This window comes from Pseudomonas sp. SWI7 (assembly GCF_006351945.1).
Classification (GTDB): domain Bacteria; phylum Pseudomonadota; class Gammaproteobacteria; order Pseudomonadales; family Pseudomonadaceae; genus Aquipseudomonas; species Aquipseudomonas fulva.
In genome coordinates this window covers 1,893,067-1,950,737 of sequence record NZ_CP040930.1, presented here as the reverse complement: position 1 = coordinate 1,950,737, position 57,671 = coordinate 1,893,067, and the positions used below count along the sequence as shown (strand labels likewise).

The following is a 57,671-nucleotide window of genomic DNA, read 5'->3' as shown; positions in this document are numbered from 1 at the left end:
GCGATATGACCTTGATGTCGCTACGACAACAGCTGTGCTCGACCTCAATGTCAGCCAAGTCTTCAAGATCAACGCCACTCAGCAGCGAGTCCTGACGTTTGCCAATGTGCCTGCTGCAAACCGCGCAATGTCGGTAGTGCTGCACATCACAGGCAAATCGAACGTCACCTGGCCGACGGGGATTCTCTGGAACAACAGCCAGGTCCCCGTGCTGGGTAATGCTTGGACAACCGTAATCCTAATCTGGATAGGCGATGGTTGGGTTGGATCCGTAGGGGCTCGCGCATGATCGAGGCAGCATTGATGGGAGGTGCCCTTCCTGGCCCGTGGTCTGCGTGGGAGTTCATCGGGTCGACCAGCCTGCTTGCAAGCGGGTCAGCCACTGTAGAGGCAAAGTTTCCGGTTGGTGTGGAACCAGGAGACCTCGTGGTAACGATCATGTCACCACTCAACGAATCCATCCCGACCACAATGGCCGCCGCTGGTTGGCAGCGCTGGTCTACCGCTAGCCAGGACTATGTATGCACGGCTCGGTTTGCGGTAGGGCTATCACCGCCGTCTTACTCACGCGCCGGATCAAACTCAATCTTTGTATCCGTTCTGGTTTTCCGGGCCCAGGGGTGGTCGACTGTGAAGCTAGAGGCGCACCTCGCTCCCGCCGCCCCTGTTGACGTTACCACTCAGTTACAAAACGTTCTGCTGTTGGCCATCGGCGTGACGCCAAAAACAACTCGCGGATGGGAAGTGACTATGAACGGAGCAGAGCCGGTGGCCAGGGTTGAGCGGAATCTTGCTCCGGCCGTCCAGGTGTACTCGGCGAACATTGAATTTCCGCATCAGATCACAGGCATTCTGGTAGACGCACTTTCAGGGCTAGAGCGCAACCTGATTTTGACTATCTCCTGAACAGTCCAACTACATGCAAGCCGACGCGAGTCGGCTTTTTTATGTCCGGAGAAAAATTCATGGCTTACAACAGCGCCCATACCGGGCCGGAAATTGATGCGGCCGTGCAGTTGCTAGGGCAGATCCAAGACGCACGAGACTCTACAAGCCAAGACCTGGGCAACGTCAAAGAGCTTGCAGCTCAGGTCAAGCTCGATGCCAATACAGTTTCAGAAAATGCAGGATCTGTAACAGCCAAAGCTGCCCAAGTGGCTCAAGATGCAGTCGCAGTTGAGCGTGCAAGGCAAGAAGTAGTCAGCGCGGCAGCTGCGGCCGATGAAGCCAGAGACGAAGCTTCTCTTTCAGCCGACTCGGCAAAAGAAAGTCAGAGCGCCGCGAGTACCAGTGAGCAAGCAGCAGCTAGCAGTCAGCTGGCAGCTGGGCTTTCTGAGCAGGTGTCGGCAGAAAGCGCCTCGGAGGCCAAGGCTGCTGCCGAGCAAGTCGCTGCTGATCGTGATGCGGCGGCTGCGAGCGCTGCACATGCAGCTGCCAGCGCGCGGGATGCCGAGGCTGTGGTAACCGGCGGGACGGCCTCAGTGGTACCCGGCCCGGGTTTGATCCCACTCGGCAATGGCCAAGGCAAGATGGAACCTGAGTGGTTGCCCGAAAGCATTGCCCGTACAGATTCTGTCCAGGCTGTTGCAGATGCTGCTAAGCAGGCTGTTGATGTGGCGGCGGAGGCACAAGCTCGGTCGGCCAGGTTCTTGGGGCCTTCTCCTGAGGCTCCGGAGCTCCGAGATGACGGCACGCCTCTCCAGATAGGGGATCGGTATTTCAACTCTGTCAGCCAAGCAGAGTTCATTTTCAGAGCATCAGGCTGGGCTGCCAACGAAAGCTTGCAGGCTATTGATGAACTGAAGTCGGAGATCTCGGTTGACGCCGCCGCTGGTGACATTCCCCGCGCCGATGAAACAGGCAGTCTGAGGGAGTCTTGGATTCCCGCCGCATTCATCAAAGCCGCTGCCCTCGCTGCTGCAACAGGGGCCACCCTGGTATCTTACGCACACGTCTACACCGGGGCCGTGAAGAGGTCGATCGCTGATATCTTCAAGACGAAGGTCGACGCTTTGGACTTCGGCGTGGTCGTAGGCGAAGTGAGCTACGCGCAGGCTGAGCAGAACCTCATTGCCCTGAACCGGGCAGGGGCCTATGCAGAGTCGGTTGGAGCTGGACTGGTGACGCTGCCTGCGGGCGTTATCGGCATACGAAGACTGGGAGGAAACGACGGCACAAACCTGGCTGACTCATCCCTGATGTGGTACCCGAACGTCACCTTCAAGGGTGCGGGAAAGCGCCTTACGATTATCAAGCGTATGGGTCCCACTACTTGTATTGGGTCACCCAAGACGCGAAACGTAATGAATCCAGGCCTGCGTGACCTTACCGTGGATGGCAACCCAGGAATCACGGGATACACCAAGTATCAAGCAAACCTGCTGTACTTCGAGAACGCAGACAAAGGAATCATCGACAACGTCATCCTCAAGGACGTGCCAGGCCTCCACGCGATCGACGTGAACGGAATGGAAAACCTTGAAGTGACCCGGACTGATTTCCTGGGGTATGACATCTCTCTTCGCGGGAGTGATACCACCTATTACCCAGAAAGCGTCCAGATCGGTTTCAACCCAGACGCCACCAAGCAGAGCAAGAACATTCGATTTCGCCTGTGCACCGTTGGACCAAGTGAGAGCTATGGAGCGCCTCTGGCATTCATTGGCAACCATACCGGTGGCGGTGGAGGCGTCGATCATGCGGTCGAAGGGCTGGTTGTCGAAGACGTTGTCGCCAATGGCATTGTGAAATTCCTGTTCCGTCTGAAGGCTTGGAAAAATGTGCGCGTTTCCCGTGTGCGCCTTGAATCAGGAGCGGCACGATTCGCTTACCTGGACTACAAGCCAGCTTACGCAGCCACCGAAACCTCCGCAGCGACACCTGCAGCAGCCTGCGAAGAAGTGCTCCTTGAGGATTGCTATCACAATGGTGATGGTGAATTCTTGTATACGGATGTGATGAGCACGACGGCCGACCCCGGCACTCGGCACCGCAACATCAATGTACTGGGCGGCGAAGTCGTAGGGCGAATTGCTGTGAACGCGATCACGCTCTACCACACAGTCGGCTACTCTATCCGGCGCCTGAAAGTGCGTGGTGCACGCAGAGCTGTCGCCGCTTATTGGTCGGCTCTGGCTACCATCACCGACAATGACTTCGATGGTAGCGAGGTCAACGGCATTGAGATCACGGACTTGACTGGCTATGCCAATGGCTTGGGATACAGCAAAGAGCTGGTGATCGCCCGCAACAAGGTCACAAACACCAAGGGCTACCCGCTTTATATCGGCGCCACCAACGGGTACCTAATCGAGGACACCGACGTTACAGGAGGTGCCAGCGCAACCGGCGCCCAAAGCGCAGCACAGATCTTCGCAGGCTGCTCAAACGGCACTATCCGCAATCTCTACAGCCGCGACAACGGAAACGCCAACGCGCCTAATGTTGGGGTCAACATCACGTCAGGGTCCAACCACAAGTTGCTGGACATTGACTTGTTCTGCACTGGGGAGATGGTTGTGAATGGCGGTACAGGGGACTCATATGAGGTCCGAAGAATCACTTGGGGTACAGCGCCGCCAGCCTCGGGCGCTTACCGTCAAGGTGACGTCCGCTATAACTCAGCTGTAGGTACAGGAAAGCCCAAGGGCTGGTACTGCACCGCTGGTAGCAAAACCAGCGGTGGTACGTGGGTATCTATGGGTAATGCTTGACGCGAGCGGCGCAGGGATGCGCTGCCTCAAGTCTTAATTGAAAACCCCATGAGGTAGGTGAAGAAATCTCTGACCTTCTGGTTGTCGGCATATTCCTTGGCTTCCGCCTGCAGATCTGCAAGGAGAGCTGCGGAGAAGTTTGGAGGGGTAGCCTGACTATTCACCAGATTCATGTTGCGCCGGATAGGTGTCGGAGTCGGCTCGAGCATACATTCTGTCATCCACCCCAGTACCAGGTTATGCGCTCTCATCTGTGGGACTTGAGGAAAAGGCGACAGGGACTTGCTCTCTACGGATGCGGTCCATAGTGACGCCATTTTCAGTGCTGGCTCACGTTGCCCGTACCAAAACTGATCCTGCGGTCCCCACTCCTTGGTGAATTCCATTGCAATTTGCTCGGACTTTAATGAGTTGAGATCGGCCATACTGAGCTTGTTCACCAAGGCGACATCAGGCCTGCAGCGGATTACATAGTCGTATCTAAATCCGTGTTTCTTCTCATGAATAACCGCTAGCTCATGCGCCTTGTAGATTCCATAAATCATCTTGGCCTGGTTAGGTAGGCCAAGCGAAAGGAAATCATTTATATCGAGCCCATTTTTCTGGAAAACATCCTTGTCGTCTTCAAGCAAAGATCCTGTGAATCTGATTCCCTCTGGAAGGCCAGAAGTTTCAAAGCCTGAGTAAGATGGGGTATCTAGAGCTTTATAAGTTCGCGGAAATTTTTCTTTGAAATGGCGCTTAGACTTCAGGGGTTCTGGGCATTTGGCCAAAGCTTCTTTATTGAAAGCTCTGATAACCCATTCATCACCAGCACCGCCAAGCCCTGGCCAGTTTTGCATTTCCGACCATGAATGAAGGAAGATGTCAGCTTGAAGAGGCTTAACTAAATTCTCAAATATGCTTTCCAGTGCTAAGCTGCCACACCGATACACGCCTGATATGCATACAGCAACTCTTGGTCTCACGTCTGAACCAAGTATTTTGGTTGACCTGTCGCTTTGTAGCTGTGGAAGAACAGCTTGTGACACTGTTCGATAAACTTTGGATGCTCCCTCATACCTAGCTTTCTGTGGCGCTATCGCTCCAAGTAATTTCTGAAGCTCATTGTAGCCAAGCTGCGGGAAAGATATATTTTCCTCGAATGCTATAGAATTCACGGATATCTTCTTGGTCAGATATGCGCGCCTGATAGCTGAAAGGTTCTTGAATGACGCATAGTTGTTCAGCGCAACCATGGTTGCTCTAGGCCTGCTGCATTGCTTCCATACCTGATTTAGCGCGAAGGTCAGATACATGAGCGTCTTGGGGTTCTGCTCTACCTCGAACAACGATTCGCTGTTCTGAGAAATGTAATTATCCACAACAGAGATGTCATCAAATAACGACATTCTCAGAAGGTTCGCGTCATGGCCTGTAGCTTTGGTGGGGAGCCTCTCAAAACATGGAAGCATATCTGACTCGTAAATATCCAGAAGCAATCTTGCATTTTTGCTTTTGGAGTACGTGTTATCCGGGTCTTCAGCAATGTCTTTGAGATTGAATAGTTTTTGCGATTTTATATATGCGTGAAGTCTGTCGAGCATGCCAAGATCAGCTAGAAGCACACAGAACTCTAGCTGCTTGTTGCACTCCGTTGCATGCTTTTGATAAAACTCAACGAGCAGTTCAAATTCCCAGTTGTCAGTTAGGCTTTTTACTGTTGAATCAAATCTTGTCACGCTCATCGAGTATTCCATTCACTTAACTTAAAGTAGATTCGTTATCAGCTGAAATTGTAAGGTCAGATTATGATGATTGCCTTACATGAAAATAATTCAGTTTATTACGCCAAATTCATCGAATATAGCATGTCAAGCTGAGATTCCACCAGCCTAGAGGCATCAGCAGTGGATTGCGGCCTGGACGAGCGACATGGTAGCCTCCGGCATCGAAAAATGCCTTTCGGTGCGCATTCCCGCCGACTGCCACCAGGCGCTCTAGGAGCTATAAATGAACACGCGCTACGCGGAACTCTTGTCCCTTCCTGAGGGTCATGCTCTCGCCCAAACCAGCATTGAAGAGTTTCAGGACGAGAAAGTCATAGGGTCGATCATATGGCTAGACGAGATCGACGAGCATCAAGAGGTCATCACTACTCATCGCGTCTTTGATGGCCGATCGATTCAGGATTCCGAAGAGGTCTTGAACGTAATCGGCTAACCGCTGAGTCATGCCAAAACCCGCTCTTTGCGGGTTTTTTTGAGACCAAAACTCACCTATATCACCACAGCCCGCTCATCGCGGGCTTTTTTTCGCCTGGAGAAAAGCATGGCCAGACTCACCGAATCTCAGGCCGGAGGTGCAAACGTGCTCCGGTTTCTGGATCTGATCGCCTTCGCCGAGGGCACTCAAGCAGTGAAGGGTAGCGACGACGGCTACAACGTTCTGTTCGGCAAAGGCCTGTTTCAGGGGTATGCCGATCACCCTCGCCAGAAGATCACCCGGCTCTCCAACGGAAAGCCGATCACCAGTAGCGCGGCTGGTCGCTACCAGTTCCTCGCCGGCACGTGGGATGAACTGGTAAAGCGCTACGGATTCAAGGGGCGCTTTACGCCAGAGGCACAGGACTTAGCAGCCATCAAGCGGTTGGGAGAACGCGGCGCGCTTCAGTTGATCAAGGATGGAAAGATCCGTGAGGCGATAGCTAGGTGCGCCAACGAATGGGCAAGTTTCCCGGGAAACAACTACGACCAGAATCCCAAGGCCCTGACTGCGCTGCTGGCTCAGTGGCAGAAGCTCGGTGGGGTTCTGGCTTGACCTGGCTCGGCGCGGTGCCGGCCTGGTGCTGGTGGTTGATCGCGCTGGTTGTCGTGGCCGGCGGCCAGCAGTACAGGGTGGCTATTTCCCATAGCGATACGGCCCAGGCCCGAACCGAACTGTCCGATTACCGCCTGCAGGTAGCCGAGCGCGACCGGCGCGCCGCGGCCCAGGCCAGAACCGAAGAACAGCGCCGCCAGAAAGCGGCAGACGAGGAGGGTGAGCATGCACGCAAGAAACTGGAGGAGGTCACTGGCCGCGCCACTGCTGCTGAGTCTGCTGCTGGCGGGCTGCGCGGGGAAATCGACCGACTGCGCGCCGGCCGATCTGCGACCTGCGGTGCCATCGCTACCCAGCAGCGCCAGGCAGGAACCTCTGCCGTCGTGGTGCTCGGGGGATTGCTTGAAGAGGCTGACCGAATGGCGGGAAGCCTCGCGACAGCGCTTGAGCGAAGCCGAGTAGCGGGCCTGGCGTGTGAGTCTGTCTATAATGCCCTGACCAAATAAGGGTATCCCCGATGGACAAGGATGAATTTGCCGCTGCCGTTGAGGCAGGCGAACCGCTGATCGCGCAGTCGATGGAAGCTCTCAAGCGGTACTGGGAAGCCAGAGACTACGGCGCGCCGGCCGAGGAGGTAGAGCGTCTTCGGCTCCGTTCCGAGTCCCTGGCCCAGGCCGTTTCTGACTACCAGCTTCGCACCGTCTCCAAGCTGATGGGCAACAAACTACCCCCTACGCACTAACGCATCCCGCTTTTCGGCAGTTGCTCGGCCCATTGCATGCCAATACCATACTGTTCATTCATACAGTATGGAGGCCCCGCCAATGAACACCGCCCTTGACTTCGAAATCGACGATCTGCCGCTCCTCAGCCTTGACGACCTGATGCAAATCCGTGCGCCCTGGACCTACCTGGTCAAGATCGAGGGCGAGAGCATGCAGGGTGTCGGGATGTACTCCGGCGACCTGCTGGTCGTTGATCGAAGCGTCGAGGCCAAGCACGGCGACATCGTGATCGCGGCGGTGAACGGCGAGCCGACCTGCAAGCGCATGTGCCATGAGCACGGTGTGCTGGTCTTACGGTCGGAGAACCCAAAGTACCCGTCTCGGTACATCATGGAGGGCGATACGTTCGAGGTGTGGGGTGTCGTCCGGTTCAGCATCCGGGATCATTCGCCTAACTGAGGCAGCACCATGTCGGCCCATGCCTGCATCATTTCCCTACGCTGCTCGAGATAAGTGGCATGGTTGTACACGTCACGGATTGAGCTGCTGTCCGCGTGGGCCAGCTGGCGCTCGATCCAGTCCTTGTTGTAGCCGCGGCTGTTCATCTCTGTGGAAAATAGGTGGCGGAAACCATGGGGAGACTGCCGGCCGGTGTAGCCACACTTGTCCAGAAGGTTGACCGCATAGTTGATGCCGATCGGTCGAACGGCGTCGGTCCGATTAGGGAAGACGTACTTCATGCTGCCGGAGATAGGCAGCATCGACCGCAGGATCTGCACTGCTTGGCGGGAGAGCGGCACCACATGATCTCGGCGCATCTTCATCTTGCTGGCTGGAATCGACCAGGTTGCCGTCTCCAGGTCGATCTCCGACCACTCCGCCTTGCGTACCTCTGCTGGTCGGCAGGCAGTGAGTATCAAAAGCTTGGTGGCGCATTGCAGTTGCAGGCCTGACTGGCTTTCCTCAATGGATTTGATGATGGTCGGCATTTCTGAAAAGGCCAGGAACGGCCGGTTCTTGTGCGGCGCCATCTTCTCGGTGACTGCATGCATCTCAGCCGTGGGATTGATTTCAATCATGCCGATAGCCACGGCATACCTGAACACCTGACCTATCCACTGTCGCGTCTTGACGGCGGTAGTGATGGATCCCCTCCGCTCAATCCGGCGAATAAGCGTGATCACATCGGCACGCTTGATGCTGTCTATCTGGCGCTGACCGAAAACGGGTAGGGCGTCCAACTCCATGGCGTTGGATATCACCTTCACCGTTGAATCCGTCAGTCCACCTCTCCTGAACTCCAGCCACTCCTCATAGACGCGGCGGAATGTCCTCTCCTGAGCGCCCAGGCGCTTGACCTTCTTCTCCCTTCTTGATTCGCGCGGGTCAATTCCCTGCGCAACCTCTTCGCGCGCCTCATCCCTCCGCGCACGCGCTTCCTTCAAACCGATCTCTGGATAAGTCCCAAGCGAAATCCTGGCCTGCTTGCCGAGCCAGGTGAACCTGAAGTGCCAGCTTTTCACCCCGGTCTCAGCGATGTACAGCGAGAGCCCCAGCGAGTCCGCCAGGGTGTAGCCCTTTTCTCGGGGTTTGGCCTGCCTGGCCGCAGTATCCGTGAGCGCCACTAGTACATTGCCTCTTGATGATGTTTGGATGTACTGGATGATGTACTACGTTTTTGGGATTGGGAAGGTATAGCGTGGTACGAGGCGATACGCCTATGGCGCCGTTATTGGGGCGCCATGGCTGGCTGTGGTATCGCTCGGTTTTCGGCGGGAATTCACTGTGGAATCTTTGAAGATTTCCACGCAGTCAAACTCTGTCTGAATCAATAATGCGCGCAGTTTACCAGCATGCCCATCACAAGGCTTGCAGTCGTTCATGCAGCCGCCCGGTGGCGACCAATTCCAGAAACTCATCGCCCAGGCGTTGGCTTTCATCGATGGCCTTGTACCAGTAGCGCTTGCGCGCCGGTGCATCGCCCATGAAGCGCTTGAAGTCGTTTCGATCGGGCAGCTTCCCGTGAGGCAGGGTTGCCAGGTAGGCCGGCGAGGGCGCCAGCAGCAGTACGTTCTGCAGGCGCCTGGCATCGCCCTTGCGCCACGGCAGGGCCTTGTCGAACCAGCCAGGGACGACCTTGTCGGTGAAGTGCGGGTAGACCACCAGGTCATCGCCCCCGTAGGGCAGGTCAAGGTGGTAGTCCAGCAGCCCGCCATCGCGGTACATACCGGAGCCGGCTCCAGGTATGTCCCGTACTCCCTCCATGACCATGGGGATCGAACCCGAGGCAAGCAGGGCATGACGCAGGTTAGCCAGGTCCAGCGGCAGGCAGCGCGTCGGGAAATCCGTCAGGGCATCAAGCGGTGGCTGGCTGCGGCTGTCGTGCAGAATCACGCGCTCGAAATGTCGGGCCAGGCGAGATCTGCCCAGCAGGTTGCTGGCGATCACCGAGCCAAGGCCCATACCCAGTCGGCCGCGATGATCGTGAGCGAGCTGGCCATGGCTTTTGACGACCAGGATGTTCAACCGGTACGCCGGGTTCGCCAGCACCTGGCCGTCACGACCCTGCAACAGGTCATCGAGCATGCGTTGGCAACTGCGCGTGATCTGGGCCGGGGTGACGCCTTTTGCAAAATCCTGCTCGGTATAGAGCACCCCTAGCCGCCGCAACCCGGCAACCGGGTCGTCAAGGCAGGCGCTTGCAAAGCGCCAGGCGCCAATCGATGCGCCGATCAGCGCGCGCGGGCGAGGGGCCGATGGCAGGAACTGGCCGAACAGCGCCAGGTCCAGGCCCTGAATGCCCAACGGTTTCGGCCCCCCTGCTGCACCTGGGAGCACGCCGACGTCGACAGCCTGCAGCCCGCGCTCTCTGATTTGGCGCAAGGCGCGATAGCCAGCCTTCAGGGTAAGGGCGGGGTACTTGACGTGTATGGCGCTCATGGTGGTCCTCTGCGGCGACGGGCGCAGCATTATAGAGTGATGCAGCAGTTCGAGGTGTGTCCGGGTGTCTGCCGGCTGCGCTATCATGCGGCCAGCTGTTTTCAGGTTGAGTTAAGGACTGCTGGTTAATGTTGATTGCGTAGACAACGTGTACAGCATTATGGAGAAACGAACGATGAAAACCTTGACTGCACTGTTCACCGCCGCTGCCCTGTCGTTGGGTGCCACTGCTGCATTCGCCAAGGATGTGCAGCCTGACGAAGTGGTCAAACTGGTCAACGACAAGACCATCAAGTCCCTGGATGAACTCAAGAAGGCCGCGATTGCCAAGCACCCGGGTTCCACCGTCAAGGACTCGGAACTTGAAGACGAATACGGCCGCTACGTGTACAAGGTCGAACTGCGCGATCCCCAGAATGTGGAGTGGGACGTGGCCTTCGATGCCAAGACCGGTGAACTGCTGAAGGATGAGCGAGACAACTGATGAACCCACCACCACGGGCAGCGCGCTATCTGGCCCTCGCCCTGCTGGCCGCGTGCTCGCTGGCCGCTGCCCGTGACCTGGACCAGGATGAGGCACTGGCTTTGCGCCAGAAGGGCGTGATTCTACCGCTAGAACACCTGCTGGAGACGGCCATGGCCCGTCACCCAGGCGCGCGTTTGCTGGAGGCAGAGCTTGAAGAAGACGACGACCGCTATGAGTACGAGGTCGAGTTGCTGACGGTTGACGGCGTAGTACGGGAAATCAAGCTCGATGCTGCTACTGGCGCCCTGCTCAAAGATGAGGAAGATGACTGAATGCGCTTGTTGCTTGTCGAGGATAACGTCCCGTTGGCAGACGAACTCACCACGGCGCTGCAGCGTCAGGGGTACGCCGTCGACTGGCTGGCCGATGGCCGTGATGCGGTCTATCAGGGCCAGTGCGAACCGTACGACCTGATCATCCTGGACCTTGGTCTGCCAGGGTTGCCTGGCCTCGAAGTCCTGGCGCAGTGGCGTGCAGGCGGTCTACTGACACCCGTACTCATCCTGACGGCACGTGGTTCCTGGGCCGAGCGCATCGAAGGCCTGAAGACCGGCGCCGACGATTACCTCAGCAAACCTTTTCACCCCGAAGAATTGCAATTACGCATTCAGGCGCTGCTGCGCCGCGCGCGTGGGCTTGCCAACCAGCCAAAGCTCGAAGCTGCCGGCTTGCATCTGGACGAGCGTCGCCAATGCGTGAGTCGCGAGGGCGTCGATATTCAGCTCACGGCTGCAGAATTTCGCCTGTTGCGCTATTTCATGTTGCATCCCCAGCAGATCTTGTCCAAAAGCCACCTGGCTGAGCACCTCTACGATGGCGAGACCGAGCGCGACTCCAACGTGCTCGAGGTTCACGTCAACCACTTGCGCCGCAAGCTTGGCCGTACGGTGATCGAGACACGGCGCGGCCAGGGCTACCTATACGCCGGGAGCGCTGCGTGAAGTCGATCCAGGCGCGGCTCAGCCTGGGCCTGATTGCCGTGCTGGTGGTAGTCGGGGTGGTACTGGCGCAGCTGACGCTATGGCTGTTCGAAGCCGGGTTGCAACGCTACCTGGAAAACGGCCTGCGCAACGAAAGCGAGAACCTGCTGGTAGCACTGGTGCGCGGGCCTGCAGGCATGCAGCTCGACGAGCAACGCATCTCGGCGGCTTACCAGCGGCCGTTTTCTGGCTACTACTTTCGCATCGACTTTGCCCAAGGCACTTGGCGTTCACGCTCCTTGTGGGACATGAACCTGCCCAAACCGTCGGCCCCTGGTCTGTCGGACCGGCACGAGCTTGGTCCTGAGGGGCAGGAGTTGCTGACGCTGCGTGCTGATTACCGGCGCCTGGGGCAGGATATATCCATCAGTGTCGCCCAAGATTACTCGCCTGTCCGCCAAGGCTTCCGGCGCCTTCAGCAAATTGGGCTGGGCATGGGCCTGGTCGCGCTGGCCCTGGTGCTGGTGCTTCAGCGCATGACCGTCACCCGCTCGCTGCGCCCACTGGAGCGGGCTCGACAGCAAATCGCCCAGTTGCAGCAGGGTCAGCGCTCCCAACTCGATGCCCAAGTACCCAGTGAGCTGGTGCCGTTGGTTGGCCAGATCAACCATTTGCTCAGCCATACCGAAGACAGCCTGCGACGCTCGCGCAATGCACTGGGCAACCTGGGCCATGCCCTGAAAACACCCCTGGCGGTACTGCTTAGCCTGGCGTCCAACGAGCGCCTGCAGGGCTTGCCTGAGGTCCGTGCACAGATGCGCGAGCAGTTGCAGCAGATCGAGCAGCGCCTGGCCCGCGAGCTCAACCGCGCACGCCTGGCAGGCGATGCGTTGCCAGGTGCGCAATTTGCCTGTGATGAGGAGTTGCCAGGGTTGCTGAGCACCTTGGGCATGATCCATGGCGAGGGCCTGGTGCTGAGCCATGCCGTGCCATCTGGCCTGCTGCTGCCCTGGGATCGCGAAGACATGCTGGAACTGCTGGGCAACCTGCTGGATAACGCCTGCAAATGGGCGGACAGTGAGGTACACCTGGGCATCGCAACCTCCGAGGACCATTACCAGCTGTGGGTCGACGACGATGGCCCTGGCATCCCCTATCAGCAACGTGTGCAAGTGCTCGAACGGGGCTCTCGCCTTGACGAGGAAGTCGATGGGCATGGTCTGGGGCTGGGCATCGTGCGTGACATCGTCCAGGCCTGGGGTGGGCAGCTGCAACTGCTAGAAAGCCCGATGGGCGGATTGCGTGTGGATATCCAATTGCCGCGCCGTAGCCTGTGACCAGCGCTGAGTCCCACAGCGCGGCCCGGTTCCCCCTTCCCAGCAGGCAAACAGCTGTACTGCAAAAAAAATGCACCACTGCCACATTTTTTTGAATTAGCCCAAATCGACGTCGCTCGGCAGAATCGCTCCTCGTAGCCTTCGCTCGCCGGCGTCCAAGACAACTGTCAATACCGCGCACCACTGGCCAAGGCTTACGGTTCCTTTTTCGTCCAGACCTATACAGAACCCGAAACGACATGCCTGCCTCGCGTACCGAACGTCTTCTGCAGTGGCTATTACCCGCTCCCATGAACATCCCTCCCACCCAATGGCTGCGTGCCGGTGTCGGCGCATTGGTCGGCCTGTTCCTGGCAGGCTGGCTCACGAGCCTGGCTTATGGCCCGGATATCGCCTTGCACCTGCTCGGGCCGTTGGCAGCCTCGGCGGTGCTGGTGTTCGCCGTTCATTCAGGCCCCCTGGCACAGCCTTGGCCAGTGCTTGGCAGCTATGCCTTGGCCGGCATCGTTGGCTTGGCAATGCGGGGCGGTTTTGGTCCCGGGCTTTGGGTCGCTGCCGCGGCCCTGGGTCTGTCCATCCTGGTGATGTGCTTGCTGCGCTGCCTGCACCCGCCCGGTGGCGCAGTGGCGGTCAGTGCGGTTCTGGCCGACCCAGGGCTGACCGCCCTGGGTGACCATCTGCTGGAGCCGGTACTGCTCAACGCGCTGATTCTCGTCGCGGTGGCCATCGTCTATAACCGCTTGACCGGTGTGCGCTACCCCAAAGGCGCTGCACCGCGTAAGGATTTGCACCACACTCACGACCCGCTGCCAAGTGAGCGCGTTGGCATCCGCAGTGAAGATCTGGATCAGGCGTTGGAAGAGTTGGGCGAGTTCGTCGACGTAACCCGTGACGAGTTGGAGCGCATCATCCTCGCCACCGAGCAGCACGCCCTGCAGCGCAGCCTAGGGGGCATCACGGCGGCGTCGGTGATGTCGAAGGACGTACAGTTCGTCAGCCCTGACACCACCTTGCAGCAAGCCTGGAAGCTGCTCGACAGCCATCATGTCAAGACCCTGCCGGTGGTGCAGGACGGCGCATTGGTGGGGATCGTCAGCCTGAGCGACCTGGTAGGCCCGGCGATGCAGCAGGCGCGTTTGAGCTGGCGGGGGCTGTTCGGGCGCAAGCCCGTGCGCATGGCGCAGGTGATGAGCCGCCGGGTCGTCAGTGTCAGCAGCCAACACCCGTTGGAGCGCCTGCTGCCGCTGCTGTGCGAGCAGGGGCTGCACTGCCTGCCGGTGCTCGACGGCGACGTGCTGGTAGGGGTGGTCACCCAGACCGACCTGATCGCCGGGCTCAAGCGCCAGTTGCTCAGCAGCGCCAATGCCTCAGAGCGTCGGATCCCAGCGTTGTGACCAGTCGCTGGCCTCGGCTGCGATAAGCCGGCGCAGGATGCCAAGGGCCTGTTGCAACGCGTCGCTGTCACGCTCGCGGGCGTAGACCAGAAAAGTGGGGTAGGTAAATTCCGGCGCGTGCGGTACGCGCTCGAAGACGCCACTGTCCAGGTAAGCCTGCACCACTCGCGTGCGAAAATAGCCGCTCCCGCCCTTGTCGAGGATGAACTGCAAGGCAAGCGGCCCCAGGTTAAAGCGCAGTGCGGCGCGGGCGCAGTCGGGCAGGGCGGCGTCATGTTGCCGGCGGAACGCCTCACCCCAGTCGATGTAGATGTACGGCTCCGGCCGCTCGACCCGCCGGATCCGCACCAGCTTTTCTTCCATCAGCTGCTCCACCTGCAAGCCCGGCCCGTAGATCGGCTGGTACACCAGCGCGGCGTCAAGTACGCCCATCTCCACCTTGCGCAGCAATGATTCGCCATCGCTCACTTCGCTGTGGATGCTCTGGCCAGGAAGCTCCTGGTACAGCGCAGTGACCCAGTCGAGCATCATCGGGTTGCCAAGGCTCACCTCGCCGCCAAGGTGCAGCACCTGCTGATAGCCCGGTGGCAGGGGCAGGTCGCGTCGTGCTGCCTCCCAAGTCTGCACCAGCTGGTTGGCATACCCGACGAAGGCTTCGCCGTGGCTGGTCAAGCGGGCGCCAGTCCGGCTTCTTGTGAACAGGGTGCAGCCCAGTTGCTGCTCGAGCCGCTGCAACCTGGCGGTGACTGCTGTCTGCGACACGCACAGGCGCTCTGCAGCCGCCACCAGGCTGCCACTGCGCACGACCTCCAGAAAAGTGCGGGCCTGATCGATGTCCATTGAGGTGCTCACCGTAAAAACTGGTCGCTATTCTAGTGAGTTTATCGCCGCATTGAATGGCTTTTGCCCACGCTGCAAAAATGCAGGTCAGTTAGGCCATATCGCGCCTGGCGCCTGGGTGCAGGACATCCATACTCAGCGTTCGCCCTTCAAGAACAACAACATCGGGTCAACTCACCATGAGCTATCAGCACAGTTACGCCCAATCCATTACCGACCCCGCCGCCTTCTGGGCAGAGCAGGCGCGCTCGGTGGCGTGGTACCGCGCACCCACCGTGGTTCTCGAGAACAATGCCGATGGCACTCACCGGTGGTTTCCTGACGCACGATTGAACAGTTGTTACCTGGCTCTGGATCACCAGATCGAGCAGGGTCGGGGAGATCAGTTGGCGCTGATTTACGATTCCCCGGTGACCGGCACCCAGCAGACGCTCTCCTACCTTCAGCTTCGCGAAGAAGTCGCGCGACTGGCCGGCCTGCTGCGCCAGCTTGGGGTACAAAAAGGCGATGGCGTCATCATCTACATGCCGATGGTGCCCCAGGCCGCCATGGCCATGTTGGCTTGCGCGCGCATCGGTGCTGTTCACTCGGTGGTATTCGGCGGGTTTGCGGCCAATGAGCTGGCATTGCGTATCGATGATGCGCGCCCGGTGTTGCTGCTAACCGCTTCCTGTGGGCTGGAGTTCGAGCGCGTCATCGAGTACAAGCCGTTGGTCGATCGCGCTCTGGAACTGGCCCAGCACCGCCCGCGCAACGTGTTGGTCTGGCAACGGCCCCATGCGCAAGCGCCGTTGCAGGCAGGCCGAGACCTGGATTGGGCTCAGGCTGTCGTCGATGCTCAGCCAGTGGCGCCTGTGGAGCTGGATGCGGCAGACCCGCTGTACATCATGTACACCTCAGGAACCACCGGTAAACCCAAAGGCATCGTTCGCGAGAATGGCGGTAATGCCGTTGCGCTGCTCTATGCCATGCGCACCGTCTACGGCATGCAGCCAGGCGATGTCTGGTGGGGTATCTCCGACGTGGGCTGGGTGGTGGGGCACTCGTTGATCGTGTATGGGCCGCTGATGTGCGGCTGCACGAGCGTCTTCTACGAAGGCAAGCCCATCCGCACGCCGGATGCTTCTGCCTACTGGCGCGTAGTGGAGCAGTACAAGGTCAATGCGCTGTTCTGTGCGCCCACAGCCATGCGTGCCATCCGCAAGGAGGACCCTGACGCCGAACTGCTGCGCAAGCATGACCTGAGTTCACTGCGCCAGTTGTTCCTGGCAGGCGAAAAACTCGATTCCAGTACCCATCAATGGCTGGAACGGGTAAGCGGCAAGCCGGTGCATGATCACTGGTGGCAGACCGAGACCGGCTGGCCGGTGACTGCGCCCTGCGTGGGGCTCGAGGGGAGCGCGGCAAGAGCAGGGTCGAGCAATCGTGCGGTGCCTGGGTACCACGTGCAGGTGCTGGATGACGAAGGGCATCTGGCCGGCCCCAATCACCAGGGCGCAATCGTCATCGCCCTGCCGTTGCCGCCAGGCTGCAGCCAGACGTTGTGGGGCGATCACTCGCGCTATGTCCAGGCCTACTTGAGCACGTACCCTGGCTACTATCACACAGGTGACGGCGGGTATCTCGATGAAGACGGGTTCGTCTACATCATGGGTCGCACGGACGATGTGATCAACGTTTCCGGGCATCGTCTTTCTACAGGTGAGATGGAGGATCTAGTCGCGCGTCATGCTGCTGTCGCCGAGTGTGCAGTGATCGGCGTTCACGATGACATCAAAGGGCAGGTGCCATTGGCATTGGTGGTGCTCAAGGACGGCGCCGGCATCGTTGAATCGCAGCTGCTGGTCGATCTCGTGGCCAGCGTCCGCGAGGAGATTGGCGCCTTGGCCTGCTTCAATCAAGTCCGATTGGTCAAGCGTCTGCCCAAGACCCGATCTGGCAAGATTCTTCGCGCGGTGCTGCGCAAGATCGCCGATGGCCAAGCGTACACGCCGCCTTCTACAGTGGACGATCCGGCAGTGCTCCAAGAAATCGAAGCGGTGCTGTCAGGGCTTGCGCGGGCAAGCTGAGAAGGCAAATCCGACCCTGCTCAGCCTTCGGCGCCTGCGGGGCCCATTTGCTGTAGCTGGCCAAGGCGACTGCGGGTGCGCATCAGGTCTGGCAGCGATCCCTCGAGACTTTCCGCCAGCGGGCGCGAGCCAATGAGGGTCAGTTGCCGATCCTGGTCGTAGAGCACGTCCACCACGTTTACGAAACGCTGCTGGGCAGCAAGCGAACACGCCTCCAAACCGTCCAGGCCCTCGATGATCCAGTGCGAATATTGCCGAGCCAATGCCAGATAATCGATCACGGCTGTGGGCTGCTCGCACAGGTCTTCGAAGGTGAACCTGATCTGGTCACCCTCAGCGCCCTGCACGCGTAGTGGGCGATTATTGACCATGAGGGTATCGCCGTGGCCCTTCGGCATGTGCAGGGACTGGCGCTGCGCACCGGTCCCGGGCCAGACATAACGGCCCTGCGTGAAACGTTGCAGCGCCCGGTTGACCGGCAGGCTGCGAAAATCCGTTTCACCGCCGACTTCCTTGATGACCATGCAACGGTTGATCAGGTCGATCACAGGCTGGAACCGCTGATGGTAAAGCGGATTGGGCAACAGCCCCTCAGGTGCGTAGTTGCTGGTGAGCACCAGCAACGTGCCCCGTGCGAACAGGGCCTCGAACAATCGAGTCAGTAGCATGGCATCACCAATGTCATGCACATGAAATTCGTCGAAGCACAGGATGTCGTTTTGTTCGGTCAACTCGTCGAGCGTGATGCCAATGGCATTGCCCGTCGCTTGGTGGCGGTGCACGCCGTGATGCAGGCGGGCAAAGAAGTCGTGGAAGTGCCAGCGCAGTTTCGATGGGTTGGGCACCCATTGAAAAAAGCTGTCGAGTAACCAGCTTTTACCCCGACCGACCGGGCCATATAGGTACACGCCCGTCGCTTGCCCCGTCCTGTGCCGTTCAACCTGCTGGGACAGGCAGATGATGGCCTGACGTTGGCTCTCGCTAAGCGTGAAGCCGCATCGACGCGCCTTGTCATCGAAGGCGGCAGCCAAATCGTTGCTCGGCGCCACTGCACGATGACGAAGGCGCTTGCCAAGGTGGCGCAGCGGGGCAGGTAACCAGGCGGGCAATGGCTCGTTTCCTTGTAACAGACGGTAGCGAGGATCTTGCACCAGCCTGGGCTGTGTGACCAATCGAGAAAGTGACATCGACTGATCGCTTGCTGCGATAGGTCACAGCCTACGGGCAGCTCATGCTTTGAGTTGCAGCTGACTCTCGATCATGTATTTCACGGCCAACCGGCGCTCCTTGAGGCGACGAAGGTCGTCGTCCTCGAAATTGCCTGCCGAGATGGATTCGGCGGCCAGCACCTGGTTATCGATGTCGACGTATTCGTCGAGCAAACGGTCCAGGTCCTTATCGGTCTGGCGACGTTGCTGAACGATTTCACGAGGGTAGTGCAGGTCTTGGTACAAATCGTGTGATACGGGCATGGCATCCTCCTTGGGGCATGACAGTGGCGATAACCATTGGAATGAAGGTTTGCGATTGCGTTGACGAGAAGGGGCAGGAATGCGACGAACGGTAGCGCTCAACCGCTGCTGAAGACTAACTCGCTGTTTTTTGGTAATTTTTTTATCAGAGGGCTTCCCAAACCCAAACATTGTTGATAAAGTGCCGCGCATTCCAAGACAACAACGCGTTGTCAGTTACTTGGAATCTTCAGAGCAGCTTCAGCTGCATCCGATACAGGGGCGTCGCCAAGCGGTAAGGCAGCAGGTTTTGATCCTGCCATGCGTTGGTTCGAATCCAGCCGCCCCTGCCATTTTTCTACATTTCTTTTTCAGTGCATGGGCTACCAGCGCTGAATTCGTCGTTTCTGCGATTCGGGATTTTTTGGCGGGTGGCCTTTGATCGAGAGGCGCATCGTGTCATGCGCCTCCTCTCAAAAGCCGCGCGGGGCGGACCATGGTGCTCTGCGTCAGGTCGCTGTACCCAGCATCTCGTTCAGTGCCCTGGCGAGTTCGTCAGCTTGTACTGGCTTTTGAATGACCAGGCTGTCGGGCAGGTCCAGCCCTTGGAGCTCTGCATAACCCGTCAGGAACACCACGCGCAGCTTGGGGTAGCGCTCTCTCGCCGCCATGGCCAGCTGAGCGCCATTGAACTCAGGCATGGCGAAATCGGTAAGAAGCAAGTCGATATCATCGTCCAGCAGTGCCAGTGCCTGCTCCCCACTGTGTGCCTGGCGAACCTGATACCCATATTGGCGCAGGACATCGCCCAGCATGTCGCGCACCAGATGGTCGTCATCCACCAGCAGCACGTTACGGTTGTAACCGCTTTCGGTGATGGTATGGGTCAATGGCAGCGGTTCCGGTTCGCTCGCGACCTGGTCCTTCACCGCAGGCAAATAGACGGCCACTTCGGTACCGCTGCCCGGTGCGGTATCAATGCGCACACCGCCGCCCGACTGCTTGGCAAACCCGAAGACCTGCGCCAGGCCCAGGCCAGAGCCCTTGCCGATATCCTTGGTGGTGAAGAACGGTTCAAAGACCTTGGCCAGTACCTCTTCGCTCATGCCGCACCCCGTGTCACGGATGCTCATCATGACGTACTCGCCGGGGTCCGGATCTTCCGGGCGGCGTGGCAAGTCGTCAATGCGCGTATTGCGCGTGGACAGGGTCAATTGCCCACCCTCCGGCATGGCATCGCGGGCGTTGATCGCAAGGTTCAGGATGATCATCTCGGTCTGGGTCGGGTCTGTAAGCGCCTGCCAGAGCGATTTGTCCAGATCCAGGCGTACGGAGACATTGCCGCCCAGGGTGCGGCGTAGCAGTTCTTCGAGGCCATCAAGCGTGCGATTCAGGTTCAGCGGCACGGGTTCGAGCCGTTGGCGCCTGGAAAATGCCAGCAACTGCGAGGTCAGCTTGGCTCCGCGTTCACCCGCTTCCCTGATATGGGTAAGCCGGGTTCGTGCCTTCTCGACATCGGCCTTTACCAGGTCGCGCTCCAGAAAGCTCGCCCCGGTCAGGATCACGGTCAGCAAGTTGTTGAAGTCGTGGGCCACGCCCGCGGTAAGCTGGCCCACCGCCTCCAGACGCTGCATCTGTTGCAGGGCGGCCTCGATACGCTCACGCTCGCTGATTTGTTCACGCAGACGGGCGTTGGCTTCAGCCAAGCCCATTGCAGTTTCACGTTCGCTGGTAATGTCCCGCGCGACTACGTAGAGCAGGGTGTCTTCGGGTACCACGACCCATGACAGCCAGCGCTGCTGGCCGCCTGCGTGGAGAATCCGGCCCACGAAACGGGCACTGGTGCGTCCATGGGCCAGCGACGCCAGTTCGGTCAGCAGCAGTTCCTGATCCGGCTCCGGCAACAGGTGCAGCAACGAAGACTGGCTCAGGCGTTCCCGCGAAAGGCCCAGGCTGGCTTCCCAGGCCGGGTTGAGCGCCACCGGTGTCAAGTCGTGGTTGAGCACGGCCAGCAGGTCCTGGGAGAGCTCCCAGGCACGATCGCGCTCACGGGTACGTCGCTCGACACGCTCGCCGAGCATTTCATTGAGTTGGCGCAATGCCTGAGTGGCCACGCGCTGGGTGTGAACATCCTGAAGAACGCCTGAAAAACGTACGCACTTGCCGTCGACGAACTGGCTCTGGCCACTGCTCAGCACCCACCGGGGCTCCTGGCCATCGGGCGGCACGATGCGAAATTCCATGCGATAGTTGCCGCCACTGTCCGGAAGCATGGCCAGGTTGACAGCTTTGCGAACCATCTCGACGTCGTCTGGATAGATGCCAGCGTAGAACACCTCCAGGCTCATCTCGGTGTCCAGCGGCAGGCCAAACAACGCCTTGCAGCGTTCATCCCACGCCAGCAACCCCTCCTGAGGTCTCAAGTCCCAGGTCCCCATGCCCGCAGCGGTGATAGCGATGCGCGCGCGGGCTTCTACCTCAGCCAAGGCCTCCTCGGCACGGCGTCTGCGCTGGCGCTCCTGCACCTCGGTGAGAGCACGGCGCACGGCTTTGGGCAGCAGCGGCAGGTTTTTCTTGAGCACGTAATCGGTGGCGCCCAGGCGGATCATCTCTACCGCATGTTCCTCTCCGTAGATACCGGAGAGGAAAATGAAGGGCACATCAGGGGCCAGGCGCTGGGCGATCGAAAGCACTTCGGTGCCCGATGAGCCCGGCAGTACGCAATCACACAGAATCAGGTCATAGCGCCCTTCGCGAAGGGCATGCTCGACGCCGTTGTGATCGAAGACCAGGTGAGACTGGATGCGCAGCCCGCTACGCTCGAGGCGCATCAGGGTGAGCTCGGCGTCCATCGAGCTGTCTTCGACCATCAGTAGGTTCAGCGGGGTAGACTGCATCGTGGTGCAGGCCTCAGTTGCCGCGACGGTTCAAGCGCAACGAGCCGGGTGGTGGCTCGTTGAGTACTGCCCAAAAGATGCCCAGGTCGGAAATGGCGGCAACGAATTCCTTGAACTCGACGGGTTTGACCACGTAGGCGTTGACGCCCAGTTCGTACGCGCGCAGCAGGTCGGGTTCTTCGCGGGACGAAGTCAGCATCACGGTCGGAATACTGCGCAGCTCCGGGGAGGCACGCAGCGCCTTGAGTACTTCCAGCCCATCGACTTTCGGCAGCTTGAGGTCGAGCAAGATCACGGCAGGGTTGCCGTCGTCGCGGTCAGCGTAGGCCTCGCGGCGCAACAGGTAATCCAGGGCATCTGCGCCGTCACGCAGCACGATGACTTCGTTGGCCAACTGGCTACGTTCCAGGGCCAGGAGCGTCAGCTCCAGGTCTCGAGGGTTGTCCTCGACCAGCAGGATGGGTTTTAGCATGGTAAGTGCGGTGCCTCAGTGCGTCGCGGATGGGCGCGGTAATGTGAAATGAAAACTGGCGCCTTTGTCGATCTGGCCTTCGGCCCAGACACGGCCATCGTGCCTTTCAATGATGCGGCGAACACTGGCCAGGCCGATGCCCGTACCTTCGAAATCCTCCATGCGATGCAAACGCTGGAAGACGCCGAACAGCTTGTTGGCATAGGCCATGTCGAAGCCCACGCCATTATCCCGGACACAGACCTCGGTCTCGGTTGGATGCTGCACTGCGGTGATCTCGATACGGGCAGGTGTACGTCCACGGGTGTATTTGATGGCGTTGGCCACCAGGTTGTTCAATGCCAGGTTGATGAATGCCGGGTCACCGTAGGCGCGGGGCAGCTGCGCGACGTCCCAGATGATCTCACGCCCGGCGTAGTCGGGTGCCAGTTCGGCGCGAATGGCTTCGACCAGCGCGTTGAGGTCCACGTCCGACATCCGCAGGGCAGAGCGACCCATTTGCGAGAAATGTAGCAAATTGTCGACCAGGTTGCCGGCAAAATGAGCAGCCTCGCCGATGTGTTGCAAGAACCGCTTGCCACGTTCACTCAGACCGGCGCCTTCCATTTCGCCGAGCAACTCCGTATAGCCCGCGATGTGGCGCAGGGGCGCACGCAGGTCGTGGGAAACACTGTACGAGAAGGCCTCGAGCTCCTTGTTGGAGCGGCGCAATTCGTTGGCCATCTGCGCCAGCTCTTCAGCCTTGCGCAGCACGATACCCAAGACCGCAGTACGCAACTCCATGACGCCATCGATGACCAGCGGGTCCCACGGTGCGCAATAGCCATGCAGTTGCTCCTGCCAGCGTTCGAAACTATGGCGAGGTGCGAGGTTGCCTAGCGGTGCGACTTCCTTGGTGGGCTGCCCAGCCCATTGGACGGTGCGCACCTGCTCAGGCCGGAACCACAGCAGGTAGTGCGAGTGAATTTTAGAGATGGCCACTGCCAGCACGCCGCCGGCATGCTCGGCCAGTTCGGGCAGCTCGCTGACGTCACGGCGTACATTATCCGTCTGGAATACATCCTCACCTTGGCGGGCCAGCCAATGTACCAGCGCGTTGACCTGCGCCTCTGGCGGGGTGATGCCGACCCGCTCGCAGTACTCGGCTGAAATGATCGCAGCGCCTTGGGCGCCTGCAAAGGCCATGAGTACATCGGGCAAGGCGCGCAGGCCTTCGCTGACACTGTCATGGTCGGCCATGGACGAAATCATCCGCACGATGTACTGGCGAAGTTCCAGTAACTGACGGGTGCTGGCGTGGGCTTCACGGGATTCGATCTGCAACGACAGTACGCTGGCCAGCAGCTCGCAGGCGGTACGCGTGCGCAGAGCCACTGGTCTGGGTTGTGCATGATGGCACGAAATGAGCCCCCACAGCTGGCCATCCACCACGATGGACAAGGACATCGATGCCAGCGTATCCATGTTGCGCATGTATTGCAGGTGCACGGGCGATACGCTACGCAGGCTTGTGAAGCTCATGTCCAGCGGGTTGCCAGTGACTGGGTTGAGCGGCGGTAACAAGGGTGACGACTGATAATTGGCATCTTCGATGACGCGGATGCGGTTGACCCGATAGAGCTCACGCGCCTGACGCGGTATATCCGAGGCAGGGAAGCACAGGCCCAGGAAGCTGGGATAACCCGGGTCGGCAACCTCGGCCAGGACCTCACCGTTGCCATGGGCGTCGAAGCGATAGGCCTTGACCCGTCCGAAGCCGGTCACACGCTTGAGCTGAACCACGGTCTGCTGCAGCAATTCCTCCAGGCTACCCGCTAGGTGCAGGCTGCTGACGAAGGCGCGCACCAACGGGTAGTAATCACCCTGGGCAGTCAGGTCCTCGGGGACTCTGGGTGGCTCGAGCTCGACGATCAGCACACCGTCATGCCTGTGTGCCAGCAGATGAAGCTCCTCTCGGTAAGGTGCCCTGTCGTGCAAGCGCACATCACCGATATGGAATGGAAAGGCTTCGTCTTTGGGCAGCCGCGCCAGGTGCTGGCGCATGTCGAAGCCAGCCTGGACGATCTCGTCGAAGCTGCAACCGAGCAATGTTTCGGCAGGCCTGCCCAGCCACTGCACGATGTTTTCACTGACCTGCAGGATGTGCAGATGCTCGGGATCGAGCACCAGGACAAACCCGTGAGGCTGGATGCTACCCGGCACTTGAATGGGCTCCTGAGCGCAGCGTTCGATCGCCTGGGCAAGTGTTTGGTCGGTAGTCATCGAAGAAAACGCTCCTGTCGTTTGGGACCTGCATGCCGCATGGGTCTGGGGCAGGATGGTGGCGATACACCCTATCAGAATATCGCTAGGCCTGCCTTGCTTTGGCGGTCAAAACGCATCTCGCATGTAAGCTGCCAAGCACTTTCAGGTATTGCCACAGCCGTTAGTGCTTTTTTGCTAATACCAAAAAACAGGCGTGTCGAACGGTTTGAGGGTAAGCCCGCTGCTAATCTTGAAAACAGTGTGAATGACAGGGACGCTGACGTGAACAAGCACGCGTTTGCCGCGCTCTTGGGCCTGCTGCCGCTGGGCACTGCTCTGGCGGCAGATTTTCTGGTCGAAGTGAGGGTGTTGGTAGAGCGCGGTTGCATGCTCGTCAACCCTGCCCGGGAGGCGGGTGCACAAGCACTCGGGCGCATCGACTTTGGCGCAGTGTCACGATTGGATGGGCCGCAGGCCCCTCGAAGTGGGACGCTGTTGGGGCCCTCTGTACCCCGCCTGGCGTGTAATCCGGACACGCCTTACCAGGTACGTGTGGACGCCGGCCAGCATGGTGGGAGCGGGGCCGTGCGGTTCCTGGCTATCTCAGGCTCCGGTGCCAGACCCATTCCCTACCGGCTGTACCGGGATGCCGCCGGACGCCAGCCGTTGATGGTCGATGAGCCACAGTCATCGCGGGTCCCTGGCAGCGGCCAGGTCGACCTGCCGTTGTACGCGAGGCTGGACAAGCTGGCCTGGGCCCCTGAGACAGGGCGGTATACCGACCTGCTCAAAGTGACGGTCACCTGGTAGGTAAACCCATGCACAAGGATGTGAAGCTGTGAACCGATCATCAATGCTGCTGCTGACGCTCGGCCCGTTGCTCATACCGGGCGGCGCGGCGCATGGCACCACCACCGGCTTCATCCAGGCGCAACTGATCATCAGTGCTGCTTGCCAGATCAGTAGTGATGAAACGCAACCTGCGACACTGGCCAACCCTGGATTGATGGATTTCGGTGCCCGCGGCCCCAACTGGGAAGAACCTGTTCGCAGCCGGGTAGATGACGTTGGCACCCAAGGCCGCTTGCAGATTAGTTGTACGCCTGAGGTGCGTGCATTCAAGGTGAGTATCAACGCTGGCATGAACGGCGATGACGGAATACGTCGCCTGAGCAATGGGCGCGAACTGATCCCGTACCAACTGGCTGTCGATCCAGCGGGCCGCAGCCACTACCCGGTCGGCCAGGCTCGGCCCTTTGTCATCAACAGCACTCGGCAAATGCCTATTCCCATTTACGGCGTGCTGGTCGCACAGCCTCGTGCGCTACCCGCTGGCCTTTATCGCGACACCCTCAGAGTGACCCTGGACTGGTAACCCATCAAGGAGATATCGATGCGAACCCACCTCTCACGCTGTATCCTCGCCGGGCTGGGCATGGCGCTGGCTTCCCAAGCGCCGGCAGCCACCGTCACAGGTACCATCAACTCGACACTGACCCTGATTGCAGCTTGTCAGGTCAACGGCAGTTCTGGCACCTCAGGCCTGAATTTCGGCAGCCTCAACTTCGGTACTCAGGATGCCTTGTTCGGTACGGCCAACGCGCAGGTACTCGGCGGCAGCGGCGGGGCACTGAGCGTGCTGTGTTCCGCGGGCACGGTGCCCGCCATTCGGGTACGCGCAGGCGCCCACGATGGCCAGTCCACCGGTGGCACCCGTGCTCTGGCAGACGGCGCCGGCAATTTCGTTCCCTATGACTTCTATACCGATGCGGGGCGTACGCAGTTGCTGGCCATCGACGGCACGATCACATTGCCGACCAGCACCGGGGTAGCGCAAACCGTCAATCTCTATGGGCAAGCGCGTGGCAAGGCCGGGTTGCCTGCGGGTGTCTATACCGACACCGTCGCCGTCGAGCTGACGTTCTGAGACATGCGCGTCTGGCGTACAGGGAGCGTTGCCGGCTGTCTGCTGATGCTGGCTGGCCCGCTGGGTGCAGCCACCACCAGTACCTTTGCGGTGAACGCGCAGGTTGTCGCCGGTTGTCTGGTCACAGGGGGCGCCACGCAGTACGGCACCCTGAACTACGGTACGCAGTCGGCCTTGTCCACGGCCGTGTTGAGTACGGCATTGGGCGGTTCGAGCGTGTCGCTGCAATGCACGCCTGGGGTCGTGTTGAGCATGAGCCTGGATGCTGGCCAGAACGCCAACGCAGGCATGCGAAACCTCAAGCGTACGGGAGGCACGCAGGTAGTGCCCTACCAGTTGTACCAGGATGCTGCATTGGCGCAGGGCATCGGCATTGGGCAGAACGTGAACGTGAGTTATGCCGACCCTGCAGCTGTAAGGTTGCCTGTCTACGGAAGGCTTCAACTACCCGGAACGGTGCCTGCCGGCACCTATACCGACGTAGTCCAGGTGACATTGACCTGGTGACCGGTCGATTCGCCAACATACCGTCCCAGGGAGGGCTACATGAGAGCACGCAGCAAATGGATCCGGGCCTTGTTACTGCTGTGCAGCGTGGGTGGCCAGCCGGCGTTGGCCGCCACGTCCGTACTGATCTGGCCCATCGACCCTGTATTGGAAGCGGGGCAGAAGGCTGGGGCGCTGTGGCTGGAGAATCGCGGCACAGTGGCGGCAAGCCTTCAAGTGCGGGTGTTTGCCTGGCGTCAGGGCCGCTTCGAGGAGCAGTTCAGCGCGCAACGTGAAATCATCGGTAGCCCTCCGGTGGCCACTGTCGCACCCGGTCAGAAGCAACTCATTCGCCTGACCCGCACCGGTGCGGCACCCGCCGGCCAGGAACAGGCCTACCGCATCATCATCGATGAGATTCCGCCAGCAGTGCCAGTGGACAAGGCCGAGGCCGGCACCACGGCCGCGATTCGCCTGCAAATGCGCTACTCGGTGCCGCTATTCGTTTACGGGGAGGGCCTCTGGGGTCGCCCGGACCCGAACGGTGAGCGCAACGAGCAGGGGGTAGGCAAGCCGCAGCTGACCTGGCAGCCGGTCATGGTTCAGGGCAAGCCGTATATCGAGTTGCGAAACACTGGCCCTGTGCATGCACGCCTGACCGATGTGGTGGTGCAGCAAGGCAACCAGGCCAAGCCTGTTGCAGAAGGACTGCTGGGCTATGTATTGCCTGGGGCCAGCATGCGCTGGCCGGCGCCGCTGACCGTGGGTGCCGGGGGGGTACTCAAGGGGCGGGTCAACGGCCAGGGTGAGGCGACCGTCATCAGCCAGGGCCGGTAAGTCAGAGGCAAGTCACGGGGCCAGGGAGGGCCCGACAATGGTCAGGACCGATGCGTGAAGAGGTTCGCGACGAAGCGCCTGGGGTTTCTGGGGCTGGCCCTGGCCGGCTCAACCCTGGTGCTGGCGGACGACCTGCCGCCGCCCCCCACGGAGCTGTCGGCGGTTGCCGATGCCACCTTGTACCTGGACCTCACGGTGAACCAGATGCCTAAGGCTGAATTGGTGCCGGTGCAACAAAGAGCCGGGCGCCTTTACATAGACAGTGAGGTGCTGCGTGCAGCAGGCCTTGCGCTGCCCGGCGACCCCTCGGGCGACGTGGCGCTGGACGCCGTTGCGGGGATGCATGCCGAATATAACAGCCAGAACCAGCAACTGCTGCTGGATGTGCCCCAGGCTGGTTGCCGGATCAGCAAGTCGGTGAGCGCACGCTTTACCCGCCTACCGATGCGCGCAGCAGCTTCGGTGCCGTGTTCAATTATGACCTGTACCTGAACGATACCGACGACAGCGGCACCTACCTCGCCGCCTGGAATGAGCTGCGCGTGTTCGACAGTTGGGGCACCGTCTCCAGCACGGGCCAGTGGCGGCATTCGTTCAACGGTGTGACACGCAGTGGCACGGGGGATGGGTTCCTGCGTTACGACACCACCTGGCGCTTCACCGACGAGCAACGGTTGCTGACCTTCGAGGCCGGCGACCTGATCACTGCCGCCTTGCCCTGGAGCAGCTCGGTGCGCGTGGGTGGGCTGCAGCTGTCCAGGGACTTTGCCGCCCGGCCAGATCTTGTGACCTACCCGTTGCCCGCCTTTGCAGGCGAAGCGGCCGTGCCAACGTCCCTTGAGCTTTTCATCAATGGTTATCGAACCAGCACCACCGAATTGCAAGCCGGCCCCTACACCCTGACCAACGTCCCTTTCATCAACGGTGCTGGCGAGGCAGTGGTGGTGACCACCGACACCCTGGGCCGGCAAGTCTCCACGACCCTGCCGTTCTACGTGACCAGCAACCTGTTGCAAAAAGGTCTGACTGACTACGCGGTGGCAGCCGGCAGCCTCAGGCGAGACTACGGGGTGCGCGACTTCGGTTACGGCCCAGGCGTGGCTTCGGCCAGCCTGCGCCACGGTCTGAGCGACACCTTCACGCTGGAGGCCCATGCGCAAACGGCCGAGTCCCTGATGCTCGGCGGCCTGGGGGCGAACGTGCGCTTAGGGCAGTTCGGGGTGCTCAATGCTGCGCTTGCTCAAAGCCGTTTCGAAGGTAGCCAAGGTCAGCAAACCGCCCTGGGTTATCAATACAACAGTCAACGCCTGGGGTTCAGCTACCAGCGCCTGCAACGCCATGGCGATTACGCCGACCTGACGCGCATCGATCGGCGCGACATGCAACTTAGCAGGAGCAGTGAGCAGGTGACGCTGAGTCTGAACCTCAACCAGTACGGGAATCTAGGCGCAGGTTATTTTGATGTGCGTGCAGGGGACGGCACCCGCACGCGTTTGATCAACCTCAGTTACAGCAGACCGCTATGGGGCAACAGCAGCGTTTACCTTTCTGCTAACCGAGAGGTCGGTGATCGCCAGTGGGCGATGCAGGCGCAGCTGGTGATTCCGTTCGACATGACCGGCACCCTGGCCTTGGGCATCGAACGCACCAAAGAGGGCCAGCACCAACAGCGGGTCAATTACAGCCGGGCCGTTCCAGTGGGCACCGGGGTGGGCTACAACCTCGGGTATGCCACCGGCAGCGATCGCAGGGCTTACCGCCAGGCCGATGCCACCTGGCGCCTGCAATCGGTCCAGCTGCAGGCGGGTGTCTACGGCAGCAGTGGAGAAATGACCCGTTGGGCCGATGCCAGCGGCTCGATCGTGTGGATGGACGCCGGCCTGTTCGCGGCCAACCGCATCGATGATGCGTTCGTCGTGGTCAGCACCTCCGGTTACGCTGATGTGCCCGTGCGCTACGAAAACCAGCCGGTAGGCCGCACCGACAAACGTGGGCACCTGCTTGTGCCCTATAGCAGTGCCTACTACCGGGGCAAATATGAAATAGACCCGATGGATTTGCCGCCTGACATTCTGGCACCGCAGGTGGAGCAGCGCGTTGCCGTGCGCCGCGGCAGCGGTTACCTTCTCGACTTCGAACTCAAGCAGGTGCGAGCAGCCAGCCTGGAACTGGTGGATGGCGATCAGCGACCGCTGGGCCTGGGGAGCCGCGTCAGGCACGTGCAAAGCGGCGCGCAAGCCGTGGTGGGCTGGGACGGGCTGGTCTACCTGGAAAATTTACAGCCCACTAATCGCGTGCAGGTCGAACTGGCGGGGGGAGGGCAGTGTGAGGTCGATTTCGTCATGCCAGAAAGCACAGGTTCGATCCCGTTAATCGGGCCGTTGGTGTGCAAGTGAACCGTCACCAGGCATGGCTCTGCGCAGGGTTTCTAGTATTCTGCGCAGAGCCTGCCCAGGCCAAATGCGCGTCGGTGGCCACCGCGCCAGCCTTGTTCGGTGCCCTCAATTCGACGCAGGTACGCACAGCCGTGCAGACGGCGTCCACAACCAACGCCGGCCTGCAGTGCAATGGCACGGTGTTGAGCGTGCTCAGCAACACTGACTCATTCAAGCTGACGGTACAGCCGACCACGGGTGGACTGCTAGGCCCCACGGGAGATGTCATCCCGTACACGCTCTACGCCGACGCCACCACCAACTTCCCCATCAGCCGAGGAGTTGCTTTCGAATATGGACGCACGGGCATCCTCGATCTGCTGGGTTTGCTCAACGGTACGCCCAAGACTGTGCCGTTGTACCTTCGTACCCAGATCGGGAGTAACGTGGCGGCAGGTCTCTATCAGGAAACCCTCCGGCTGGATTGGACCTGGAACTATTGCGAAGGGCTTTCGCTGGGCGGGTTGTGCATCGGGAGGGATACCGGATCAGGCACCCAGTACCTGACCGTCAGCCTGACGGTGACCAATGATTGCCAGATCGTTACGCCGAATATCAACTTCGGGTCTGCGCCTGTGGTCAGCGCCTTCGCAACGGTCAGCCAGAGCCTGAGCGTCTCCTGCACCAAAGGCAGTGCCTACAGTGTCGGGCTCAGTGATGGGCAGAACGTGCTGAGCGGACGGCGGCGCATGAAGTCGGCCGCCAACAACTACCTGGCGTACGACATCTACAAAGGCGCAGGTACCGTTCGCTGGGGCGCTACCGGCAGCGCCAGGCGGGCCAGTGCCGACGCCGACGTCAACCCAGGCGTTGGCACTGGCACTGGCAGCCAGGTATTCAACTACAGCGCCCGGGTCTATACCGATCAGCCTACGCCGCCGGCGGCCAGCTACTCGGACAGCGTCGTACTGGACGTACAGTTCTGAGGGACAAGGCAGGCTCAGCGCAGGTCGTCTACCATCGCGGCGAGCGTATCCAATACGGCGCTCGCCAACGCCTTGGAGCGCAGGCCTGACCAGCCCGTGTGCGGGTCGGGGGCATCGTCGTGGTCCTTGAAAGGCATCTCCAGGGTCAGCGACAAGCAGTCGTGAGCCATCCCCACGGCATTGCATGCCAATGTCGTGTTGGCCTGGCCAGGCGCGTCGCGGGTGTACCCGTGGGTGGTCTGGAAGTCTGCCGTCAGGTTCATCAGTGTGCTGCGAAAGGTTTCCTCCAGGTGGGCGAGGCGGGCGGTGTAACCTGGGTTGCCCTCGCATGCGGCAGTGAACACATGGGGGATTTCTTCATCCCCGTGCACGTCGATGAAGGCGTCCACGCCATGCTGCTTCATCTGCGCCTGGGCAAAGAACACTTCCGGAGTGAGCTCGACATTGGCGTCCTGCCAGGCGCGGTTCAGGTCCTTGCCGGCGTAATTGGTGCGCAAATGGCCCAGGAAGGCACCATCAGGGTTCATGTTGGGAATCAGGTACAGATCAGCGCGCTCCAGCAGTTGCTGGACAGTGGCGTCACCCGCTTGCACGCGGTCGATCAGCCCCTCCATGAACCATTCGGCCATGTGCTCACCGGGATGCTGTTGGGCGATGAACCACACTTTGCGCTTGCCCGCCGCGCCGTCGCCTGCGCGCAGTAATGGAATATCGCGACCCTGGACGCTGCGACCGCTGGCCAGCAATGTGAAGCCCGGGAGGGCGAGCGCCCGTTCGATCAATTGATTGTGGCGTGCACGGGGATAGGGCTCGAAGTAGGCGAACCAGACCTGCGCTTGCTGCGCCGTGATCTCGAAGCTCAGTGCACTGCCATCGAATTGGCTCGGCACCCGAAACCAGGTCTGCTGGTCGTAGGAGGCCACGGCGTTGTAGCCACTCCAGGCGTTCTTGTAGGAAGAGCCAGCGGCGTTGTCGAGGCTGAACCGATGGTTCTGCCCAGGCGTCAGTCCGCTGGCGCGAAAGTGAAACCACTGGTAGTGGCCACTGTGGGTATCCGGCCGGATGGCGAGGCGGACCTGGGCAGGATTGCTGGCGTCGATGACTTCGATGTTGCCAGAATCGAAGTCGCAATCGATATGCAGCGGTGACAGCGTCACGGTCATGGGGCGGGCTCCTTGGCGGTGTTGTTGTGCCAATACTGTACACCGCTTGCAGGCGTCGTCGCGCCTCCGTGCGCCTGGCCTTGGTTCAGAGCCCCAACTGGCTCAGGCCAGGATGGTCGTCAGGCCGTCGACCTAGCGGCCAATGGAACTTGCGCTCGCTTTCTGCGATAGGGTGCTCGTTGATGCTCGCGTGCCGATAGTGCATCAGCCCGTCCGGGGCGAACTCCCAGTTCTCGTTGCCATAGGCCCGGTGCCATTGCCCGCTGTCGTCACGGTACTCGTAGGCATAGCGCACGGCAATACGGTTGTCGGTGAAGGCCCAAAGCTCCTTGATCAGTCGGTATTCAAGCTCGCGATTCCATTTGCGGGTCAGGAAAGCCTCAACCTCGGCTCGCCCGCGGGGAAACTCGGCGCGATTGCGCCACACGGTATCAGGGGTATAGGCCAGCGACACCTTGGCAGCATCGCGGCTGTTCCAGCCGTCTTCGGCCAGGCGGACTTTCTCGATGGCGCTGGCGCGGGTGAAGGGTGGCAGGGGTGGACGGGACATTGCTCGACTCCTCGGCATGAATGTGTCCGAAAAGCGTAGCGTGCCAGGGGCAAAGCGAGAATCATCACCGGGCAGACTTCACAATTGCGTCGGCGACAACAATGTCGATGTGTACGCAGACCCGGTGTGATCGGGTTTGGGCACTGCCCGCCACAACCGTGTCTGGTGCACGGTCGTGACGAACAAATGGCTCAGCGCCGGCGGAACAAGGGCAGCGGCTGGTCCGTGGCACCCTGATAGGTGACCGAGAAGTCCTTCAGGCCCTGCAGGGCGTCTTCAGGGTCCTTGTCGGCGCGGATGGCGAATGCATCGAACCCACAGCGGGCCATGAAGAACAGCTGGTCGCGCAGCACGTCACCAATGGCGCGCAACTCACCCTTGTAGCCGTAGCGGTCGCGCAGCAGGCGGGCATTGGAGTAGCTGCGCCCGTCCGTGAAGGCAGGGAAGTTCAGGGCGATGACCTGGAAGTGCTGGACGTCCTCGCCAATTTCCTCGGCCTCCTGATCGCTGTCCAGCCAGATGCCCAGACCACCGTCGCGGGCTTTCAGGGCATGGGCATGGTCGCGCCACATCTGCAAGGGCACGATGTAGTCGTCGCAGTTGGTCAGTTCGTCGAACGAGGTTTCCTTGGGCAGCAGGTGCCAGGTTTCGTCGACGATCTGGTTGTGCTTAATGATTCGCTGCATACACGCGTTCCTTGAAGGGGTCGATGCCGATGCGTTGGTACGTGTCGATGAAACGCTCTTCTTCGGTGCGTTGTTCGACGTAGACGGCGATCAGCTTCTCGATCACATCAGCCATGTCGTCCTGGGCGAACGAGGGGCCCAGGATCTTGCCGAGGCTGGCGTCGCGCGCGGCGTTACCGCCCAGCGATACCTGGTAGAACTCTTCGCCCTTCTTGTCCACGCCCAGAATGCCGATATGACCCACGTGGTGGTGCCCGCACGCGTTCATGCACCCGGAGATGTTCAGGTCGATCTCACCGATGTCGAACAGGTAGTCCAGGTCGTCGAAACGGCGCTGGATGGATTCGGCGATGGGGATCGATTTGGCGTTGGCCAGGGAGCAGTAGTCACCGCCTGGGCAGCAGATGATATCGGTCAGCAGGCCGATATTCGGGGTGGCGAATCCGCTCTCGCGCAGCTCCAGCCACAGGGCATGCAGCTGGCGTTGCTCCACGTCGGCCAGGATGATGTTCTGCTCGTGGGAGGTGCGCAGGAAGCCGAAGCTGTAGCGTTCTGCCAGGTCGGCCACGGCGTCGAGCTGCTTGTCGGTGAGGTCACCTGGAGCAACGCCGGTGGGCTTGAGCGACAGGGTCACGGCCACGTAACCAGGGCGCTTGTGGGCACGGGTGTTGCGTGAGCGCCAGCGCGCGAAGCCTGGGTGTTCGCTGTCCAGGGCGCTGTAGTCGACATCGTCCAGCGCCAGGTATTGGGGGTCGACGAAGTGACGCGACACGCGCTGCACTTCCGCCTCGGTCAGCGTGCTGCTGCCGCCACGCAGGTGGACCATTTCGGCCTCGACCTTTTCGGCGAAGACTTCAGGTGTCAGGGCCTTGACCAGGATCTTGATCCGCGCCTTGTACTTGTTGTCCCGGCGACCGTAGCGGTTGTAGACGCGCAGGATGGCGTCCAGGTAGCTGATCAGGTCCTGCCAGGGCAGGAATTCATTGATGAACGAACCGACCACCGGCGTGCGACCCAGCCCGCCTCCGACCAAAACGCGGAAGCCCAGCTCGCCAGCGTCGTTGCGCACCGGCTCAAGACCGATGTCGTGCACTTCGATGGCGGCGCGGTCCTGTTTCGAACCGTTGATGGCGATCTTGAATTTGCGCGGCAAGAAGGCGAATTCCGGGTGGAACGTGGTCCACTGACGGACGATCTCGCACCAGGGGCGCGGGTCGATGACTTCATCGGCGGCGACGCCTGCGAACTGATCGGTGGTGGTGTTGCGCAGGCAGTTGCCGCTGGTCTGGATGGCGTGCATCTGCACGGTCGCCAACTCGGCCAGGATGTCGGGAATGTCTTCCAGGGCCGGCCAGTTGAACTGAACGTTCTGGCGGGTGGAAATGTGCGCATAGCCCTTGTCGTAATCGCGGGCGATCTTGGCCAGGGTACGCACCTGTCGGGCATTGAGTTGGCCATAAGGAACGGCGACACGCAGCATCGGCGCGAATCGCTGAATGTATAGGCCGTTCTGCAGGCGCAGCGGGCGGAATTCTTCCTCGCTCAGCTCACCGGCCAAGTAACGGCGGGTCTGATCACGGAACTGCTTGACGCGGTCCTCGATGATCCGCTGATCGTATTCGTCATATACGTACATAAAAGTCCTGTCTCAGGCATGCAGCTATTCGCGCGCACGGCCGCGCACTCCGGTTCGGAGCCGGGGCACCATAGCAGGTTGTATTTATGCGCAAAAGTGATGTTTTTGCATATGAAAAGAACCAAACGAACTATGTGAGACTGACTGCCATTTATGCGCTTGTCCTGACCCGGTGGGTATAATCCTGGGTTTGCTTCAGAGACCTCAGCCTATGCTCAAGGCCCTGTGCCACTGCCTGTGCCTGTGCTTCGCCCTGCCATTGACCGCAGGTGCGCAGCCGGTGTCGGTGGTTTTCCTCAACCCGGGCTCGCCGGGCGAGACGTTCTGGGCCAGCTACAGCCGATTCATGCAGTCCGCTGCCGATGAACTGGGCATGGACTTGCGTGTGGAATATGGCGAGCGCCGGACCGATCTCGCCCTGAGTCAGGCCCGGGCTGCCCTCGATGGGCCCAGGCGACCAGATTACCTGGTACTGGTGAACGAACAGTACATCGCCCCCGAGATCATGCGCCTCTCGCAAGGGGCGGGGGTCAAGCTGCTGTTGGTCAACAACGGCTTGACGCCCAGCCAGGCACGGGCTGTGAGCGCCCGGCCTGACAAATTCGCTCAGCCGTTGGGGTCTCTGACCACCAATGACGAACAAGCCGGGTTCCAGATGTTGCGCGAGATGATCGCGCAATTGCCTGCCGCAAGCGGTCCAGTGGATCTGGTCGCGTTTTCAGGCGTGAAAACTACGCCTGCCTCGCAGCGCCGGGAAGACGGCATGCGCCGCGCCTTGGCCGACTTCCCCCAGGTGCGCTTGCGCCAGGTGGTATACGGCGGGTGGAGCCGGCAGCGCGCCTACGAGCAGGCGCGGTTTCTGCTCGAACGTTACCCGCAAACACGGCTTGTATGGTCGGCCAATGACGAGATGGCCTTTGGGGCCATGCAGGCGTTCGAGGAGGCGGGGCTCAAGCCAGGCAAGGATGTGATGTTCAGTGCGGTGAACAGCTCGGGTGAGGCATTGCGTGCGCGTCTGGACGGACGCTTGAGTGTCCTGATGGGCGGGCATTTCAGCCTTGGGGGCTGGGCCATGGTCATGCTCAATGACGATGCCCACGGCCTGCCGTTTGGCCGCGATGGCCTGCGCGACTACAGCCTGCCTGTGTTGCAGAGCATCGACCAGGCCAAGGCCGGGCAATGGCTCAAACGACTGGAGCTGGCCGACTACGGCGTGGACTTCAAAGCGTACAGCGCCATAGGGCGTACGGCTGGCTATCAGTATCCGTTTCTCACGTCACCGGTCGAATACTGAGAAACCCTGCTTGAGCAAAGGTCTTTGCTGGTCTTAACTGCCGATTGTGCGGTGCATTCCCATAATCACTAGAAGAGGCAATGCCATGACCAACCCAACGAAGTTGCGCAAGCCCGGCCATAGCGTCGATACCTGGGCAATCCTGTGCCTGGTCGCGCTGGTCGTCATCACGGCGGTGTATTGGGGCACTCACCCGTAATCCTGCCTACCGATTACACGGCGCAGTGGCACCCACGCGCCGTATTTCCAGCTGCCCCTCTCGGGAACAGCTGGACGGACCCAGTTAAGCCTTAGCTGTCATACCCCAGGTTCGGCGCCAGCCAACGCTCGCTGACACTCACGGGTTGACCTTTGCGGGTGCTGTAGCTCTCGATCTGATCCTTGTCGACCTTGCCCACCGCAAAGTACTGCGCCTGCGGGTGGGCGAAGTACCAGCCGCTGACAGCCGCGGCCGGGAACATCGCGTAATGCTCGGTCAGGAAGACGCCACTGGGGCCCGTTTCGCCGATGGCACTGCCGTCGAGCAGGCGGAACAGGGTCTCTTTCTCAGTGTGGTCGGGGCAGGCCGGGTAGCCCGGCGCCGGACGGATGCCACGGTACTGCTCCTTGATCAGCGCCTCGTTGTCCAGCTGCTCCTCCCGGGCATACCCCCAGTAGTCTTTGCGCACCTGCTCATGCAGCCATTCGGCGCAGGCCTCGGCCAGGCGATCGGCCAGGGCCTTGACCATGATCGAGCTGTAGTCGTCGCCTTTGTCCTGATAGGCCTTGGCGACTTCTTCGGCACCGATACCCGCCGTGGTGATGAACCCGCCGACGTAGTCGGTCACACCGCTGGCCTTGGGCGCCACGAAGTCGGCCAGCGACCAGTTGGGCTTGCCGTCGGGCTTGATGGTCTGCTGGCGCAGGTGGTGCAAGGTCGCCAGCGCAGCGCCGTCTTCACCGTACACCTCGATGTCGTCATCGGCCACTTGGTTGGCAGGCCAGAAGCCAAACACCGCGCGAGCACTGATGAGTTTTTCGTCGATGAGTTTGTCGAGCATCTCGCGGGCGTCCGCGTACAGGGCGGTCGCCGCCTCGCCAACGACTTCGTCAGTGAGAATTCGCGGGAACTTGCCTGCCAGGTCCCAGGAAATGAAGAACGGCGTCCAGTCGATATATTGGGCCAGGGTGCGCAGGTCGATGTCATGCAGGACCTTGGTACCCATGAAAGAGGGTACCGCTGGCTGGTAGCCGGCCCAGTCGTACTGGGGTTTGGCTGCCACTGCCTGGGCATAGGTGAGACGCTCGGTCCGGGCGCTGCGGTTGGCCGTGCGCGCGCGTACCTCTTCGTAGTCCTGGCGTGTGCGTTCGACGAAACCTGACTTGAGCTCCTTGGACAACAATTGAGTCGCCACACCCACGGCGCGGGACGCATCGGTCACGTAGATCACGGCGTCATTGCTGTACTTGGGCTCGATCTTCACGGCCGTGTGAGCCTTGGAAGTGGTAGCGCCGCCAATCATCAACGGCAGCTCGAAGCCCTGGCGCTGCATCTCGCGCGCCACATGCACCATCTCGTCCAGCGACGGTGTGATCAGGCCCGACAGGCCGATGATGTCGCATTTCTCGTCACGTGCCGTCTGCAGGATCTTCTCGGCGGGCACCATCACCCCCAGGTCAACGATGTCGTAGCCGTTGCAGCCCAGCACCACGCCGACGATGTTCTTGCCGATGTCGTGCACATCTCCCTTGACCGTCGCCATTAGAATCTTGCCCTTGGCCTCGGGCTTGTCACCTTTCTCGGCCTCGATGAACGGGATCAGGTGCGCAACGGCCTGCTTCATCACCCGGGCCGACTTGACCACCTGGGGCAGGAACATCTTGCCTGCGCCGAACAGGTCGCCGACCACGTTCATGCCGTTCATCAAGGGGCCTTCGATGACCTCGATCGGCCGTGCACATTGCTGGCGGCACGCCTCGGTGTCCTCGACGATGAACGCCGTGATGCCTTTGACCAGCGCATGCTCCAGGCGCTTTTCCACCGGCAGCGAGCGCCATTGCTCGTTCTCGACTTCCCGCGTGGCACCGCCGCCCTTGTAGTCGTCGGCAATGGCCAGCAGCGCATCGGTGCCCTGGGGCGTGCGGTTGAGTACTACATCTTCAACCTTTTCCCGCAACTGCGCCGGGATCTCGTCGTAGATTTCCAATTGACCGGCATTGACGATGCCCATGGTCAGGCCGTTGGCGATGGCGTGGTACAGGAACACCGAGTGAATCGCCTCGCGCACCGGGTTGTTGCCCCGGAACGAGAACGACACGTTGGACACCCCGCCCGAGGTCAGGGCGTGGGGCAGGTGGTCGCGGATATAGGCGCAGGCCTCGATGAAGTCGACTGCATAGTTGTTGTGTTCCTCGATGCCGGTGGCGACAGCGAAGATGTTCGGGTCGAAGATGATGTCCTCGGCAGGGAAGCCAACCTCGTTGACCAGGATGTCGTAGCTGCGCTTGCAGATTTCCTGCTTGCGTGCGGCGGTATCGGCCTGGCCGACTTCGTCGAAGGCCATGACCACCACGGCGGCGCCATAGCGCTTGCACAAGCGGGCGTGGTGCTTGAACTGCTCAACGCCTTCCTTCATGGAAATGGAGTTGACGATGCCTTTGCCCTGGATGCACTTGAGGCCGGCCTCGATCACCTCCCACTTCGAAGAGTCGATCATGATCGGCACGCGCGAGATATCCGGCTCACCGGCGATCAGGTTGAGGAAACGGACCATGGCCGCCTGGGAGTCGAGCATCCCTTCGTCCATGTTGATGTCGATGACCTGGGCGCCAGCCTCTACTTGTTGCAGCGCCACTTCCAGGGCCTCGGTGTAGTTTTCCTCGCGAATCAGTCGCGCGAACCTGGCCGAGCCGGTGATATTGGTGCGCTCACCGACGTTGACGAACAACGACTGGCGATCGATGGTAAAGGGCTCCAAGCCCGAGAGGCGGCATGCCTTGGCGATCTCCGGGATTGGCCGTGGTGGGTACTTGGCCACCGCCTCGGCGATGGCCTGGATGTGCCCAGGGGTGGTGCCGCAGCAACCGCCAATGATGTTCAGGAAGCCACTGGCGGCGAACTCCTCGACCACTGCCGCCATTTCCGCCGGGGTTTCGTCGTACTCACCGAACGCATTGGGCAAGCCCGCATTGGGGTGTGCCGAAACGTGGGTGTCGGCCTTGCTCGACAACTCTTCCAGGTAAGGACGCAAGTCCTTGGCGCCCAATGCGCAGTTCAGGCCCACGGATATCGGCTTGGCATGCCGGACCGAGTTCCAGAAGGCTTCGGTGGTCTGTCCGGACAGCGTGCGGCCGGAGGCATCGGTGATGGTGCCGGAAATCATGATCGGCAGCTCGATGCCATCATCTTCGAACACCTGCTGCACGGCGAAGATAGCGGCCTTGGCATTGAGAGTGTCGAAGATGGTTTCGATCAGGATCAGGTCGGCACCACCCTCGATCAGCCCGCGGGTAGCCTCGATGTAGTTTTCCACCAGCGCGTCGAACGTGACGTTGCGATAGCCGGGGTCGTTCACATCGGGGGAGATCGAGCAGGTCCGGCTGGTCGGGCCGAGCACGCCCGCCACGAAGCGCGGTTTGTCAGGGGTTTCCAGCGTCTTGGCATCGGCCACTTGGCGGGCGATGCGCGCGCCTTGCACGTTCAATTCATACACCAGCGATTCCATGCCATAGTCGGCCTGGGAGATCTGGGTGGCATTGAAGGTGTTGGTCTCGAGGATATCGGCGCCCGCGTCCAGGTAGGCCATCTCGATGGCGGCGATGATATCGGGGCGGCTGAGCAGCAGCAGGTCATTGTTGCCTTTGACGTCGCTTGGCCAATCGGCGAAGCGCGTGCCACGATAGTCGGCTTCCTCCAACCGGTAGCTCTGGATCATAGTGCCCATGCCGCCATCGAGAATCAGGATGCGCTCTTTAAGTGCTTGTTGAAGTGCGTGAAGACGAGCGCTGCGGTCGGACATATGAACTACCTGGTCGGGCGGAAATCAGAAAGTGCTGAATCATAACAAAGCTGCACGGTTTTTAGGGGTGTGCCCGGTTTTCATGAAATATGTTCATGTTGCCAACCCTTCATCCCAGCTATTAATACAAGCATTGCCAATTTTTCATTGCCTTGGCTGCACATAATCAGGACATCCCGCACATGGTGCATCGTATGCTTGCCGGCCTCACTGCCCTGTTGATCAGTGGCGCGGTGCTCGGGCAAGGTCTTCAACCAGCTCCAACCATTTCCTATACCCGCGATGTCCAGCCGATCTTCACCGAGAAGTGCGTCGCCTGCCACGCCTGCAACGACGCCGCCTGCCAGCTCAAGCTCGAGGGCGCCGAAGGTGCCGTGCGCGGTGCCAGCAAGGTGCCTGTCTATCAGGGCGAACGCAGCAAGGCCGTAGCGCCCACGCGATTGTTCTATGACGCCCATAGCGAGGTCGAGTGGCGCAAGAAAGGCTTCTATTCGGTGCTCGACAATCAAAGCGGCCAGGCCGCGCTGATGGCACGCATGCTCGAACTGGGGCACAAGACGCCGCTCACCCCAAATGCCAAGGTACCGGATGAGATTGCACTTGGCCTGAACCGCAACAACATGTGCCCGTTGCCCCATGAGTTCGATGCTTATGCCGGTGTGCATCCCAAGGAGGGCATGCCGCTGGCCGTGACCGGCCTGACCGACCAGGAATACGCGACACTGCGTGGCTGGCTGGCGGCGGGTGCGCCCGTCGAGTACCAGGCGATCAAGCCCAGTGCCAGCGAAGCCCGTCAGATCGCCGAATGGGAAGCGCTGCTCAATCGTCCAGGGGCTTCAGAAGCCCTGGTGGGGCGCTGGCTGTACGAGCACCTGTTCCTGGCCCACATTCATTTTACCGGGGGTGAGCAGGGGCACTTTTTCCAATGGGTACGCTCGCGCACGCCCAGCGGGCAGCCTGCCGACATCATTGCCACGCGCAGGCCCAATGATCCGCCCGGCACAGCGTTCTTCTATCGCCTGATTCCCGTGCAGGGTGTGATCGTGCACAAGACTCACATCACTTACCCCCTCGGGCCGCAAAAACTCAAGCGGGTCAAGCAGCTCTTCTACGCCGGCGATTGGCAGGTGACCACGCTGCCAGGCTACGGCCCTCGGCACCGCGCCAATCCCTTCGAAACGTTCGAGGCGATCCCGGCGGTGGCGCGCTACCAGTTCATGCTCGACAACGCCGAGTACTTCGTGCGCACCTTCATACGCGGACCGGTCTGCCGTGGGCAGATTGCCACGGACGTGATCCGCGACAACTTCTGGGCGCTGTTCCAGGAGCCGGCTTTCGATCGCTACGTCACCGATGCCCGTTACCGTGGCAAGGCCACGCCCTTGCTCGCCATGCCAGGTCAGAACGATGACGTGGGCAGTGTGCTTGCGTTGTGGCGCGCCTATCGCGACAAGCGCAACGAGTACGAGAAACTGCGCCGTGAGGCCTACGCCGATATGCCGGCCCCGGGCTGGTCGACATTGTGGACGGGCAACGACAACGCGTTGCTGAGCATCTTCCGTCATTTCGACAGCGCGACGGTGACCAAGGGCCTGGTGGGGGACGTACCCCTGACGATGTGGCTGTTCGACTATCCCTTGCTGGAACGCACTTACTATCAGTTGGCGGTCAACTTCGACGTCTTCGGCAACCTGTCGCACCAGTTGCAGACGCGCCTGTACTTCGACCTGATCCGCAACGGCGCCGAGGTCAATTTCCTGCGCCTGATGCCGGCTGAGGCGCGCCAAGACATCCTGAGCGACTGGTATCAGGACAGCGGCAAGATAAAGATGTGGCTCGACTATGAAAACATCGACGCCGATACGCCGAGCGGCCTTGCCTTGAGCCCACGCGATCCCAAGCGCGATTTCGGTATGCAGTTGATCGCGCGTACCGCCAGCATCAATGCCTCACCCGATCCGATCAACCGCTGCCAGGGGGCGTATTGCTCGCGCCCGCAGATGAGTGAAGAGTTTCGCAACGCAGAGCAGTCGCTCAGCCGGCTGGTCTCGCGTCCTGCAGCCGGGTTGAAAGTGATCAATCAGTTGCCTGAGGCGACACTGCTGCGCATCGAAGGGCAGGGTGGGCAGCGGCAGGTCTACACCTTGATGCGCAACCGGGCGCACAGCAACGTGGCATTCCTGCTGGGCGAGGCTTATCGTTACCAGCCGGGCCTCGATACCCTGACCTTGCAGCCCGGGGTCATGACCAGCTACCCCAACTTCATGTTCAACGTGCCAGCCGCCGAAGTACCGGTTTTCGTCGATCTGATGAGTCAGGCCAAGGATGATACCGCTCGCTTCGAGCGCATCGTAGAGCGGTGGGGCATACGCCGTACCCATCCGCAATTCTGGCGTTACTTCCATGACCTGAGCGCGTTCATTCTGGAAACCGACCCCGTGGAAACGGGCGTGCTGGACATGAATCGCTACGAAAACCTCTGATCGGGGCGCGCTGACCTTTCGCGCCCTCCTGCGGTCCCAACCCATGAGTGGCACCGGCAGCTGCGCTGCAGCCGGTGCCTGAATGCACCGGCAAACGCAGGGTACTTCATGCTGTATTCGCTTCAGGCACTTCGTGCTTTCGCCGCCTGGGTGGTCGTCTGCCACCACTTCATGCAGGTTTTCTTCGACTTTCACGCCTCCGGCCCCGTCGGCCAATTGTTCACTGACCGGGGTGCGGTGGGCGTGGATATCTTCTTCGTCATCAGTGGGTTGGTCATCTACCTTTCGACCTGCGACAAGCAGGTTGTCCCGCATCAGTTTGTGCTCAACCGCGTGCTGCGTATCGTGCCAGCCTACTGGTTCTACTCAGCGTTGATGGCCTTGATGCTGCTCGCCTTCAGTCAATGGATGCCGCATCAGGTATTCACCTGGCAACACCTGCTGCGTTCACTCTTTTTCATACCAGCAGAAAACCCAGGTGGTTACGGTATGTACCCTACCTTGAACGTTGGCTGGACCCTAAACTTCGAGATGATGTTCTACCTGCTGTTCGGGATGGCGTTTCTCGTAAGCCGGCGCCTGCATTTACTGGTGGTCGCCGGCCTGTTGGTAGGGGTGAGTGAAATCCTGGGGCGCCTGGGCGTGGTCAGTCACTTCTACAACAACGACATCGTCTATGAGTTTCTGCTGGGCATTGGTATAGGTGTGCTTTACCGCCGTGGCCTGGTCCGTCAGGGTATTTGGGTCCCGATGGGGCTCCTGGCCGTAGCCGCGTTGGCCATCTATCAGCTCGACGCGTCCCAAAGGCTGCTGCATTGGGGCCTGCCAAGTGCAATGGTTGTCCTCGCCTTCATCGCCATGGAGCCACTGTTCAAGGGTAATCGCATCCTCAAGGCGCTGGGCGACTGCTCGTATTCGGTGTACCTGATCCATGTGCTGGTCCTGCACCTGGGCTGGTTTGCCAGTCAGCAACTGGGGCTGGACCCGTACCTGACATTCGCCCTCTGCGTGCCTTGCATTGCCACCCTGTCGTGGCTCAGTTACCAGTGGATCGAGCGCGGGCTGTACCGCTGCATGCAGGCCTGGATGCAGGCACCGAGCGCGCAGGCGCAGCCGTATGTGCTTTCCCGAGTCAAATACTAGGACTTTGTTAGAGGGCTGCGTTGGCGTACACTGACGCGCAAGTCTGTGAGGAACCTACATGAGCGCTATAACCATTACCGACGCCGCCCATGACTACCTGGCCGATCTGCTGTCCAAGCAGAACACGCCCGGTATCGGCATTCGTATCTTCATCACCCAGCCGGGTACCCAGTACGCCGAGACGTGCATCGCCTACTGCAAGCCGGGCGAAGAGAAGCCTGATGACACTGCTGTGGGCCTCAAGAGCTTCACCGCTTACCTCGATGCGGTCAGCGTGCCGTTCCTGGAAGACGCGCTGGTGGACTACGCCACCGACCGCATGGGTGGCCAGTTGACCATCAAGGCGCCTAACGCCAAGGTGCCCATGGTCAATGAAGACAGCCCGATCAACGAACGCATCAACTACTATCTGCAGACCGAAATCAATCCTGGCCTAGCTAGCCATGGCGGTCAGGTCAGCCTGGTGGATGTGGTCGACGAGGGCATTGCAGTACTGCAATTTGGCGGTGGCTGCCAGGGTTGCGGTCAGGCAGACGTTACCCTCAAGGAAGGCATCGAGCGCACGCTTCTAGAGCGTATCCCCGAGCTCAAGGGCGTGCGTGACGTGACTGACCATAGCCAGAAAGAAAACGCCTACTACTAGTAGGGCTTCCGGGTTGCGCCGAGCTGGAATCGGACTTGGCGTGGGCCCTGTAAGCCGACGTGCCGCTTTGCGCTAGCAACAAACTGTTACGTTTGCAACCTCTGCGACAATTGGCCGCTGCCTGTATTCAGCGGCCTGGAGAGGTAATCGCCGCCGGTGGGTAGAAGGGACATGGGGGGCATGCCAGAATGCGCCGGTTTTCTGGCCGGCCCGTCCCGAGTGTCGGCACCTTCCCTGTAAAGGATGGTTTCATGAATGATCTTCTGACCCGGCGTTCAGTCGTCGCCGGCATGGGCGTTCTTGGACTTGGCCTGCTGGCAGGTTGCAGTCCGGCGCGTGGGCTTGAGTTCAAGTACGGCAAGAACATGAGCAATGAAATCCTTGGGCGAAAGTTCTCGCTGCGGGATCCACAAGGCAACGTCCGTACCCTGTCAAGCTTCTATGGCAGCATGCCGATGGTCTTCTTCGGCTTCACCCAGTGCCCGGCCATCTGTCCGACCACCCTGGCGCGAGCTGCTCAAATTCGCAAACTGCTGCGCGGCCGTGACCGTGATCTGTTCCAGGTGGTATTCATCACGCTCGATCCAGAGCGCGATACGCCGGAAGTGCTCGATGCCTACGTCAAGGCGTTCGACCCGACCTTCACCGCGCTTACCGGCACGCCTGAAGAAATCGACGCCGTGGCCAGGGAGTTCAAGGTGTTCTACGAAAAGGTCCCGGCCGGCGACACCTATACCATTTCCCATTCGTCCACCAGCTACGTCTACGACACCCGTGGCACCCTGCGGCTGAGCCTCGGGCATTCCCTGACAGCCAAGGAATGTGCCGAAGACCTGGTTACCCTGATGGAGATCTGCTGAATGTCATTGCAATCCGTTAAGCGCGGCCTGGCGGCCTTGGTCCTGCTGGGCATCACTGGGCCGGTACTGGCCCAGACCACCGTCAGCGAAGCGTGGGTGCGCGCCAGCGTGCCTCACCAGCAGTCGACCGGCGCATTCATGACCATTACCGCCAGTGGCGACAGCAAGCTGGTCAGTGTCGCCTCGCCTGTGGCCAAGACCGTCCAAGTACATGAAATGACCATGAACGGGGACGTCATGGGCATGCGTGAGGTCAAGGCGGTTCCGCTGCCGGCCGGCAAGCCCGTCACCCTGGACCCCAATGGCTTGCACGTAATGTTGATGGGCTTGAACGATCAGGTAAAGGAAGGCCAGCAGGTCCCGCTGACCCTGACGGTGCAAGCCGCTGATGGCACTACCGAGTCAGTCGCCGTGCAAGCTCAGGTACGTGCGCTCACTGCCCAGGCGCCAGGTGAGCATGATCATATGCACATGGACCACCCGTAACACTCAATGGGGCTGCTTTGCGGCCCCAGCAAGGTCAACTGCGAAATTTCGGCAGTGGCCTGTCCAGCGTCAATGACGTCAGTGCTCGGCGCACACGTGCTTCGTCAGCTTCCAGGGCCTTCAGGCTCGCCCTTATCTTACCGGCCGCCGGCAGGTCGCCCTGTCGGTCGATCCAGTCTGCGATCTCCTTGCAGGCGGTGCTTAGGCACGCTTGCCGCTGATTCATCAGTGACAGAAGGGTGGTGATCTCTCTTTCAGACATGACGGCTCCTCCTTTCAGCCTTTTAAGTGTAGCAGCGCCACGGCCAACCGACTGCGCCGCGTTGACGCACTCAAGCGGCGAAACAGGCTAACCGATAGGCCCCCGGGGTGATGCCATAGGCTTGCTTGAACTGCCTGTTCAAGTGGCTCTGATCGGCAAAACCCAGGCTGAACGCCACTGCCGCAGGCGGCTGCCCCTGCTTGAGCAGTTCCCTGGCCCTTACAAGACGTCGCTGTTTGAGCCAGGCGTGAGGGGGCATGCCCGTGGCCTGGCGAAACACCCGTGCGAAGTGAAACGGCGACAGGTTGACGGCAGCCGCCAGCAACTCCAGCGACGGCGGGTCGGCCAAGTGGGCTTCCAGCAACTCCCGGGCACGTACAACAGCGCGAGGCTCTTGACCTGGGGCAGACAGTTCGGCCAGGCGACCGTGGCGTTGAACCAGCGCCAATACCGCCTGGCGCCATACGGTTTGTTGATGCAGTGCGCTGGCGCTGCTCTCGGACAGTTGATGCAGTTGGCTGAAGGCGCTGGCAAGGCCAGGGTCGTGGATCACGCTATCGCGAAAGCGCGGCATCCCCGCATGGCCCAGTTCCAGTTCATCGAGCACGCCGGTTACGCGCTCATGTTCAGGGTAGAACCCGCGATAGCGCCACCCGGCTTCGTGGGCCTTGGCACCGGTGTGCAGTTCGTCCGGGTTGATCAGGACCATGCTGCCAACGGGGGCAAGGTGCTCGCTGCCTCGGTGCCAGAAGCGCTGGGCACCGGACTCGATGACCGTGAACACATAGCCTTCATGCACATGGGGTGCGAACCGCTGTTGCACATACCGGGCGTGCAGCATTTCCACATCGCCCAGCGCCGGTGCCTGCCATAGGTGCGTTTGCTCACAGGTCGTGGCGTTCATGAGAGGACACTTCGCAGGACGAAGAAAATCAACATGCTCAACAGCATGCTCAGCATCACGTTGCGGGTCAACCACACCAGTGCGGCGGCCACCACCGCCCCCAACAGGTAAGGGTTCAGCGGTTGCAGGTTGAGCGTATGCCCCGGCATGAAGATGATAGGCCCGCAGATGGCCGTGAGCATGCCCGGCACCGCAAAACCCAAAAATTGACGCGCATTGGCGCTCAGCCGCAACGGTAAGCGCGGTTCGAGAAAAGCATAGCGATTGAGGAAGACCACTACGCCCATGCCGATGATAAGCAGCCAGGTCATCACACAACCCTCCCAAGCTTCTGGCACGCGAAACCGGTGCCCATCCCAAGCAGGCCAGCGCTGACCAAGGCCGTTTCCCAATGCCAGTGGCTGAACAGTACTGAGGCGCCCAGTGAAACGGCGACACAAGCCAGGGTAGGCAGATTACGTACCAGGGGCGTGATCAGGGCGACGAACGTGGCGACGATTGAGAAGTCCAGGCCTAGCTGATCAAGGTGTGGAATGCTTTTCCCCAGCACGATTCCGGCCCAGGTGAACAGATTCCATGCAACGTAGAATGTGAAGCCTATGCCCAAGGCATACCAGCGATTGAAATGCTGGTGGTCGTGCCGACTGGTCAGGGCAAAGAACTCATCGGTCAGCAGAAATCCAAGGCCCAGGCGCCAGCGCAATGGCAAAGGGGAGAGCGCTGGGCGCATCGACAACCCGTAAAGCAGGTGCTGTGAAGTGAGTAACAAGGTCGTCAGGAGTATGGAGGCCAGGCTGGCACCGCTTTTGAGCATGCCGATGGCCACCAGTTGCGCGGCGCCGGCAAAGACGATCGCCGAGAGCCCTTGGCCTTCCCAGGCGCTGAGGTTGGCTGCGATGGCCATGGACCCGGCCAGCAGGCCCCAGGGTGCGACAGCAAGCGACAACGGCAGGATGGCGATGGCGCCCTGCAGGAAGGCGTGGCGTGCGATGGACGGCATAGGTATGGGCATCTGGACAAGGCAGGCCAGCATGCCAAGCCATCACAGGCGATGGCTTGAACGTTCTTGCTCTCTTGTCACCCGCTTGGTGCGCCGCGCCCAGACCCGCGGCGGGTGGGTCAGGGCCGGCTGGTCAAATGCTGCTGCGCCGTGACACAGCCGTTGGTCTCTACGGCTTTTTGCAGCAATGAGTGGCGGTGTTGCGGATCGAGATCACCCAGCAGGCGGTAGACCTCAGCCTGGTAATCGCGCTGACGTCCCCACAGCATCTCAAGGCCCTGGGGTTGACTGCGGCTGCAGGCCATGCGGGTGGCAGGCTGGGGGTAGTAAGGCGCATAGAGGGTTGCCATGCTGGGTACGGCCTCCAAAGCGGCGCGGTACTGGGCACTGGCGTTGTAAGGTGGGCACCAGGTGGCGATGGCAGGCGCAGCCGGCGCAAACCCCTGGTCGAGGCTTGCCTGGAGCAAAGGGCAGGCAGCGTCGGGTATTTGCGCGGCGGGCAAGTAAGTCATGTAATAGAGCGCCAGACGGTACTGCGCGACTGGGTGACCGAGTGCGACCGACTTCTTGAGCAGTGCCACCGCAGTCGGCAAGGTGTGTGCCATGGCCTGCCCCTGACGACGCAGCTCTGGGTCGCTACCCAGGGCCGTTCGCAAGACGCTTTCATCCTCCTGGGTATCGGCCTGTTCCAGAAGGGGCAATGCCTGGCGGTAGAGCAGATCGGCATGGGGGTCGATGGACACTTCCAGTGCATGCCCCGCCGCAGGTGCCAGGGCGGCCAGTACCAGTGCCATTTGTGGCAAGCGACTCACAGGCTTGCCTCGCAAGTTGCCAGGCAAGGATGGACGGCTTCTCTATTCATGACAGTCAAGCGTACGCCTCAGGCAATCGGAACGACAGGCTATTCTAGCCATGCAACAGGCCGGTCCGAAAGACCACCCGACGATTGTCAGTCAGACACGCTTACAGTGTGCTTGCGCGCTGCGGTTTTTCCTGGGCAAGTCCGAGCTTGGCCGTTATCACTTTAGCCAACGCAGTCTGTCCCAAATCGTTGAGGTGCAGGCGATCAATGAACAGGTCCGAACCGAAGGCTGGGGAGCTGTCGAGCATGCAGTTCATGTCGTAGCAGGGCACCGGCGCGGCCTGTTCACGAATGCGGCGAAAGAATGCCGCGTGTACCCTGCGATCGAAAACGCCTTCGAGCAAGCGGTCGGTGCTTCCCGGCGTTTGCTGGAGCGCGCTCAGCATGGCCTGCTCACCCGCTGGCAGACTCTCGCGACACCAGTGCACCAGGGGCTGAAGGATGAAAGTGAGGGTGGTATGGGCGCTGCCTAATAGCCGATCCCATTGCTGCACTGCGCGAGCGATATGGTCGGCTGCCTGGGTCATGCGTTTTTCTGCCGGGGACAGTGCTTCGATAGACTGATGAGGTCGAGGCGCGGCGGCCGGCGGTGCCAGCACCTTGGTCAACCGCTGCCAGAGGGTCAGGCCAGGCTGTGATGCTGCCTGGACTTCCTCTGAGCCGGCCACGGACGTTTGCCAGTCATTGCTCTGTTGAGGTTCAGGTGAGCAGGCAGTGATGTCCCAAAGCGCTTCGTGCGCCAAGCTGTTGAGCCCGCTGAGTATGACCACATGTCCCAGCGGCGCCAGGCGGTGCTCGTGGGTAAGGAACAGCAGCAGCTCCTGGCTCGCATCCAGCCCGCACCCGGCCAGGCTCAACCAGATTTCTCCGGTCAGCACCGAGAGCTGCGAGGCGACCGTGTGTTCATCCGAACTGGCGCCGATGCCCATGGCCACCGACCCCCCGACCAGCAGGTTGAGACGCGTAGTGCCGTTGCGTTCAGCCACCGAAAACCGCCGGCCGTTGCAGTAGCTGTAGCGCAGGCCCAGGGCGTCGGTGTTGACGACGGCCGAGCTGAACCCGGTTTCGTGCACCCGAACGCGTTGAGTGGCGCACTGGGTGGCCTTGGCAAGCAGCTGTTGGTACTCAAGCTGCAAAGGCGAAAGCCCTTGGCGACTGGCTGTAGACATCTGGTCTCCTGGCAAGGCACCGCGTCAGGCAAGGTGCTAGGCGGTTAGCTCCCTGAGGTTGTACAAAAGCCCGCCGATGGCGATCAACAGCAATGCCACGCCAGACGCAAGGCTGATGAATCGATGGCTGCGTGCTGAGGCAATCTTGCCGATGGCAAAGATGTAAAGACTCAGCACGGCGAAGTCGATAACGATCCATAGCAGAGAAAGCACGACCATGCTCTTGCCGAACGACTCGGTAATCTGGATGAACTGCGGGAAGAAGGCGATGAAGAAAATGATGTCCTTAGGGTTGGAGATGCCCACCATGAAGCCTTGCCAAAGACCCCCGCGGCCCGCGGGCTTGGCCATATCGGGCTCGTGGTTGGGATGCGGCGCCTTGAGCGCTTCCCTGAGCGTGCCCACGGCGATGTAGCCGATGAACAGGCAACCCAGCAGGCTCATGGCGCCAAGCCATGCCCTGTCAATGGCTGCGCTGGTAAGAATGATCCAGGCCGCTGCTCCGATCAGTACCAGTGAGGCCCAGTTGGTGCCCAGGGCCGTGAAAATGGCCTTGCGTGAGCCCGAAGCGGCTGCGGTGTTGACGATCAATGCCACGACCGGACCTGGAGTGGCGATCAGCAGCAGGACGGTAAGGGCGTAGGTGGCAGTCAGGGCGGTATTCACGTCATTTCTCGATGATGTTGTCGGGGGTGGCAGACACGGCGGTCCTGGCATGGAAAGGGCAGCGCGCCGGGTTCAACGAACCGGTTTCCTGCAACTGGTACTGCATCCACTCGAAATTATCCGCTTCACCGAAGAAACCGAGGCTTTCAGGTACTAACCCGTCGTTGTAGTGGCCGACCCGTTGACGAATGCGCTCGCGGATGCGCTGGCCGCTCTGGGTGGCGACATTGGCCACTTCGTCGAAGTTCTCTCGGGGGTTGATGACGAATGTGATGTGCTTGCCCAGGTTGCGGCTTTTCATCTGCTCGTGGCCCGGGAAATTCATGTTGATGAACAGCGCCATGCCGGCAAAGCAGAACGACCAGCCGCTGTCGGCGGGGTCGGCTGGCACTGTCTGGGGCCAGGGATTCGGATCCCGAGCATGAACGCCTTGCAGCACCTTCCAGGCAAGCGCCTGCTGTTGGGCAAGCGGCATGTCGGTCACCGTTTCGAGAAATATCACCAACGGGTGGCCGATACGTAGCTTGGGCGCAACCGGATCCATCAACCGGACATAGCTGGTCAGCCCTTGAGCGATGTCATCCGCCAGCTGTTCGGCGCGGGCGAAAAGGACATAGCACGTCTGCGCATTGACTGCCTTGCGCCCGAACAGGCAGGGGAATTCCGGATTGGCAAGGGTCTGGCGAAAGTGTTGCAGGGTAGCGATTGTCCAGTGTGTTTCGATGCACTCATGTTCGAGGGCCTGCTCAAACGCATCCAGGCGGTAGCAATGTCCATATCCCGTAAACATGGTTTCCCCGAGCTTCAAATGATGAACGATCCACGCAGATTCAGGCAGGATTTAGGTTATGTATGTTTTTTCACTGCATTTTCTAGCACTGTCGGCAGGTTGTAAAACGCGTGAAATTATGAGCTACTATTAGTCTTGCTAATACTCAGGAGGCGTCAATGTCGGAAAGGATTCAGGCCTTGCATGCACTGCGTGCGTTCGAGGTTGCGTCCCGCTATGGTTCATTCACCAAGGCGGCGGAAGAGCTCGCACTGACCCAAGGCGCAGTCAGTCACCATATCAAGACCCTGGAGGGCATGTTCGGCTGCGATTTGTTCGAGCGGCGCGGGCCCAAACTGAGCCTGACCGAGCATGGGCGCTTGCTCTCTCAAGAGCTCAAGGTCGGCTTCAAGATCATTGAGAACGCTTGCTCGCTTCTGCGCCAGGACCGCTACGGCCTGCGTCTGAAGGCGCCTTCAACGCTCACCGTGCGTTGGTTGCTAAGGGCACTGGATGGCTTCAAGAAACACGAAGACACCTGTTCGGTGCAGTTGTCGAGCGTGTGGATGGACATCGACAGCGTCGATTTCTATTCCGAACCCTACGACTGCGCCATCTTGCTGGCCAACGGTCGGTTCGCTGCCGATGTGGAGAGTTGCCGGCTGTTCGACGAGTGGCTCATACCGGTGTGCCACCCTGACTACATGGAGCAGGCGCAGCCTGTGCTGTCGGACCTGAACCGTTGCGAACTGCTGCATCCCTCGCCGGATCGGCGCGACTGGCGGCGCTGGCTGGCGCGGATGGAGGCCCTTGATGTCAGCATCGACCAAGGCCAGGTGTTCGACACGCTCGATCAAGGTATCTCCGCCGCTCAGCAGGGCCTGGGCATCTCCGTGGTCGATCTGGTGTTGGCCAGTGCCGATCTGGCAGCCGGGCGCCTGGTGACACCTTTCAAGCAAGCCGTGGCAACTGGGGATGGCTACTACATGACTTGGCTGAAAAACAGCCCCAAGGCCCGTCAGATGCAAAAGTTGCGAGATTTTCTTCTCGGTCAAGTGCCTCCACTGGTGCTCAAGGACATCAACTACCTGTACAGCTGAATTCACTACACCGCACAGGGTAAGCGCGACCCGTCCACCGACGGTGGAGGTTAGACGCTGGGGCTTGGTTGCCGGCGCAATCATGTCGTCTCGCAGGCAAGGCCAGGTGCGCCTGGAGCGACCCGTTACATTCGTCATCATCAACAACGCAGAGGGCGCGGCGGTGGATTTGCAGCAGGGCTTCGTCCTGACCCGGCACTGGTACGACACGCAGGCAGGTACGTGCGTGGAGCTGTGGCTGGCTACCGATCAGGGCCCCCGGCAAGTGCGACTGGCGCCCCAGATCAATGTGGCGTTCGTCCCTCAGGCGCAACAAGCGCACGCGCAACGGTTGCTGGCCGACGAGCCGGATGCAGAGCTGCGCCCGCTTGGATTGAAGACATTCGATCAACGCCCAGTAATGGGCCTGTACTGCCGTCAATACCGGCAATTGCTTCAGGTAGAACAACGGCTGCGCGCCGCAGGTATCGACGTCTACGAGGCCGATGTCAGGCCACCGGAGCGCTACCTCATGGAGCGTTTCATTACGGCCCCCGTGCAGTTCGCTGGACGCCTGGATGAGCAGGGCGTGCTCTGCGATGCCCAGCTCAAGCCGCACGGCAGCTACCGTCCATCGCTGCGCGTGGTGTCGCTGGACATCGAAACCACCGAGCGGGGCGAGTTGTACAGCATCGCCCTGGAAGGCTGTGGGCAGCGCCAGGTGTACATGCTCGGCCCACCCAACGGTGACCCTCGCGAAGTTGACTTCGACCTGCACTACTGCGCCGATCGCAGTGCGTTGTTGCACTGCCTGAACCACTGGATAGCGCGCCACGACCCGGACGCGATCATCGGCTGGAACGTGGTGCAGTTCGACCTGCGCCTGCTGCATGAACACGGCAAGCAGCTGCAAGTACCCATGCACCTGGGCAGGGGGGGAGCGGCCATGACCCTGCGCGCGTCAGGTAGTGGTGGCCATGTCTTCATTGATGTGCCCGGCAGATTGGTGATCGACGGCGTCGAAGCGCTGCGCTCGGCAACGTGGAGTTTTCCATCGTTCAGTCTTGAAAATGTCGCGCGAACCCTCTTGGGTGACGGCAAGGCCATCAGTACGCCCTACCAGCGCATGGATGAAATCAATCGCATGTTCGCCGAGGACAAGCCTGCGCTGGCGCGCTACAACCTGAAGGACTGTGAACTGGTCACACGCATCTTTGCCCACACCAGGTTGCTGGAGTTTCTACTTGAGCGCGCGTCGGTCACGGGCCTGGCGGCAGACCGCAGCGGTGGCTCGGTGGCCGCCTTCTGCCACTTGTACATGCCTCACATGCACCGCCAAGGCTACGTCGCGCCCAACCTGGGCAGCCGCCCCGACGAAGCCAGTCCCGGCGGTTTCGTCATGGATTCACGACCTGGGCTGTACGATTCGGTACTGGTGCTGGACTACAAGAGCTTGTACCCCTCGATCATCCGCACATTCCTGATTGACCCTGTCGGCCTCGCCGAGGGGCTGCAACAGCCAGATGACACAAACGCGGTCGAAGGCTTCAGAGGGGCGCGTTTCTCACGCACACGTCACTGTCTGCCAGCGATCGTCGAACGTGTGTGGCGCGCCAGGGAACACGCCAAGCAGGATCGCAATGCGCCATTGTCCCAGGCGCTGAAAATCATCATGAATGCCTTCTACGGGGTGTTGGGCTCAAGTGGCTGCCGGTTTTTCGATGCGCGACTGGCCTCATCGATCACCTTGCGCGGGCACCAGATCATGCGCCAGACCCGCGCCTTGGTCGAAGCCCGCGGGTATGACGTGATCTATGGCGATACGGATTCGACATTCGTCTGGCTCAAGACCGGCCATGATGAGGCGGCGGCCGAGCAGATCGGCAATGCACTGGTGCGCGAGGTGAATCAATGGTGGCGCGAACACCTGCGCCAGACGCTCGGCCTGGAGAGTGCGCTTGAGTTGCAGTTCGAGACCCATTACCGGCGTTTTCTCATGCCCACCATACGCGGCACCGAGGAGGGCAGCAAAAAGCGCTATGCCGGCCTTGTTCAGCGTGCCGATGGCACTGAAGACATGGTGTTCAAAGGGCTGGAATCGGTACGCACCGATTGGTCGCTGCTGGCCAGGACCTTCCAACAGCAGCTCTACCGACGCATTTTTCGCGGCGAGCCTTATCGCGAATTCGTTCGCGAGTACGTCGGCCAGATGCTCGCTGGAGAGCACGACGCTTCGCTTGTATATCGCAAACGCCTGCGCCGCCCGCTGGCGGAGTATCAGCGTAACGTGCCACCGCATGTGCGGGCCGCACGGCTTGCCGATGACTATAACCGGGAACTGGGTCGCTCGCTCCAGTACCAGCGCGGAGGCTGGATCAGCTACCTCATGACCACTGCCGGGCCCCAGCCTTTGGAGAATCGTCGTGCCCCCATCGACTATGACCATTATCTGTCGCGCCAACTGCAGCCGGTCGCCGATGCGATTCTTCCCTTTGTGGGTGATCGCTTTTCTACGTTGATCGATGACCAGATGCTGCTGTTTTGATCGTGAGGTAGTACCCCGTCGCCGCAGGTATGTATGTCGTCTCGCTAACCTCCCGTGCAAAATCACTTCACGGGAGCAACTGATGGACACCGCACTCACTGATCAACAGCTGGCGGAGCAGGCCTGCCAGGATGGCCTGATCGCTGCTCGCTTGCCGGCCTGGCTCAAAAAGCTCGATAAGGCATTCATTGCCCAGGCAGGCCAAGCGCTGAACAGCAGCCTGAAATGCCGCCAGCGTCTGGCCGCGCGGTGGGGATTGATCGAAGGTGTCGAGGCATTCGCCAAGCCCCTGCTGGAAAAATCCCTGAGCGCTCGTTTCGGTATCACCCAGGGCGTGGACCAGTTGTGGTTTCGCAATGCTTACGAGGTACCGCTCGCCACTTACTTCCCGATACGGGTGCCCTTGTACGAACGCCACTACTACCAGATACCGCTGCTTGAAGCCGTCTTGCGAAATTTTACCGCTGAACAGACGCAGCCCCAGGTCTTGCCGCCGATGGCTGGCGTGTTCGACGCGGCAGGTAACTCGGTGCCCAGGCTTAGCGCCGCTCGGTTTGCCCAGTTGACCCGGGAACTGGATCTGGGTGGGCTCTATCAACAACACTTGTCTGCCCATCTAGCGTCGGCCTCCATGCAAGCGCTACTAGGTGAGCTGAACCGGCACGAAATGGTGCTTGATGCATTCAAAGCCAATGCCCAGGGCGTGTTCGCTCCCGGCGAGCTCGAACTGTTGGTCGATTTGTGGCAAAGCGGCAGGCTGGGACGCCTGCACGGCAATCGAGTACTTCCTAAAAGCTTGCAGATTATGGATTGTCCATTGCAGCAGATTCTGGTGCTGGATGTGCGGGACGAATCGTTGGCACCTTTCTACACGTCGAGCAAGCGTGTGCTGGTGTATATCCCGGGTGACCCGTTTGGAGCCTGGAGCACAGCCGATAATCTGGAGCGCTTTGAACGCGCTGTGCTCAACGCACGCTTGCGCCAGCCTGCCTATCAGCAGTTTTTTGCGCGTTTCATTCGACGTCGTGATAGCCAACGATTCTTCAGCCAGCTCGCGTCGGCTTTCTATGAAGACATACCGATCTGGGCAACAGCTGACCTGTACCCGGTAGCAAGCGCCTTGTCGGAGCCTGTGTTCGAAACCCTCGCCCGCAGCCGCGTTGCACACGTAATGGACGATGCCGCAACGCTGGCGCCTCCGGTCAACGCGTTGGATCGGGCCATCGGGCGCGCGCATGAGAAACGCCTGGCAGTCGAGGGCTGGACGTTGCTGGGGCTGGCCAGTTTCTGGCTACCTGGGTTGGGCCTGGTATTGCTTGCCGTGACTGCCTGGGAGTTGATGAAGGAGGTGTATCACGGGGTAGACACTTGGCACGAAGGCGAGACGGAGCAGGCTATGGACCATATGACCCATGTGGCCGCTCAAGTTGCATTGATTGGAGTTACCGCGGGAGCGGGTTATGGTTTGGCCCAGGTGTGGAAACGCTCGACGTGGGTAGATGGTCTGGTCCAGTCCAACGTTGAGGATGGGGGCGCGCGCCTGTGGTCCGAGGACCTGGCGCCCTTTCGAAGCTCCCCGCCACCTGTTGAAGCGGTGGCAGATCATGAGGGGATCAGCCGCCAGGATAGCCGCGCATGGATCCGCATGGACGGCCACACTTACCCGGTGCAGCAACGCACGACGGACGAGCAGTGGCAGCTGGTGCCGCGCGAGGGTGTAGGTCCTCTTTTACAGCACAACGGTGCAGGTGCGTGGCGGTTGTGGAGTGAGTCTCCCCTGGATTGGTCGACCAGCCATTACCTGTTCAGGCGCCTGGGCGAGCCGATGGCTGAACTCGACGACACGCGAATCGAGCAGGTCATGGCCATTCACGCGCTCGACGATGACCAGCTACGCGGTTTGCATTTTCGCGGCGCCGACCTCTTGCCAGCGCTGATCGATACCAGCCGCCGTGCGCATCTTGCTCAGCGTACCGAGAACCTGCTGATGCAGTTGCGCACTGGTGTTGTAATCGAAGATCAGAGGCTGCTTGCGCAGGTTGTGCAGCTGACCGGTGGCGAGGGCCTGTCTTCTTCGGATCTGGCGGCGCAGCTCGATGCACGACGGTACGAGGTCATGCAGCACCTGCTTGATCAGCAAATGTCTCCTTCCAGTCAGGATATCCAGGCTTTGCAGTGCGTATTCCCACGCTTGTACCCCAGTGCGGCACAGGCGCTGCTGGCCAATGCGAGCAGTGTCGACCTGCAACGTCTGCGTCGGACGGGTCGCGTGCCATTGCAACTGGCCGAAGCTGCCCGTGAGCGCAGCTCGCACATTCGTGTGCAGCGCGCCCTCGAAGGCCTGTACTTGCGGACGTCGCAGGATACGGACTTGGCCAAGCTGGTCCTGAAATTGCTCGACTATCGAGTTGGAGGCATCGGTAATGTGCGGTGGCGCCTGTTGAGTGCGCAGTTCAACGGCGTGCAACTGACCAGTGCCGGAGAAGGGGATGTCGAGCTACAGCTGTTCCATGACACCCAAGGCTTCAGCGTAAG

The 57,671-nt window shown here is 60.5% G+C and carries 51 protein-coding genes, 1 tRNA gene and 1 pseudogene (2 of these 53 only partly in view); 31 read left to right on the top strand and 22 right to left on the bottom strand.

Going from position 1 to position 57,671, the window contains the following annotated elements:
• The 3 genes in view from FH041_RS08805 to FH041_RS08795 are tightly spaced (at most 59 nt apart) and all read left to right on the top strand, a layout consistent with a single transcriptional unit that may run on beyond the window.
• Positions 1 to 289 carry the 3' end of a hypothetical protein gene (locus FH041_RS08805; RefSeq protein WP_140174409.1) on the top strand. Its footprint begins 440 nt before the window's first position, so only the last 289 of its 729 coding nucleotides appear in the window; its start codon lies off the left edge, out of view; the stop codon is at positions 287 to 289.
• Positions 286 to 906 carry a hypothetical protein gene (locus FH041_RS08800; RefSeq protein ID WP_140174408.1) on the top strand — a complete coding sequence of 207 codons (621 nt, stop codon included), beginning with the start codon at positions 286 to 288 and terminating at the stop codon, positions 904 to 906. The genes FH041_RS08805 and FH041_RS08800 overlap by 4 nt, the downstream gene beginning before the upstream one ends.
• Positions 907 to 965: 59 nt before the next feature.
• Positions 966 to 3,713 (top strand): right-handed parallel beta-helix repeat-containing protein, encoded by a 2,748-nt coding sequence (locus FH041_RS08795; RefSeq protein ID WP_140174407.1) that lies wholly within the window; start codon positions 966 to 968, stop codon positions 3,711 to 3,713.
• Positions 3,714 to 3,739: 26 nt separating this feature from the next.
• Here the strand turns inward: FH041_RS08795 and FH041_RS08790 are convergent, their stop codons facing one another.
• The gene (locus tag FH041_RS08790) at positions 3,740 to 5,440 is read right to left on the bottom strand and encodes a hypothetical protein (protein WP_140174406.1); all 1,701 of its coding nucleotides are present in this window, start codon (positions 5,438 to 5,440) and stop codon (positions 3,740 to 3,742) included.
• 265 nt (positions 5,441 to 5,705) lie between these two features.
• On the opposite strand from FH041_RS08790, the gene FH041_RS08785 reads away from it, so the two are divergent.
• From FH041_RS08785 to FH041_RS08765, 5 genes are all read left to right on the top strand, one after another.
• Positions 5,706 to 5,915, top strand: a complete 210-nt coding sequence (locus FH041_RS08785) for a hypothetical protein (protein ID WP_140174405.1) — start codon at positions 5,706 to 5,708, stop codon at positions 5,913 to 5,915.
• A gap of 108 nt (positions 5,916 to 6,023) precedes the next feature.
• Positions 6,024 to 6,512, top strand: coding sequence for a glycoside hydrolase family protein (locus FH041_RS08780; RefSeq protein ID WP_140174404.1), 489 nt, complete (start codon positions 6,024 to 6,026; stop codon positions 6,510 to 6,512).
• Positions 6,509 to 7,018, top strand: coding sequence for a DUF2514 family protein (locus FH041_RS08775; protein ID WP_140174403.1), 510 nt, complete (start codon positions 6,509 to 6,511; stop codon positions 7,016 to 7,018). The genes FH041_RS08780 and FH041_RS08775 overlap by 4 nt, the downstream gene beginning before the upstream one ends.
• A gap of 11 nt (positions 7,019 to 7,029) precedes the next feature.
• A complete protein-coding gene (locus FH041_RS08770) occupies positions 7,030 to 7,254 on the top strand; it encodes a hypothetical protein (protein ID WP_140174402.1) in 225 nt (74 codons plus the stop codon).
• Between the two features lie 67 nt (positions 7,255 to 7,321).
• Entirely contained in the window at positions 7,322 to 7,696 is a 375-nt protein-coding gene (locus FH041_RS08765) for a LexA family transcriptional regulator (RefSeq protein WP_140174401.1), read from the top strand.
• Here FH041_RS08765 and FH041_RS08760 read toward each other — a convergent pair.
• Together FH041_RS08760 and FH041_RS08755 are read right to left on the bottom strand one after the other, a co-directional pair.
• Positions 7,681 to 8,862: a tyrosine-type recombinase/integrase gene (locus FH041_RS08760; RefSeq protein ID WP_140174400.1), complete on the bottom strand. Its 1,182-nt coding sequence runs from the start codon at positions 8,860 to 8,862 to the stop codon at positions 7,681 to 7,683. The two genes, FH041_RS08765 and FH041_RS08760, sit on opposite strands and share 16 nt — an antisense overlap.
• A 235-nt stretch (positions 8,863 to 9,097) precedes the next feature.
• Complete coding sequence (locus FH041_RS08755) at positions 9,098 to 10,177, bottom strand: patatin-like phospholipase family protein (RefSeq protein WP_028686942.1); 1,080 nt, start codon at positions 10,175 to 10,177, stop codon at positions 9,098 to 9,100.
• A 175-nt stretch (positions 10,178 to 10,352) separates the two neighbouring features.
• On the opposite strand from FH041_RS08755, the gene FH041_RS08750 reads away from it, so the two are divergent.
• The 5 genes from FH041_RS08750 to FH041_RS08730 all read left to right on the top strand — a co-directional run bounded on the left by FH041_RS08750 (position 10,353) and on the right by FH041_RS08730 (position 14,354).
• Positions 10,353 to 10,661 carry a PepSY domain-containing protein gene (locus tag FH041_RS08750; protein ID WP_027914619.1) on the top strand — a complete coding sequence of 103 codons (309 nt, stop codon included), beginning with the start codon at positions 10,353 to 10,355 and terminating at the stop codon, positions 10,659 to 10,661.
• A complete protein-coding gene (locus FH041_RS08745; RefSeq protein ID WP_027914620.1) occupies positions 10,661 to 10,975 on the top strand; it encodes a PepSY domain-containing protein in 315 nt (104 codons plus the stop codon). The genes FH041_RS08750 and FH041_RS08745 overlap by 1 nt, the downstream gene beginning before the upstream one ends.
• Entirely contained in the window at positions 10,976 to 11,644 is a 669-nt protein-coding gene (locus tag FH041_RS08740) for a response regulator transcription factor (protein WP_027914621.1), read from the top strand.
• On the top strand, positions 11,641 to 12,960 hold the full coding sequence (locus FH041_RS08735; RefSeq protein ID WP_028686943.1) for a sensor histidine kinase: 1,320 nt from the start codon (positions 11,641 to 11,643) through the stop codon (positions 12,958 to 12,960). Before FH041_RS08740 ends, FH041_RS08735 begins: the two co-directional genes overlap by 4 nt.
• 239 nt (positions 12,961 to 13,199) lie before the next feature.
• Entirely contained in the window at positions 13,200 to 14,354 is a 1,155-nt protein-coding gene (locus FH041_RS08730) for an HPP family protein (RefSeq protein ID WP_028686944.1), read from the top strand.
• Here FH041_RS08730 and FH041_RS08725 read toward each other — a convergent pair.
• Positions 14,328 to 15,194 (bottom strand): LysR family transcriptional regulator, encoded by an 867-nt coding sequence (locus FH041_RS08725; protein ID WP_028686945.1) that lies wholly within the window; start codon positions 15,192 to 15,194, stop codon positions 14,328 to 14,330. The genes FH041_RS08730 and FH041_RS08725 overlap by 27 nt on opposite strands.
• A 179-nt stretch (positions 15,195 to 15,373) precedes the next feature.
• Here FH041_RS08725 and FH041_RS08720 point away from each other — a divergent pair, with 179 nt between their 5' ends.
• Positions 15,374 to 17,263, top strand: coding sequence for a propionyl-CoA synthetase (locus FH041_RS08720; RefSeq protein WP_028686946.1), 1,890 nt, complete (start codon positions 15,374 to 15,376; stop codon positions 17,261 to 17,263).
• Positions 17,264 to 17,283: 20 nt separating this feature from the next.
• On the opposite strand, the gene zapE is transcribed toward FH041_RS08720, so the two are convergent.
• Positions 17,284 to 18,372: a cell division protein ZapE gene (zapE, locus tag FH041_RS08715; RefSeq protein ID WP_028686947.1), complete on the bottom strand. Its 1,089-nt coding sequence runs from the start codon at positions 18,370 to 18,372 to the stop codon at positions 17,284 to 17,286.
• 120 nt (positions 18,373 to 18,492) lie between these two features.
• Complete coding sequence (locus tag FH041_RS08710) at positions 18,493 to 18,735, bottom strand: hypothetical protein (protein WP_027914627.1); 243 nt, start codon at positions 18,733 to 18,735, stop codon at positions 18,493 to 18,495.
• 257 nt (positions 18,736 to 18,992) lie between these two features.
• Here FH041_RS08710 and FH041_RS08705 point away from each other — a divergent pair.
• Positions 18,993 to 19,067 (top strand) — tRNA-Gln (locus tag FH041_RS08705).
• Positions 19,068 to 19,223: 156 nt separating this feature from the next.
• On the opposite strand, the gene FH041_RS08700 is transcribed toward FH041_RS08705, so the two are convergent.
• The 3 genes from FH041_RS08700 to FH041_RS08690 are packed head-to-tail and all read right to left on the bottom strand — an operon-like array spanning position 19,224 to position 24,345.
• Positions 19,224 to 21,611, bottom strand: a complete 2,388-nt coding sequence (locus FH041_RS08700) for a hybrid sensor histidine kinase/response regulator (protein ID WP_027914628.1) — start codon at positions 21,609 to 21,611, stop codon at positions 19,224 to 19,226.
• A 13-nt stretch (positions 21,612 to 21,624) separates the two neighbouring features.
• Positions 21,625 to 22,083, bottom strand: a complete 459-nt coding sequence (locus FH041_RS08695) for a response regulator (protein ID WP_027914629.1) — start codon at positions 22,081 to 22,083, stop codon at positions 21,625 to 21,627.
• Positions 22,084 to 22,098: 15 nt separating this feature from the next.
• Positions 22,099 to 24,345 (bottom strand): ATP-binding protein, encoded by a 2,247-nt coding sequence (locus tag FH041_RS08690; RefSeq protein ID WP_028686948.1) that lies wholly within the window; start codon positions 24,343 to 24,345, stop codon positions 22,099 to 22,101.
• 264 nt (positions 24,346 to 24,609) lie between these two features.
• Between FH041_RS08690 and FH041_RS08685 the strand changes: the two genes are divergently transcribed.
• The 7 genes and pseudogenes from FH041_RS08685 (at position 24,610) to FH041_RS08655 (ending at position 30,938) form a co-directional block, all read left to right on the top strand.
• Positions 24,610 to 25,137, top strand: coding sequence for a spore coat U domain-containing protein (locus tag FH041_RS08685; RefSeq protein WP_257225424.1), 528 nt, complete (start codon positions 24,610 to 24,612; stop codon positions 25,135 to 25,137).
• Between the two features lie 28 nt (positions 25,138 to 25,165).
• A complete protein-coding gene (locus FH041_RS08680; RefSeq protein WP_027914632.1) occupies positions 25,166 to 25,702 on the top strand; it encodes a spore coat U domain-containing protein in 537 nt (178 codons plus the stop codon).
• 18 nt (positions 25,703 to 25,720) lie between these two features.
• A complete protein-coding gene (locus FH041_RS08675) occupies positions 25,721 to 26,254 on the top strand; it encodes a spore coat U domain-containing protein (protein ID WP_023536078.1) in 534 nt (177 codons plus the stop codon).
• 3 nt (positions 26,255 to 26,257) lie between these two features.
• Positions 26,258 to 26,761: a spore coat U domain-containing protein gene (locus tag FH041_RS08670; RefSeq protein ID WP_049696184.1), complete on the top strand. Its 504-nt coding sequence runs from the start codon at positions 26,258 to 26,260 to the stop codon at positions 26,759 to 26,761.
• A 39-nt stretch (positions 26,762 to 26,800) separates the two neighbouring features.
• Positions 26,801 to 27,577 carry a molecular chaperone gene (locus FH041_RS08665; RefSeq protein WP_104926065.1) on the top strand — a complete coding sequence of 259 codons (777 nt, stop codon included), beginning with the start codon at positions 26,801 to 26,803 and terminating at the stop codon, positions 27,575 to 27,577.
• A 99-nt stretch (positions 27,578 to 27,676) separates the two neighbouring features.
• Positions 27,677 to 29,973 (top strand): annotated as a pseudogene (locus tag FH041_RS08660) (fimbria/pilus outer membrane usher protein).
• The gene (locus tag FH041_RS08655; protein WP_027914636.1) at positions 29,970 to 30,938 is read left to right on the top strand and encodes a spore coat U domain-containing protein; all 969 of its coding nucleotides are present in this window, start codon (positions 29,970 to 29,972) and stop codon (positions 30,936 to 30,938) included. The pseudogene FH041_RS08660 and the gene FH041_RS08655 overlap by 4 nt, the downstream one beginning before the upstream one ends.
• Positions 30,939 to 30,952: 14 nt before the next feature.
• Here the strand turns inward: FH041_RS08655 and FH041_RS08650 are convergent, their stop codons facing one another.
• The 4 genes from FH041_RS08650 to FH041_RS08635 form a co-directional block, all read right to left on the bottom strand.
• The gene (locus tag FH041_RS08650; protein ID WP_028686953.1) at positions 30,953 to 32,101 is read right to left on the bottom strand and encodes a M14-type cytosolic carboxypeptidase; all 1,149 of its coding nucleotides are present in this window, start codon (positions 32,099 to 32,101) and stop codon (positions 30,953 to 30,955) included.
• 85 nt (positions 32,102 to 32,186) lie between these two features.
• Positions 32,187 to 32,651: a nuclear transport factor 2 family protein gene (locus FH041_RS08645; RefSeq protein WP_028686954.1), complete on the bottom strand. Its 465-nt coding sequence runs from the start codon at positions 32,649 to 32,651 to the stop codon at positions 32,187 to 32,189.
• Between the two features lie 191 nt (positions 32,652 to 32,842).
• Positions 32,843 to 33,337 (bottom strand): DUF934 domain-containing protein, encoded by a 495-nt coding sequence (locus FH041_RS08640; protein ID WP_027914639.1) that lies wholly within the window; start codon positions 33,335 to 33,337, stop codon positions 32,843 to 32,845.
• Entirely contained in the window at positions 33,321 to 34,973 is a 1,653-nt protein-coding gene (locus tag FH041_RS08635) for a nitrite/sulfite reductase (RefSeq protein WP_027914640.1), read from the bottom strand. The genes FH041_RS08640 and FH041_RS08635 overlap by 17 nt, the downstream gene beginning before the upstream one ends.
• 211 nt (positions 34,974 to 35,184) lie before the next feature.
• Between FH041_RS08635 and FH041_RS08630 the strand changes: the two genes are divergently transcribed.
• A complete protein-coding gene (locus tag FH041_RS08630; protein ID WP_028686955.1) occupies positions 35,185 to 36,267 on the top strand; it encodes an ABC transporter substrate-binding protein in 1,083 nt (360 codons plus the stop codon).
• A gap of 290 nt (positions 36,268 to 36,557) precedes the next feature.
• On the opposite strand, the gene metH is transcribed toward FH041_RS08630, so the two are convergent.
• Positions 36,558 to 40,265 (bottom strand): methionine synthase, encoded by a 3,708-nt coding sequence (metH, locus tag FH041_RS08625; RefSeq protein WP_027914642.1) that lies wholly within the window; start codon positions 40,263 to 40,265, stop codon positions 36,558 to 36,560.
• Positions 40,266 to 40,447: 182 nt separating this feature from the next.
• Between metH and FH041_RS08620 the strand changes: the two genes are divergently transcribed.
• The 5 genes from FH041_RS08620 to FH041_RS08600 all read left to right on the top strand — a co-directional run bounded on the left by FH041_RS08620 (position 40,448) and on the right by FH041_RS08600 (position 45,880).
• Entirely contained in the window at positions 40,448 to 42,748 is a 2,301-nt protein-coding gene (locus FH041_RS08620; protein ID WP_140174398.1) for a fatty acid cis/trans isomerase, read from the top strand.
• Positions 42,749 to 42,856: 108 nt separating this feature from the next.
• Entirely contained in the window at positions 42,857 to 43,891 is a 1,035-nt protein-coding gene (locus FH041_RS08615) for an acyltransferase (RefSeq protein ID WP_027914644.1), read from the top strand.
• A 58-nt stretch (positions 43,892 to 43,949) separates the two neighbouring features.
• Positions 43,950 to 44,534 (top strand): Fe-S biogenesis protein NfuA, encoded by a 585-nt coding sequence (gene nfuA, locus FH041_RS08610; RefSeq protein WP_023536208.1) that lies wholly within the window; start codon positions 43,950 to 43,952, stop codon positions 44,532 to 44,534.
• A 251-nt stretch (positions 44,535 to 44,785) separates the two neighbouring features.
• The gene (locus tag FH041_RS08605; protein WP_027914645.1) at positions 44,786 to 45,394 is read left to right on the top strand and encodes an SCO family protein; all 609 of its coding nucleotides are present in this window, start codon (positions 44,786 to 44,788) and stop codon (positions 45,392 to 45,394) included.
• Positions 45,395 to 45,880, top strand: coding sequence for a copper chaperone PCu(A)C (locus tag FH041_RS08600; RefSeq protein ID WP_027914646.1), 486 nt, complete (start codon positions 45,395 to 45,397; stop codon positions 45,878 to 45,880).
• Between the two features lie 34 nt (positions 45,881 to 45,914).
• Here FH041_RS08600 and FH041_RS08595 read toward each other — a convergent pair whose 3' ends face one another.
• The 8 genes from FH041_RS08595 to FH041_RS08560 form a co-directional block, all read right to left on the bottom strand.
• Positions 45,915 to 46,142, bottom strand: coding sequence for a hypothetical protein (locus FH041_RS08595; RefSeq protein ID WP_027914647.1), 228 nt, complete (start codon positions 46,140 to 46,142; stop codon positions 45,915 to 45,917).
• Between the two features lie 70 nt (positions 46,143 to 46,212).
• Positions 46,213 to 47,046 (bottom strand): AraC family transcriptional regulator, encoded by an 834-nt coding sequence (locus FH041_RS08590; protein WP_027914648.1) that lies wholly within the window; start codon positions 47,044 to 47,046, stop codon positions 46,213 to 46,215.
• Positions 47,043 to 47,357 carry an AzlD domain-containing protein gene (locus tag FH041_RS08585; protein WP_049696178.1) on the bottom strand — a complete coding sequence of 105 codons (315 nt, stop codon included), beginning with the start codon at positions 47,355 to 47,357 and terminating at the stop codon, positions 47,043 to 47,045. The genes FH041_RS08590 and FH041_RS08585 overlap by 4 nt, the downstream gene beginning before the upstream one ends.
• Complete coding sequence (locus FH041_RS08580; RefSeq protein ID WP_027914650.1) at positions 47,357 to 48,046, bottom strand: AzlC family ABC transporter permease; 690 nt, start codon at positions 48,044 to 48,046, stop codon at positions 47,357 to 47,359. Before FH041_RS08580 ends, FH041_RS08585 begins: the two co-directional genes overlap by 1 nt.
• A 119-nt stretch (positions 48,047 to 48,165) precedes the next feature.
• A complete protein-coding gene (locus tag FH041_RS08575) occupies positions 48,166 to 48,840 on the bottom strand; it encodes a sel1 repeat family protein (RefSeq protein ID WP_219858017.1) in 675 nt (224 codons plus the stop codon).
• Between the two features lie 169 nt (positions 48,841 to 49,009).
• Positions 49,010 to 50,077 carry a hypothetical protein gene (locus tag FH041_RS08570; protein WP_027914652.1) on the bottom strand — a complete coding sequence of 356 codons (1,068 nt, stop codon included), beginning with the start codon at positions 50,075 to 50,077 and terminating at the stop codon, positions 49,010 to 49,012.
• 36 nt (positions 50,078 to 50,113) lie between these two features.
• Positions 50,114 to 50,743 (bottom strand): LysE family translocator, encoded by a 630-nt coding sequence (locus FH041_RS08565; protein ID WP_028686959.1) that lies wholly within the window; start codon positions 50,741 to 50,743, stop codon positions 50,114 to 50,116.
• Position 50,744: 1 nt separating this feature from the next.
• Complete coding sequence (locus FH041_RS08560; RefSeq protein WP_033736753.1) at positions 50,745 to 51,533, bottom strand: YqcI/YcgG family protein; 789 nt, start codon at positions 51,531 to 51,533, stop codon at positions 50,745 to 50,747.
• 158 nt (positions 51,534 to 51,691) lie between these two features.
• On the opposite strand from FH041_RS08560, the gene FH041_RS08555 reads away from it, so the two are divergent.
• From FH041_RS08555 to FH041_RS08545, 3 genes are all read left to right on the top strand, one after another.
• Positions 51,692 to 52,612: a LysR substrate-binding domain-containing protein gene (locus FH041_RS08555; protein ID WP_027914655.1), complete on the top strand. Its 921-nt coding sequence runs from the start codon at positions 51,692 to 51,694 to the stop codon at positions 52,610 to 52,612.
• Positions 52,613 to 52,775: 163 nt separating this feature from the next.
• Positions 52,776 to 55,136, top strand: coding sequence for a DNA polymerase II (locus tag FH041_RS08550; RefSeq protein ID WP_088523011.1), 2,361 nt, complete (start codon positions 52,776 to 52,778; stop codon positions 55,134 to 55,136).
• An 82-nt stretch (positions 55,137 to 55,218) separates the two neighbouring features.
• Positions 55,219 to 57,671: the 5' portion of an NEL-type E3 ubiquitin ligase domain-containing protein gene (locus FH041_RS08545; protein ID WP_168199528.1), read on the top strand. The gene runs 2,026 nt beyond the window's last position; 2,453 of the gene's 4,479 nt are visible here — the first part of the coding sequence; its start codon is at positions 55,219 to 55,221; its stop codon lies beyond the right edge, outside the window.

Coding starts and splice junctions, on each gene's coding strand:
- FH041_RS08800 (WP_140174408.1), top strand. CDS start 286: ATGATCGAGGCAGCATTGATGGGAGGTGCCCTTCCTGGCCCGTGGTCT.
- FH041_RS08635 (WP_027914640.1), bottom strand. CDS start 34,973: ATGTACGTATATGACGAATACGATCAGCGGATCATCGAGGACCGCGTC.
- FH041_RS08790 (WP_140174406.1), bottom strand. CDS start 5,440: ATGAGCGTGACAAGATTTGATTCAACAGTAAAAAGCCTAACTGACAAC.
- FH041_RS08795 (WP_140174407.1), top strand. CDS start 966: ATGGCTTACAACAGCGCCCATACCGGGCCGGAAATTGATGCGGCCGTG.
- FH041_RS08600 (WP_027914646.1), top strand. CDS start 45,395: ATGTCATTGCAATCCGTTAAGCGCGGCCTGGCGGCCTTGGTCCTGCTG.
- FH041_RS08750 (WP_027914619.1), top strand. CDS start 10,353: ATGAAAACCTTGACTGCACTGTTCACCGCCGCTGCCCTGTCGTTGGGT.
- FH041_RS08770 (WP_140174402.1), top strand. CDS start 7,030: ATGGACAAGGATGAATTTGCCGCTGCCGTTGAGGCAGGCGAACCGCTG.
- FH041_RS08575 (WP_219858017.1), bottom strand. CDS start 48,840: ATGGCACTGGTACTGGCCGCCCTGGCACCTGCGGCGGGGCATGCACTG.
- FH041_RS08665 (WP_104926065.1), top strand. CDS start 26,801: ATGAGAGCACGCAGCAAATGGATCCGGGCCTTGTTACTGCTGTGCAGC.
- FH041_RS08555 (WP_027914655.1), top strand. CDS start 51,692: ATGTCGGAAAGGATTCAGGCCTTGCATGCACTGCGTGCGTTCGAGGTT.
- FH041_RS08690 (WP_028686948.1), bottom strand. CDS start 24,345: ATGACTACCGACCAAACACTTGCCCAGGCGATCGAACGCTGCGCTCAG.
- FH041_RS08710 (WP_027914627.1), bottom strand. CDS start 18,735: ATGCCCGTATCACACGATTTGTACCAAGACCTGCACTACCCTCGTGAA.
- FH041_RS08780 (WP_140174404.1), top strand. CDS start 6,024: ATGGCCAGACTCACCGAATCTCAGGCCGGAGGTGCAAACGTGCTCCGG.
- FH041_RS08675 (WP_023536078.1), top strand. CDS start 25,721: ATGCGAACCCACCTCTCACGCTGTATCCTCGCCGGGCTGGGCATGGCG.
- FH041_RS08570 (WP_027914652.1), bottom strand. CDS start 50,077: ATGTCTACAGCCAGTCGCCAAGGGCTTTCGCCTTTGCAGCTTGAGTAC.
- FH041_RS08650 (WP_028686953.1), bottom strand. CDS start 32,101: ATGACCGTGACGCTGTCACCGCTGCATATCGATTGCGACTTCGATTCT.
- FH041_RS08695 (WP_027914629.1), bottom strand. CDS start 22,083: ATGCTAAAACCCATCCTGCTGGTCGAGGACAACCCTCGAGACCTGGAG.
- metH (WP_027914642.1), bottom strand. CDS start 40,265: ATGTCCGACCGCAGCGCTCGTCTTCACGCACTTCAACAAGCACTTAAA.
- FH041_RS08595 (WP_027914647.1), bottom strand. CDS start 46,142: ATGTCTGAAAGAGAGATCACCACCCTTCTGTCACTGATGAATCAGCGG.
- FH041_RS08580 (WP_027914650.1), bottom strand. CDS start 48,046: ATGCCGTCCATCGCACGCCACGCCTTCCTGCAGGGCGCCATCGCCATC.
- FH041_RS08630 (WP_028686955.1), top strand. CDS start 35,185: ATGCTCAAGGCCCTGTGCCACTGCCTGTGCCTGTGCTTCGCCCTGCCA.
- FH041_RS08765 (WP_140174401.1), top strand. CDS start 7,322: ATGGAGGCCCCGCCAATGAACACCGCCCTTGACTTCGAAATCGACGAT.
- FH041_RS08745 (WP_027914620.1), top strand. CDS start 10,661: ATGAACCCACCACCACGGGCAGCGCGCTATCTGGCCCTCGCCCTGCTG.
- FH041_RS08560 (WP_033736753.1), bottom strand. CDS start 51,533: ATGTTTACGGGATATGGACATTGCTACCGCCTGGATGCGTTTGAGCAG.
- FH041_RS08700 (WP_027914628.1), bottom strand. CDS start 21,611: ATGCAGTCTACCCCGCTGAACCTACTGATGGTCGAAGACAGCTCGATG.
- FH041_RS08725 (WP_028686945.1), bottom strand. CDS start 15,194: ATGGACATCGATCAGGCCCGCACTTTTCTGGAGGTCGTGCGCAGTGGC.
- FH041_RS08585 (WP_049696178.1), bottom strand. CDS start 47,357: ATGACCTGGCTGCTTATCATCGGCATGGGCGTAGTGGTCTTCCTCAAT.
- FH041_RS08605 (WP_027914645.1), top strand. CDS start 44,786: ATGAATGATCTTCTGACCCGGCGTTCAGTCGTCGCCGGCATGGGCGTT.
- FH041_RS08720 (WP_028686946.1), top strand. CDS start 15,374: ATGAGCTATCAGCACAGTTACGCCCAATCCATTACCGACCCCGCCGCC.
- FH041_RS08755 (WP_028686942.1), bottom strand. CDS start 10,177: ATGAGCGCCATACACGTCAAGTACCCCGCCCTTACCCTGAAGGCTGGC.
- FH041_RS08640 (WP_027914639.1), bottom strand. CDS start 33,337: ATGCAGCGAATCATTAAGCACAACCAGATCGTCGACGAAACCTGGCAC.
- FH041_RS08615 (WP_027914644.1), top strand. CDS start 42,857: ATGCTGTATTCGCTTCAGGCACTTCGTGCTTTCGCCGCCTGGGTGGTC.
- FH041_RS08620 (WP_140174398.1), top strand. CDS start 40,448: ATGGTGCATCGTATGCTTGCCGGCCTCACTGCCCTGTTGATCAGTGGC.
- nfuA (WP_023536208.1), top strand. CDS start 43,950: ATGAGCGCTATAACCATTACCGACGCCGCCCATGACTACCTGGCCGAT.
- FH041_RS08645 (WP_028686954.1), bottom strand. CDS start 32,651: ATGTCCCGTCCACCCCTGCCACCCTTCACCCGCGCCAGCGCCATCGAG.
- FH041_RS08590 (WP_027914648.1), bottom strand. CDS start 47,046: ATGAACGCCACGACCTGTGAGCAAACGCACCTATGGCAGGCACCGGCG.
- FH041_RS08740 (WP_027914621.1), top strand. CDS start 10,976: ATGCGCTTGTTGCTTGTCGAGGATAACGTCCCGTTGGCAGACGAACTC.
- FH041_RS08785 (WP_140174405.1), top strand. CDS start 5,706: ATGAACACGCGCTACGCGGAACTCTTGTCCCTTCCTGAGGGTCATGCT.
- FH041_RS08730 (WP_028686944.1), top strand. CDS start 13,200: ATGCCTGCCTCGCGTACCGAACGTCTTCTGCAGTGGCTATTACCCGCT.
- FH041_RS08670 (WP_049696184.1), top strand. CDS start 26,258: ATGCGCGTCTGGCGTACAGGGAGCGTTGCCGGCTGTCTGCTGATGCTG.